Origin of the sequence: Pseudomonas sp. B35(2017) (assembly GCF_002113645.1) — a bacterium.
GTDB lineage: Bacteria > Pseudomonadota > Gammaproteobacteria > Pseudomonadales > Pseudomonadaceae > Aquipseudomonas > Aquipseudomonas ekonensis.
Window position 1 is genome coordinate 287,809 of the sequence record NZ_NEIZ01000002.1, and the last position, 57,027, is coordinate 344,835.

The 57,027-nt window shown below is 64.7% G+C and carries 50 protein-coding genes and 3 pseudogenes (1 of these 53 only partly in view); 29 read left to right on the forward strand and 24 right to left on the reverse strand.

Going from position 1 to position 57,027, the window contains the following annotated elements; translation table 11 throughout:
* From gcvH to arcD (CAG41_RS04870), 7 genes are all read right to left on the reverse strand, one after another.
* A protein-coding gene (gene gcvH, locus CAG41_RS04840; RefSeq protein WP_085580495.1) for a glycine cleavage system protein GcvH crosses the window boundary here: on the reverse strand, window positions 1-204 show its 5' portion. Its footprint begins 180 nt before the window's first position; the window shows 204 of its 384 coding nt (coding positions 1-204); the start codon lies at window positions 202-204; its stop codon lies beyond the left edge, outside the window.
* A gap of 437 nt (window positions 205-641) precedes the next feature.
* Complete coding sequence (locus CAG41_RS04845; protein WP_085580497.1) at window positions 642-2,150, reverse strand: sigma-54-dependent transcriptional regulator; 1,509 nt, start codon at window positions 2,148-2,150, stop codon at window positions 642-644.
* Between the two features lie 210 nt (window positions 2,151-2,360).
* Window positions 2,361-2,723, reverse strand: a complete 363-nt coding sequence (locus tag CAG41_RS04850; RefSeq protein WP_085693922.1) for a DUF5064 family protein — start codon at window positions 2,721-2,723, stop codon at window positions 2,361-2,363.
* 63 nt (window positions 2,724-2,786) lie between these two features.
* Entirely contained in the window at window positions 2,787-3,716 is a 930-nt protein-coding gene (gene arcC / locus CAG41_RS04855) for a carbamate kinase (RefSeq protein ID WP_085580501.1), read from the reverse strand.
* Window positions 3,717-3,893: 177 nt separating this feature from the next.
* On the reverse strand, window positions 3,894-4,904 hold the full coding sequence (locus tag CAG41_RS04860; RefSeq protein WP_085580503.1) for an ornithine carbamoyltransferase: 1,011 nt from the start codon (window positions 4,902-4,904) through the stop codon (window positions 3,894-3,896).
* A 68-nt stretch (window positions 4,905-4,972) separates the two neighbouring features.
* Complete coding sequence (arcA, locus tag CAG41_RS04865; protein ID WP_085580505.1) at window positions 4,973-6,229, reverse strand: arginine deiminase; 1,257 nt, start codon at window positions 6,227-6,229, stop codon at window positions 4,973-4,975.
* Between the two features lie 33 nt (window positions 6,230-6,262).
* A complete protein-coding gene (arcD, locus tag CAG41_RS04870) occupies window positions 6,263-7,690 on the reverse strand; it encodes an arginine-ornithine antiporter (RefSeq protein WP_085580507.1) in 1,428 nt (475 codons plus the stop codon).
* A 450-nt stretch (window positions 7,691-8,140) separates the two neighbouring features.
* Between arcD (CAG41_RS04870) and arcD (CAG41_RS04875) the strand changes: the two genes are divergently transcribed.
* Both arcD (CAG41_RS04875) and CAG41_RS04880 read left to right on the forward strand, forming a co-directional pair.
* Window positions 8,141-9,568 (forward strand): arginine-ornithine antiporter, encoded by a 1,428-nt coding sequence (arcD, locus tag CAG41_RS04875; protein ID WP_085580509.1) that lies wholly within the window; start codon window positions 8,141-8,143, stop codon window positions 9,566-9,568.
* Complete coding sequence (locus tag CAG41_RS04880; protein WP_085693923.1) at window positions 9,565-10,416, forward strand: DNA-3-methyladenine glycosylase; 852 nt, start codon at window positions 9,565-9,567, stop codon at window positions 10,414-10,416. The genes arcD (CAG41_RS04875) and CAG41_RS04880 overlap by 4 nt, the downstream gene beginning before the upstream one ends.
* 159 nt (window positions 10,417-10,575) lie before the next feature.
* Here CAG41_RS04880 and CAG41_RS04885 read toward each other — a convergent pair whose 3' ends face one another.
* The 9 genes and pseudogenes from CAG41_RS04885 to gap all read right to left on the reverse strand — a co-directional run bounded on the left by CAG41_RS04885 (window position 10,576) and on the right by gap (window position 21,154).
* Window positions 10,576-11,925, reverse strand: coding sequence for a CoA transferase (locus tag CAG41_RS04885; RefSeq protein ID WP_085629547.1), 1,350 nt, complete (start codon window positions 11,923-11,925; stop codon window positions 10,576-10,578).
* Window positions 11,926-12,035: 110 nt separating this feature from the next.
* Window positions 12,036-12,791: a methyl-accepting chemotaxis protein gene (locus tag CAG41_RS29095; protein ID WP_371856096.1), complete on the reverse strand. Its 756-nt coding sequence runs from the start codon at window positions 12,789-12,791 to the stop codon at window positions 12,036-12,038.
* Window positions 12,792-12,941: 150 nt separating this feature from the next.
* Window positions 12,942-14,240: pseudogene (locus CAG41_RS29100) on the reverse strand (chemotaxis protein); the annotation flags it as partial.
* A gap of 112 nt (window positions 14,241-14,352) precedes the next feature.
* Window positions 14,353-14,748, reverse strand: coding sequence for a YbaN family protein (locus tag CAG41_RS04895; RefSeq protein WP_085580517.1), 396 nt, complete (start codon window positions 14,746-14,748; stop codon window positions 14,353-14,355).
* A 210-nt stretch (window positions 14,749-14,958) separates the two neighbouring features.
* Window positions 14,959-15,555: a biliverdin-producing heme oxygenase gene (locus tag CAG41_RS04900; RefSeq protein WP_085580519.1), complete on the reverse strand. Its 597-nt coding sequence runs from the start codon at window positions 15,553-15,555 to the stop codon at window positions 14,959-14,961.
* A gap of 111 nt (window positions 15,556-15,666) precedes the next feature.
* On the reverse strand, window positions 15,667-18,252 hold the full coding sequence (locus CAG41_RS04905) for a TonB-dependent receptor (RefSeq protein WP_085636625.1): 2,586 nt from the start codon (window positions 18,250-18,252) through the stop codon (window positions 15,667-15,669).
* Between the two features lie 122 nt (window positions 18,253-18,374).
* Window positions 18,375-19,340, reverse strand: coding sequence for a FecR domain-containing protein (locus CAG41_RS04910; RefSeq protein WP_085706748.1), 966 nt, complete (start codon window positions 19,338-19,340; stop codon window positions 18,375-18,377).
* 124 nt (window positions 19,341-19,464) lie between these two features.
* Window positions 19,465-19,983 (reverse strand): RNA polymerase sigma factor, encoded by a 519-nt coding sequence (locus tag CAG41_RS04915; RefSeq protein ID WP_085580525.1) that lies wholly within the window; start codon window positions 19,981-19,983, stop codon window positions 19,465-19,467.
* 169 nt (window positions 19,984-20,152) lie between these two features.
* Window positions 20,153-21,154 carry a type I glyceraldehyde-3-phosphate dehydrogenase gene (gene gap, locus CAG41_RS04920; protein WP_085580527.1) on the reverse strand — a complete coding sequence of 334 codons (1,002 nt, stop codon included), beginning with the start codon at window positions 21,152-21,154 and terminating at the stop codon, window positions 20,153-20,155.
* A gap of 220 nt (window positions 21,155-21,374) precedes the next feature.
* Here gap and edd point away from each other — a divergent pair, with 220 nt between their 5' ends.
* The 11 genes from edd (at window position 21,375) to CAG41_RS04975 (ending at window position 34,857) form a co-directional block, all read left to right on the forward strand.
* Window positions 21,375-23,201 carry a phosphogluconate dehydratase gene (edd, locus tag CAG41_RS04925; RefSeq protein WP_085629553.1) on the forward strand — a complete coding sequence of 609 codons (1,827 nt, stop codon included), beginning with the start codon at window positions 21,375-21,377 and terminating at the stop codon, window positions 23,199-23,201.
* Window positions 23,198-24,148, forward strand: a complete 951-nt coding sequence (locus CAG41_RS04930; protein WP_085706749.1) for a glucokinase — start codon at window positions 23,198-23,200, stop codon at window positions 24,146-24,148. The genes edd and CAG41_RS04930 overlap by 4 nt, the downstream gene beginning before the upstream one ends.
* A 165-nt stretch (window positions 24,149-24,313) precedes the next feature.
* Entirely contained in the window at window positions 24,314-25,045 is a 732-nt protein-coding gene (locus tag CAG41_RS04935; protein WP_085580534.1) for a response regulator, read from the forward strand.
* The gene (locus tag CAG41_RS04940) at window positions 25,035-26,504 is read left to right on the forward strand and encodes an ATP-binding protein (protein WP_085656008.1); all 1,470 of its coding nucleotides are present in this window, start codon (window positions 25,035-25,037) and stop codon (window positions 26,502-26,504) included. Before CAG41_RS04935 ends, CAG41_RS04940 begins: the two co-directional genes overlap by 11 nt.
* Before the next feature lie 214 nt (window positions 26,505-26,718).
* Window positions 26,719-27,978, forward strand: coding sequence for an AGE family epimerase/isomerase (locus CAG41_RS04945; RefSeq protein ID WP_085629557.1), 1,260 nt, complete (start codon window positions 26,719-26,721; stop codon window positions 27,976-27,978).
* Window positions 27,979-28,096: 118 nt separating this feature from the next.
* Entirely contained in the window at window positions 28,097-29,398 is a 1,302-nt protein-coding gene (locus CAG41_RS04950) for an ABC transporter substrate-binding protein (protein WP_085580540.1), read from the forward strand.
* A gap of 136 nt (window positions 29,399-29,534) precedes the next feature.
* Window positions 29,535-30,443: a carbohydrate ABC transporter permease gene (locus CAG41_RS04955; RefSeq protein WP_085580542.1), complete on the forward strand. Its 909-nt coding sequence runs from the start codon at window positions 29,535-29,537 to the stop codon at window positions 30,441-30,443.
* Entirely contained in the window at window positions 30,436-31,281 is an 846-nt protein-coding gene (locus CAG41_RS04960) for a carbohydrate ABC transporter permease (protein WP_085580544.1), read from the forward strand. Before CAG41_RS04955 ends, CAG41_RS04960 begins: the two co-directional genes overlap by 8 nt.
* Window positions 31,282-31,283: 2 nt before the next feature.
* Window positions 31,284-32,444 (forward strand): ABC transporter ATP-binding protein, encoded by a 1,161-nt coding sequence (locus CAG41_RS04965; protein ID WP_085580546.1) that lies wholly within the window; start codon window positions 31,284-31,286, stop codon window positions 32,442-32,444.
* 94 nt (window positions 32,445-32,538) lie between these two features.
* Window positions 32,539-33,888, forward strand: a complete 1,350-nt coding sequence (locus CAG41_RS04970; RefSeq protein WP_085580548.1) for a carbohydrate porin — start codon at window positions 32,539-32,541, stop codon at window positions 33,886-33,888.
* Between the two features lie 114 nt (window positions 33,889-34,002).
* Window positions 34,003-34,857 (forward strand): D-hexose-6-phosphate mutarotase, encoded by an 855-nt coding sequence (locus tag CAG41_RS04975; RefSeq protein WP_085629563.1) that lies wholly within the window; start codon window positions 34,003-34,005, stop codon window positions 34,855-34,857.
* A 234-nt stretch (window positions 34,858-35,091) separates the two neighbouring features.
* Here CAG41_RS04975 and CAG41_RS04980 read toward each other — a convergent pair whose 3' ends face one another.
* Entirely contained in the window at window positions 35,092-35,952 is an 861-nt protein-coding gene (locus CAG41_RS04980; protein WP_170929938.1) for a MurR/RpiR family transcriptional regulator, read from the reverse strand.
* 226 nt (window positions 35,953-36,178) lie between these two features.
* Between CAG41_RS04980 and zwf the strand changes: the two genes are divergently transcribed.
* The 4 genes from zwf (at window position 36,179) to CAG41_RS05000 (ending at window position 40,001) form a co-directional block, all read left to right on the forward strand.
* Window positions 36,179-37,645: a glucose-6-phosphate dehydrogenase gene (gene zwf, locus CAG41_RS04985; protein ID WP_085580555.1), complete on the forward strand. Its 1,467-nt coding sequence runs from the start codon at window positions 36,179-36,181 to the stop codon at window positions 37,643-37,645.
* Entirely contained in the window at window positions 37,632-38,345 is a 714-nt protein-coding gene (pgl, locus tag CAG41_RS04990) for a 6-phosphogluconolactonase (protein WP_085580557.1), read from the forward strand. Before zwf ends, pgl begins: the two co-directional genes overlap by 14 nt.
* Window positions 38,346-38,362: 17 nt before the next feature.
* The gene (locus CAG41_RS04995; RefSeq protein ID WP_085580559.1) at window positions 38,363-39,028 is read left to right on the forward strand and encodes a bifunctional 4-hydroxy-2-oxoglutarate aldolase/2-dehydro-3-deoxy-phosphogluconate aldolase; all 666 of its coding nucleotides are present in this window, start codon (window positions 38,363-38,365) and stop codon (window positions 39,026-39,028) included.
* A gap of 226 nt (window positions 39,029-39,254) precedes the next feature.
* Window positions 39,255-40,001 (forward strand): intradiol ring-cleavage dioxygenase, encoded by a 747-nt coding sequence (locus CAG41_RS05000; RefSeq protein ID WP_085706750.1) that lies wholly within the window; start codon window positions 39,255-39,257, stop codon window positions 39,999-40,001.
* On the opposite strand, the gene CAG41_RS05005 is transcribed toward CAG41_RS05000, so the two are convergent.
* On the reverse strand, window positions 39,985-41,166 hold the full coding sequence (locus CAG41_RS05005) for an aminotransferase class V-fold PLP-dependent enzyme (protein WP_085580563.1): 1,182 nt from the start codon (window positions 41,164-41,166) through the stop codon (window positions 39,985-39,987). The two genes, CAG41_RS05000 and CAG41_RS05005, sit on opposite strands and share 17 nt — an antisense overlap.
* Before the next feature lie 26 nt (window positions 41,167-41,192).
* Window positions 41,193-41,429: a DUF3820 family protein gene (locus tag CAG41_RS05010; protein WP_085580565.1), complete on the reverse strand. Its 237-nt coding sequence runs from the start codon at window positions 41,427-41,429 to the stop codon at window positions 41,193-41,195.
* A 205-nt stretch (window positions 41,430-41,634) separates the two neighbouring features.
* Here CAG41_RS05010 and CAG41_RS05015 point away from each other — a divergent pair, with 205 nt between their 5' ends.
* Complete coding sequence (locus CAG41_RS05015) at window positions 41,635-42,102, forward strand: PA2169 family four-helix-bundle protein (protein WP_085580567.1); 468 nt, start codon at window positions 41,635-41,637, stop codon at window positions 42,100-42,102.
* A 138-nt stretch (window positions 42,103-42,240) separates the two neighbouring features.
* Here CAG41_RS05015 and CAG41_RS05020 read toward each other — a convergent pair whose 3' ends face one another.
* Window positions 42,241-42,711, reverse strand: coding sequence for a MaoC family dehydratase (locus CAG41_RS05020; protein ID WP_003227420.1), 471 nt, complete (start codon window positions 42,709-42,711; stop codon window positions 42,241-42,243).
* Window positions 42,712-42,752: 41 nt separating this feature from the next.
* Window positions 42,753-43,697 (reverse strand): alpha/beta hydrolase, encoded by a 945-nt coding sequence (locus CAG41_RS05025; protein ID WP_085629573.1) that lies wholly within the window; start codon window positions 43,695-43,697, stop codon window positions 42,753-42,755.
* Window positions 43,698-43,923: 226 nt separating this feature from the next.
* On the opposite strand from CAG41_RS05025, the gene fadD2 reads away from it, so the two are divergent.
* On the forward strand, window positions 43,924-45,612 hold the full coding sequence (gene fadD2 / locus CAG41_RS05030; protein WP_085636629.1) for a long-chain-fatty-acid--CoA ligase FadD2: 1,689 nt from the start codon (window positions 43,924-43,926) through the stop codon (window positions 45,610-45,612).
* Window positions 45,613-45,960: 348 nt separating this feature from the next.
* Entirely contained in the window at window positions 45,961-47,664 is a 1,704-nt protein-coding gene (gene fadD1 / locus CAG41_RS05035) for a long-chain-fatty-acid--CoA ligase FadD1 (protein WP_085580573.1), read from the forward strand.
* 63 nt (window positions 47,665-47,727) lie between these two features.
* On the opposite strand, the gene CAG41_RS05040 is transcribed toward fadD1, so the two are convergent.
* A complete protein-coding gene (locus CAG41_RS05040; protein ID WP_085580575.1) occupies window positions 47,728-48,105 on the reverse strand; it encodes a hypothetical protein in 378 nt (125 codons plus the stop codon).
* 197 nt (window positions 48,106-48,302) lie between these two features.
* Between CAG41_RS05040 and CAG41_RS05045 the strand changes: the two genes are divergently transcribed.
* The 3 genes from CAG41_RS05045 to def all read left to right on the forward strand — a co-directional run bounded on the left by CAG41_RS05045 (window position 48,303) and on the right by def (window position 50,161).
* Window positions 48,303-48,494: a CsbD family protein gene (locus CAG41_RS05045; RefSeq protein WP_085580577.1), complete on the forward strand. Its 192-nt coding sequence runs from the start codon at window positions 48,303-48,305 to the stop codon at window positions 48,492-48,494.
* Window positions 48,495-48,668: 174 nt separating this feature from the next.
* Window positions 48,669-49,619: a YihY/virulence factor BrkB family protein gene (locus CAG41_RS05050; protein ID WP_085580580.1), complete on the forward strand. Its 951-nt coding sequence runs from the start codon at window positions 48,669-48,671 to the stop codon at window positions 49,617-49,619.
* 2 nt (window positions 49,620-49,621) lie between these two features.
* Entirely contained in the window at window positions 49,622-50,161 is a 540-nt protein-coding gene (def, locus tag CAG41_RS05055) for a peptide deformylase (protein ID WP_085580581.1), read from the forward strand.
* Window positions 50,162-50,319: 158 nt separating this feature from the next.
* Here def and CAG41_RS05060 read toward each other — a convergent pair whose 3' ends face one another.
* Window positions 50,320-50,739, reverse strand: a complete 420-nt coding sequence (locus tag CAG41_RS05060) for a GNAT family N-acetyltransferase (RefSeq protein WP_085580582.1) — start codon at window positions 50,737-50,739, stop codon at window positions 50,320-50,322.
* 120 nt (window positions 50,740-50,859) lie between these two features.
* Here CAG41_RS05060 and CAG41_RS05065 point away from each other — a divergent pair, with 120 nt between their 5' ends.
* From CAG41_RS05065 to CAG41_RS29110, 6 genes and pseudogenes are all read left to right on the forward strand, one after another.
* Window positions 50,860-51,801: a fatty acid desaturase gene (locus tag CAG41_RS05065; protein WP_085580583.1), complete on the forward strand. Its 942-nt coding sequence runs from the start codon at window positions 50,860-50,862 to the stop codon at window positions 51,799-51,801.
* 62 nt (window positions 51,802-51,863) lie between these two features.
* Complete coding sequence (locus CAG41_RS05070; protein WP_085706751.1) at window positions 51,864-52,655, forward strand: phosphate/phosphite/phosphonate ABC transporter substrate-binding protein; 792 nt, start codon at window positions 51,864-51,866, stop codon at window positions 52,653-52,655.
* Window positions 52,656-52,781: 126 nt separating this feature from the next.
* Entirely contained in the window at window positions 52,782-53,330 is a 549-nt protein-coding gene (locus tag CAG41_RS05075; RefSeq protein ID WP_085629577.1) for a sigma-70 family RNA polymerase sigma factor, read from the forward strand.
* Entirely contained in the window at window positions 53,327-54,340 is a 1,014-nt protein-coding gene (locus CAG41_RS05080; RefSeq protein ID WP_085706752.1) for an ABC transporter substrate-binding protein, read from the forward strand. The genes CAG41_RS05075 and CAG41_RS05080 overlap by 4 nt, the downstream gene beginning before the upstream one ends.
* Window positions 54,341-55,026: 686 nt before the next feature.
* Window positions 55,027-55,692: pseudogene (locus CAG41_RS29105) on the forward strand (PAS domain-containing protein); the annotation flags it as partial.
* A gap of 117 nt (window positions 55,693-55,809) precedes the next feature.
* Window positions 55,810-56,241 (forward strand): annotated as a pseudogene (locus CAG41_RS29110) (methyl-accepting chemotaxis protein); the annotation flags it as partial.
* Between the two features lie 130 nt (window positions 56,242-56,371).
* On the opposite strand, the gene CAG41_RS05090 reads toward CAG41_RS29110, so the two are convergent.
* Entirely contained in the window at window positions 56,372-56,926 is a 555-nt protein-coding gene (locus CAG41_RS05090) for a hypothetical protein (RefSeq protein ID WP_085706753.1), read from the reverse strand.
* Window positions 56,927-57,027 lie beyond the last annotated feature (101 nt).

The window sequence follows — 57,027 nt, forward strand, 5'->3', positions numbered from 1 at the left end:
CGGCATGTACACGCCGCTGGCCGCCTTCACCGATTCCACCGTGGCGGCTTCGGCGCCCTTTTCGTAGGCCTGAAGCTCCGGCAACTGAACGTAGACCACGTCGCCCAGGGCGTTCTGCGCGAAAGCGGTGATGCCGACCGTGACGGTGCCGTCAGCTTCGGCGCGCAGCCATTCGTGATCTTCAGTGAAACGCAACTCGCTCATGGAAACTCCTAGGGGCCGGACTCGTCCGGTGGACGCGGTGGAAGGCTGGGGCAATAAAGCCCTTGTTTATGGATGGGTACTAAGCAAGAACGCGGCCAATGTTTATTTATCGTTTTAAATCAATGACTTAAGTAGTTTAGAGAGCGTCTGGGATCGACTCGCTGTAGCGAAATCGCTACAGATGGGGGCGGGGAGAAAAGCTGAACCGGATCAAAGCCTTGCGCGGCGGTGGCTGCAGGCGGGTGTATCGATATCGTTCCGCTGTAGCGCTTTCAGTACAGTTGGAGGTCGCTTTTGGGCTGCGGAGGCCTTTGGTGGCGCCATCGCCAGCAGGCTGGCTCCCAAAATGTTTGCTGTGTCCAGGCTGTTGCGCACAGCCTGGATTCCTGTGGGAGCCAGCCTGCTGGCGACGGCGTGCGCAAGAACGCGGCACCCGCTCAGGGCTTGTTGGGAATGCCGTACTTGCGCAGGCGATGGGCGATGGCCGTGTGGGAGGTCTGCAGGCGGCTGGCCAGTTGGCGGGTCGAGGGGTAGCTGACGTAGAGGGTTTCGAGCAGGGATTTCTCGAAGGCTTCGACGGCCTGTTCGAGGCTGTCGACGTCGGTGTCGGCCTGGCGCGCCACCGAGGTGCCGGCGATGTCGAGGTCGCCGATGTCCACCAGGCTGCTTTCGCAGATCGCGGCGGCGCGGAAGATCACGTTCTGCAGTTGCCGCACGTTGCCCGGCCAGCGGTTGCCGAGCAGGGCCGGATAGGTGCCGGGCGCCAGGCGGCAGACCGGGCGCTGGATCTGCGCGCAGGCCTGCTGCATGAAGTGGCGGGCCAGCAGCAGGATGTCCTGGCCGCGCTCGCGCAGCGGCGGCACTTCGACGTTGAGCACGTTGAGGCGGTAGAACAGGTCTTCGCGGAACAGGCCTTCGCTGACCATTTTCTCCAGGTCGCGGTGGGTGGCGCTGAGGATCCGCACATCGACCTTCACCTCGCGGTCGCCGCCGACCCGGCGGAAACTGCCGTCGTTGAGAAAGCGCAGCAGCTTGGCCTGCAGGTACGGCGACATCTCGCCGATCTCGTCGAGGAACACCGTGCCCTGGTTGGCCAGTTCCATCAGCCCCGGCTTGCCGCCGCGCTGGGCACCGGTGAAGGCGCCGGGGGCGTAGCCGAACAGTTCGCTCTCGGCGAGGTTCTCCGGCAGCGCCGCGCAGTTGAGGGCCAGGAACGGCGCGCTGTGCCGGGCGCTGATGGCGTGGCAGGCGCGGGCCACCAGTTCCTTGCCGGTGCCGGTCTCGCCCTGGATCAGCAGCGGCGCATCGAGGGCCGCCACCCGCTGCGCCCGGGCCTTGAGGGTGCGGATGGCGGGGGAATCGCCCAGCAGCGCGTCGAAGCCTTCGGCGTGGTCGTGGTGCAGGGCCGAGAGCTGTTCGCCGATGCGGTTGGGTTGGTACAGGGTCAGCAGGGCGCCGGCGTCGGTGATCGGCGTGGCGTCCAGCAGCAGGGTCTGGCCGTTGACGGTGATTTCCCGCAGCGGCAGGCGGAAACCGTGTTCGAGCAGGGCGTCCAGCAGGCCCGGGTCGTTGAACAGTTCGGCGACGCTCTCGCCCGCCGGCTCCCGGCCGTACAGCGCGATCAGCGCCGGGTTGGCCAGCAGCACCTTGCCGGCGCTGTCCAGGGCCAGCACCGGGTCGGTCATCGCGGCGAGCAAGGCGTCGAGCTGCAGGTGCCGGCGCTGGCCGGGCAGGATGTCGACCACCGTCACCGCCTCCACGCCGCGCACGCGGAACAGCGCGTCCTTGAGCTCTTCGAGCACTTGCGGGCTGAGGGTCGGCGCGTCGATGTAGACGTTGGGCGGCACCATCTCCACCGCATCCAGGTTGAGGTTGCGCCCGCCGAGCAGGGCCAGGACTTCCTGGGTGATGCCGACGCGGTCGATGAAGCTGACGTGGATACGCATGGGGCGGTTCAGTGTTCTGCGGTGCGGAGGGTGGCAAGTATGCCTTGGGGCGGGGAAATGGTGAAACCGGACGCGTTCTTCCGCTGGATACATGCCCTTGTGGGAGCGAGCTTGCTCGCGAATGCGGTGTATCAGCAATGAAGATCTGTACTGACAGAGCGCTTTCGCGAGCAAGCTCGCTCCCGGAGGGGGAATGGGGGTGAGTTCGGGTTACTCGAAATGCTCGGGATTGACCGGATCCCCGGATTTCATATTCAGCTGCGTACGAATGTCTTCAAACATCAAGTCGTAATGCTTGTGCACCGAGCCGATCTGGCTGTGACTTTTGGGGATGCCATACTTTTCGGCAATCTGCGTCACGTTGCGAGCGAAGTTGTAGGCCTCTTCCTTGGGCAGAAAGAACGGTTCGTTGACGTCTTTGCCCTGGATGCTTCCAAGCAGCCGGAATTGTATCCCTTTTCCTTTTTGTGGATCCTGCGACACCTCGTATTCGAGGCGGATGTTGTAGTCGACGTCATCTTTGGTCAACGCGTGCCGCTCGATGTGCAAATGACCAGGTTCGAACTGGGCCATGGTGTTCTCTCCTTTCAAGGCATTGGAGAAGGGCAGACCTTCGATCTGCCCCGCCGTTTCTTTTTATCGGTAGGTGATGCCCGGCGCTGCCGTGCTGACCCGCGTACCGGCGGTGCCCTGGACGATGGCTTCGATGTCCGCGAGCGAACCGATCACCGCGACCTTGCCAGTATGGCGCGCGAATTCGCAGGCTGCCTGCACCTTCGGCCCCATGGAGCCTGCGGCGAAGCCCAGGCGTTCCAGTTCGTCCGGGTGGGCCTGGGCGATGGCCTTCTGGGTCGGCTTGTTGAAGTCGATGTAGGCCGCGTTGACGTCGGTGGCGATCACCAACAGGTCGGCGTCCAGCTGTTCGGCCAGCAGCGACGAGCACAGATCCTTGTCGATCACCGCCTCGATGCCCTTGAGGTTGCGGTTTTCGTCGTACATGGTCGGGATGCCGCCGCCGCCGGCGCAGATCACGATGCTGCCCTTGTCCAGCAGCCACTTGATCGGGCGGATCTCGAAGATGCGCTTGGGCCGCGGGCTGGCCACCACGCGGCGGAACTTGTCGCCGTCCGGGGCGATCGCCCAGCCTTTTTCGGCGGCCAGCTTCTCGGCCTCCGCCTTGCCGTAGACCGGGCCGATGGGTTTGGTGGGATTCTGGAAGGCCGGATCCTTGGCGTCCACCTCGACCTGGGTGAGCAGGGTGGCGAACGGCACTTCGAAGTCCAGCAGGTTGCCCAGTTCCTGTTCGATGATGTAGCCGATCATGCCTTCGGTCTCGGCGCCGAGCACGTCCAGCGGGTAAGGGGTGACCGAGGTGTAGGCCGCCGCCTGCAGCGACAGCAGGCCCACTTGCGGGCCATTGCCGTGGGCGATGACCAGTTGGTTGCCGGGATGGATCTTGGCGATCTGCTCGGTGGCGATCCGGATGTTGGCGCGCTGGTTGTCCGCGGTCATGGGTTCACCCCGGCGGAGCAGGGCGTTACCGCCCAGAGCAACGACGATACGCATGGTGCGAGTCCTTCTGAATAGCAATAAGGTCAGACGGAACAAGTGCGGTCACTGTAGGAGCCGGGCTTGCCCGCGATGGCGACGGGGCAATCAGCATTGTCTTTGGCTGACACACCGCTATCGCTGGCAAGCCAGCTCCCACAGTGACCGTGTCGCGTCAGTGGGAGCTTCGCCGGTTTACAGGTCGGCCAGGGTCGAGACCAGGATCGCCTTGATGGTGTGCATGCGGTTTTCCGCTTGCTCGAAGGCGATGCAGGCCGGCGATTCGAACACGTCGTCGGTCACCTCGATGCCGTTGGCCAGGTGCGGGTACTGCTCGGCGATCTGTTTGCCGACCTTGGTGTCGCTGTTGTGGAACGCCGGCAGGCAGTGCATGAACTTGGTGCGCGGGTTGCCCGAGGCCTTCATCAGTTCGGCGTTGACCTGGTACGGCAGCAGTTGCTGGATGCGTTCGCCCCAGGCTTCGACCGGCTCGCCCATCGACACCCAGACGTCGGTGTGGATGAAGTCCACGCCCTTGACCGCCGCTTTCGGGTCTTCGGTCAGGGTGATGCGCGCACCGCTTTCTTCCGCGTATTTCTTGCAGCGGGCCACGAGGTCGTCATGGGGCCACAGGGCTTTGGGCGCGCTGATTCGCACGTCCATGCCCAGCTTGGCGCCGATCAGCAGCAGCGAGTTGCCCATGTTGTTGCGGGCGTCGCCCAGGTAGGCGTAGCTGATTTCGTGGATCGGCTTGTCGGCGTGCTCACGCATGGTCAGCACGTCGGCGATCATCTGGGTCGGGTGGTATTCGTCGGTCAGGCCGTTGAACACCGGCACCCCGGCGAACTTGGCCAGTTCTTCGACGATCTCCTGCTTGAAGCCGCGGTACTCGATGGCGTCGTACATGCGGCCCAGCACGCGGGCCGTGTCCTTCATGCTTTCCTTGTGGCCGATCTGCGAGGAGTTGGGGTCGATGTAGGTGACGTTGGCGCCTTGGTCATAGGCGGCGACTTCGAAGGCGCAGCGGGTGCGGGTCGAGGTCTTTTCGAAGATCAGGGCGATGTTGTTGCCCTTGAGGTGCTGCTGTTCGGTGCCGGTGTACTTGGCGCGCTTGAGGTCGCGGGAGAGGTCGAGCAGGTAGCGCAGCTCGCGGGCGGTGTGGTGTTCCAGGCTGAGCAGGTTACGGTTGTGGATGTTGAACGCCATGATGATTCTCCTTGGATTCGGTGATCGGCCCGGCCGCGCCGGGTGGGGGCGGCCGGGAAAATGGTCGTTTAGTAGTCGATGGGGTCGCGCACGATCGGGCAGGTCATGCAGTGGCCGCCGCCGCGTCCGCGGCCCAGTTCGCCGGCGCTGATGGTGATGACCTCGATGCCGGCCTTGCGCAGCAGGGTGTTGGTGTAGGTATTGCGGTCGTAGCCGATGACCACGCCCGGTTCCAGCGCCACCACGTTGTTGCCGTCGTCCCACTGTTCGCGCTCGGCGGCGAAGCTGTTGCCGCCGGTCTCGACCACGCGCAGCTGCTTGAGGTTGAGGGCGTCGGCCACCACTTCGATGAACGATTTGTTCTCGCGGCGCACGTCCATGCCGTAAGGCTTGCTGCTGTCGGGGCGGATGATGAACGGCACGATTTCCTTGACCACTTCCGGGAAGACCGTCACCAGGTCGCGGTCGCAGAAGCTGAACACGGTGTCCAGGTGCATCGCCGCGCGGGATTTGGGCAGGCCGGCCACCACGACCTTCTCCACCGCGCCCTTGGCGAACAGCGACTGCGCCAGTTGGCCGATGGCCTGGCGCGAGGTGCGCTCGCCCATGCCGATCAGCACCACGCCGTTGCCGATCGGCATCACGTCGCCGCCCTCAAGGGTGGCCTGGCCGTGGTCTTTGTCCGGGTCGCCGTACCAGACTTCGAAGTCGGCGTTGGCGAACTCGGGGTGGAACTTGTAGATGGCGGTGGCCAGCAGGGTTTCCTGGCGGCGGGCCGGCCAGTACATCGGGTTGAGGGTCACGCCGCCGTAGATCCAGCAGGTGGTGTCGCGGGTGAACTGGGTGTTGGGCAGCGGCGGCAGCAGGAAGCTGGAGTGGCCCAGGTAGTCGCGGTACATCTTGATCACGCTGGCGCCTTCGCTGTCCGGCAGGTCCTCGCCGGCCACGCCGCCGATCAGGAACTCGGCCAGCTTGCGCGGCTCCAGGCCTTCGAGCCAGCTGCGCACTTCGTTGGTCAGGCCGACGCCGACGGTGTCAGGGGTGATCTTGCGGTCCAGGATCCATTTCAGCGCTTCGGGGTTCTGGACGGTCTCGGTCAGCAGGTTGTGCATTTCCAGGACTTCGATGCCGCGCTCGCGCATCTTGGTGACGAAGTCGAAGTGGTCGCGCTTGGCCTGGTTGACCCAGATCACATCGTCGAACAGCAGTTCGTCGCAGTTGTTCGGGGTCAGCCGCTGGTGGGCCAGGCCGGGGGAGCAAACCATGACTTTGCGCAGTTTGCCGGCTTCGGAATGGACGCCGTACTTAACTTTTTCCGTGGTCATTACTGTGATCCTCCAGAGATGGTTATCTCGCGGTTACAGGGTCAGGAAGCCGTCGTAGAGACCGTAGGCAGCCACCAGGGCGCCCGCGACCACTGCGGCGAAAATCAGCTTCTCGACAGGGGTGAAAACCGGTTTCTTGACTTCAAGCTTGGCCTTGGCGAACAGGATCGCGCCGGGGGCGTAGAGCAGGGCCGACAGCAGCAGGTACTTCACGCCGCCGGCATAGAGCAGCCACACCGCGTAGAGCAGGGCGATGGCGCCGATGATCAGGTCTTTCTGCCGCTCGCCCGCCGCGCCCTCGTAGCTTTCGCCGCGCACCGCCAGCAGCACGGCGTAGGCCGCCGACCACAGGTAGGGCACCAGGATCATCGAGGTGGCGAGGTAGATCAGCGACAGGTAGGTGCTGGCCGAGAACAGGGTGATCACCAGGAACAGCTGCACCATGGCGTTGGTCAGCCACAGGGCGTTGGCCGGCACATGGTTGGCGTTCTCGCGGCGCAGGAACTCCGGCATGGTGTGGTCCTTGGCGGCGGCGAACATGATCTCCGCGCACAGCAGCACCCACGACAGCAGCGCCCCCAGCAGCGAGATGATCAGGCCGACGCTGATCAGCACCGCGCCCCAGTGGCCGACCACGTGCTCGAGCACGGCGGCCATCGACGGGTTCTGCAGCTTGGCCAGTTCCGGCTGGGTCATGATCCCCAGCGACAGTACGTTCACCAGCACCAGGAACAGCAGCACGGTGATGAAGCCGATCACGGTGGCCTTACCGACGTCGGTGCGCTTTTCCGCCCGGGCCGAGAAGATGCTCGCGCCCTCGATGCCGATGAACACCCACACGGTGACCAGCATCATGTTGCGCACCTGGTTCATCACGTTGCCGAGGCTCGGGTTCTTCGCGCCCCAGATGTCGGCGGTGAAGATGTCCAGCTTGAAGGCGAACAGCGCGATCAGCACGAACAGCAGCAGCGGCACGACCTTGGCGACGGTGGTCACCAGGTTGATGAACGCCGCTTCCTTGATGCCGCGCAGCACCAGAAAGTGCACCGCCCACAGCAGCACGGAGGCGCCGATGATCGCGGCGACTGTGTTGCCTTCGCCGAAGATCGGGAAGAAGTAGCCCAGGGTGCTGAACAGCAGCACGAAGTAACCGACGTTGCCCAACCAGGCACTGATCCAGTAGCCCCAGGCCGAGGAGAAGCCCATGTAGTCGCCGAAGCCGGCCTTGGCGTAGGCGTACACCCCGCCGTCCAGGTCGGGTTTGCGGTTGGCCAGGGTCTGAAACACGAACGCGAGGGTCAGCATGCCGACGGCGGTGATGGCCCAACCGATCAGCACGGCGCCGACATCGGCGCTGACGGCCATGTTCTGCGGCAATGAAAAGATCCCGCCACCGATCATGGAACCGACGACCAGTGCAGTCAGCGCACCGAGTTTAAGTTTTGCGGAGGACTCAGACATTGCATGACTCCATTGCAGGAGAAGAGAGACGTCAGGTTAAGTCTGTTGGTCGGTCAAACAGCTGACTTAGATCAGTTCATGGGCACATTCCATTGCTAAATGAATGACTTATGAATTCGCCTAGGGCATAAGGTCGCTCGCCTGGAAGGCCCGTGGCAGAAGGGTCTGCAAGAGAAAACGGGAATAACTCGTATTCCCTTGGGATGTTGAAGCTAGTCCGTTTTGCCGGTTTGGCAAATTTTCCGCATCTGTTTTCAGTACAGAAATGATTTATTACGAATGGCGCACAAAATTGATTTTCGGCACTCGCCGTTAGAGTCAATGGCTATATATAAAAGGGGTTTATTGGCGATATCCAATAAACGTTATTACGCTTGAATCCGTTTGATTAACGACGGTTACATGACGCTGTTTACGGCCTTCGACCCACGGGAACCTGGAGACGCTGGAATGTCGCAACCGACGCAAAAACTGCGCCTTGGCGCACTGATCGCCCTGGTGGTGGGCTCGATGATCGGCGGGGGCATCTTCTCCCTGCCGCAGAACATGGCGGCCCGGGCCGACGCCGGCGCGATCCTGATCGGCTGGGCGATCACGGCGGTCGGCATGCTGACCCTGGCGTTCGTGTTCCAGACCCTGGCCAACCGCAAGCCGGAACTCGATTCCGGGGTGTACGCCTACGCCAAGGCCGGCTTCGGCGACTACATGGGGTTCTCGTCGGCCTGGGGCTACTGGATCAGCGCGTGGCTGGGCAACGTCGGTTACTTCGTGCTGCTGTTCAGCACCCTGGGCTATTTCTTTCCGGTGTTCGGCCAGGGCAACACGCCGGTGGCCATCGGCTGCGCGTCGCTGCTGCTGTGGGCGGTGCACTTTCTGGTGATGCGCGGGATCAAGGAGGCGGCGTTCATCAACCAACTGACCACCGTGGCCAAGATCGTCCCGCTGGTGATGTTCATCGTCATCGCGGCGGTGGCGTTCAAGGCCGACGTCTTCACCCGCGACATCTGGGGCCGCAGCAACCCCAGCTTCGGCGGGGTGATGGACCAGGTGCGCAACATGATGCTGGTGACGGTGTTCGTGTTCATCGGCATCGAAGGGGCCAGCGTGTATTCGGCCCGGGCGGAGAAACGCAGCGACGTCGGCCGGGCCACGGTGATCGGCTTCATCGGGGTGCTGGCGCTGCTGGTGCTGGTGAACGTGCTGTCGCTGGGGATCATGAGCCAGCCGGAACTGGCGACCCTGCAGAACCCGTCGCTGGCGGCGGTGCTGGAGCACATCGTCGGGCCGTGGGGCGCGCTGCTGATCAGCATCGGCCTGGCGGTGTCGCTGCTCGGCGCGTTGCTCTCGTGGGCGCTGCTGTGCGCCGAGATCCTCTTCGCCACGGCCCGGGACAAGACCATGCCGGCGTTCCTCAAGAAGGAGAACGCCAACCACGTGCCGGTCAACGCGCTGTGGCTGACCAACGTGATGATCCAGATCTTCCTGCTGATCACCTTGTTTTCCGCCGGCACCTACACCAGCCTGATCTATCTCGCCTCGTCGATGATTCTGGTGCCGTACCTGTGGTCGGCGGCCTATGCGGTGCTGCTCAGCGGCCGGGGCGAAACCTACGAGCACGCCTCGGCCGAGCGCACCAAGGACCTGCTCATCGGCGGCATCGCCCTGTGTTACGCGGTGTGGCTGCTGTATGCCGGCGGGGTGAAGTACCTGCTGCTGTCGGCGCTGCTGTACGCGCCCGGCGTCATCCTGTTCGCCAAGGCCAAGCATGAGCAGGGTGAGCCGCTGTTCACCACGCTGGAGAAGGGGATTTTCACCTGCGTGATCGGCGGGGCCGGGCTGGCGGCGTATGGGTTGTACAGCGGCCTGCTGTCGCTGTGAGGCTGCGGCTGGACGTTCAGGCGCCCTACGACTGGCCGGCGATGCTCGGATTCCTTGGGGCACGGGCGGTGGCCGGCATGGAGACGGTCGAGGCCGGCGTGTATTCGCGGATCATCGGTTTGAACAGGGTCAGCGGCAGCGTGTCGGTCCGGCCCGGTGACGGGGATGGCCTGGACGTGGAACTGGATTTTCCCGAGCCGGCGGCGGTGCCGGAGATCGTCGCGCGTTTGCGTCGATTGTTCGGCCTGGATGCGGATGTGGTGCGGATGCAGCGGCACCTGGCGGCGGACCCGCTGTTGGCGCGGTTGATCGCCGAACGGCCGGGACTGCGGGTGCCGGGGGCGTGGGACGGGCTGGAGCTGGCGTTCCGTGCGGTGCTGGGGCAGCAGATCACGGTGACGGCGGCGATCCGTCTGGCGGGGAAACTGGTGGCGCGTTACGGCGAACCGATCCATTCGCCGGTGCCGGGGTTGACCCATGCCTTTCCCGAGGCTGACGTGTTGGCGGTCGCCGATCTGGCGGCGTTGGGCATGCCCAAAAGCCGGGGGCGGACGTTGTCCGGCGTGGCGCAGGCGCTGCTGGACGATCCGTCGCTCTTCGAATCCGGGGTGACGCGGCTGCTGGCCTTGCACGGCATCGGCGACTGGACGGCGCAGTACATCGCCTTGCGCCAATTGCGGGACATGGACGGGTTTCCGACCGGGGATGTGGGGTTGCTGCGGGCGCTGGAGGTGCTGGAGGGCCGGCGGCCGACGGCGCGGGAACTGACGGCGCGGGCCGAGGCCTGGCGACCGTACCGGGGGTATGCGGCGCAGGTGCTGTGGACGTCGTTGGGGCGGGGGGATTGATCGCGGGTTTTGTGTCGGCTGCACCGGCCTCATCGCCAGCAGGCAGGCTCCCACAGTTTTTGCGGTGAGCACAAAATCTGTAGGCACCGTCAGTCCCTGTGGGAGCCAGCCTGCTGGCGATGGCGCCGGTGAAGGCCCTCGGGCAGCGAGCCGGCGAGGTCACAGCCAATGCGGGGAATGCGAACCTAGTTCGGTGGCCGGCAACGCCCAGCGCAACGGCGTCCCGCTGATGTTCAGCGACGCCTTCAGCCGATGGGCCGGCCCCCACGGCGTCTGCTCCACCCGCGCGTCCTGATCCTGGCCGTCCTCGGCCCGCAACGGTTCATCCGTCCCCGGCCCCTGCTCGATCAACAGCTTCGCCGTGCGCGCCAAAGACAACCGTGCCGAGCCGGCCTTGCCGCTGTGCAGGCGCTCGGTCAGCAGGCGGATCACGCTGGCCGCCATCAGATACCCGGTGGCGTGATCCAGCGCCTGCACCGGCAGCGGCGTCGGCGTGTCGCTGCGCCGCCAGCGCTGCCCGGCCTCGGCGATGCCGCTGCTCATCTGCACCAGGCTGTCGAAGCCCCGACGGTTGCGCCACGGGCCGCTCCAGCCGTAGGCGTTGAGGCTGACGTCGATCAGCCCCGGCGCCCACTTGCGCCGGGATTCGGCGCCGAAACCGAGGTTTTCCAGGGCATCGGCCCGGTAGCCGTGCACCAGGATGTCGGCGCCCTTGAGCAGCGTCTCAAACACCGCGCGATCCGCCGGAGCGTGAAGATCCAGTCGCGCGCAGCGTTTGCCGAGGGTGAGTTCCGGCACCACACCGGGCTCGTTCCAGGTCGGCGGATCGATGCGCAGCACCTGGGCGCCCAGGCCGGCGAGAAAACGGGTGGCGGTCGGCCCCGCCAGCACCCGGGTCAGATCCAGCACCTTGAGCCCGGCCAGCGGTTGCGCCGCCGAGCCTGTCCAGGCGCAGGGGCTTTGCGTTTGACCGTCGAAGACATGCACCAGCGGCTCGGCATTCACCGCCAGGCCCTGCGGGTGCTGCTGCCACTGGGCCCAACTGCGCATCTGCGCCGCGCAGCCGTTGGCCTCGACCACCGCGTGCTCCAGCTCCGCGGCGGTCCACTGCGCGACCTTCGCAGTCATGGCGGCGCGGTCGGCGCAGGCTCCGAGCACGCGTTCGGCGGCGGCGCGGTGGTGCGGGGCGTTGGTGTGCAGGCGGATCCAGCCGTCCTGCGTCGCGTAGTCGCCGGCCACCGGATCCCACAACGGCGGCACGTTCCAGCCGTCCGGGCGCAGCGAGGCGGCGAACCAGAACGAGGCGAGGCGGCGGTCGACTTCGACGGCGGGCCGGTGGCCGGTCTGCCGGAGCAACAGTTCGCTGACCGCTTGGCCTGCGGCGGCGATGCTGGCGCAGGCCAGGTCGGTGACGGCGAAGGCCGAGGGCAGGGCGCCGACGGCGGTGAAGGGGATCGGCGTGCGGGGCAGGCCGAGCGCGGCTTGGATGGATGCGAGCAGATCGGTCATCGAAGGCCCTCCGGAAGGAGAGCGCAGCATAGTGCAAAAGGCGCACCCGGGAACCCTGTGGGAGCCAGCCTGCTGGCGATGACGCCAGCAGGGGCACCGCATGGCAGGGGTCAGACGCGGAACTGATCCATCAGCTTCATCTGCTGGCTGGCCAGGGCGTTGAGCTGGCTGCTGATGGCCGCCGATTCGCTGGCCTGTTCGGTCAGGGTTTCGGTGACGGTGCGGATCGCCGAGACGTTGCGGTTGACCTCTTCGGCCACGGCGCTCTGCTGTTCGGCGGCGCTGGCGATCTGCAGGTTCATGTCGCTGATCACGGTGACCGCTTCGCTGATCTTGCCCAGCGCGTCCACGGCCTGGCGGATCTGCCCGGCGTTGCTCTGGGCCTGGCTCTGGCTGGAGTGCATGGTCGCGACCACGCCGCGGGTGCCGGACTGGATGCGTTCGATGACCACGCGGATCTCCTCCACCGAGTCCTGGGTGCGCTTGGCCAGGTTGCGCACTTCGTCGGCCACCACCGCGAAGCCGCGGCCGCTCTCGCCGGCGCGGGCGGCCTCGATGGCGGCGTTGAGCGCCAGCAGGTTGGTCTGTTCGGCGATGCTGCGGATCACTTCCAGCACCGAGCCGATCTGTTCGCTGTTGAGCGCCAGTTCCTCGACTTCGGCCACCGCCTTGCTGACTTCATCGGCCAGTTGGCTGATGTCGCGGGTGCTGCGCTCGATGATCGACATGCCGTCCCGGGCCGACTGGTCCGCGCCCTTGGCGGCGTTGGCCGCGTTCGAGGCGCTGTTGGCGACGTCGTGGGCGGTGGCGCTCATTTCGTTGGAGGCGGTCGCCACCTGGTCGATCTCGCGGAACTGCACCTGCATGCCTTCGCTGGTCTGGCGGGCGATGGCCGACGACTGGTCGGCGGTGCCGCGGGCGTCGGTGATGCTCTGCTTGATCTGGGCGATGGTCGGCTGCAGCTTGTCGAGGAAGCGGTTGAACCAGTTCACCAGTTCGCCCAGTTCGTCTTTTTTCCCGTAGTTCAGGCGTTGGGTCAGGTCGCCTTCACCGCTGGCGATGTTCTTGAGCATGTCGGCGACGCTGTTGATCGGCCGGGTCACGCCCGAGGCGGTGAGCCAGATCAGCAGCAGCCCGAGCAGGCCGGCCACCACGGCGACCGACAAGGCGGTGATCGTGCCGGCCTCCTGGGCGTCGTCGAGCACCGCCTGCAATTTGACCGAGTCGGCCAGCAGCACTTGCTTGGGCAGGTCGATGACCACGCCCCAGGCGCGGGCGTCGCCGATCGGGTTGACCGGGTACACGGCGCGGATCAGGTCGCCCTGTTCGAGGATCTTCGGGCTGCCGCCGCCGAGCAGTTGCAGGATGTCCTTGCCTTCGGCGCCCAGGGTGTCGGCGATGCCTTTGCCGACTTTGCTGGCGTCGGCGCTGTAGGCGGCCAGCACGCCGCTGCCGGAGACGATCAGCATGTGCCCGGCGCTGTTGAACAGTTCGCGCTGGGAATCCACCGCCGCCGCTTGCAGGGCGTCGAGGGCGATGTCGACGCCGACCACGCCGATGGCCTTGCCGTCCACCAGCAGCGGCACGGAGATGGTGGTCATGAGCATTTCCTTGCCGCCCACGGTGTCGGCGTACGGGTCGAGCAGGCAGGTGCGCTTGTTGTCGCGGGGGCAGGTGTACCAGCTGTTGTACGGCGTGCCGCTGAGGCTGAGGGTGGTCTTGGTCATGTCCTCTTCGACCATGATCGTGTTCAGCGCGGTGCCGGCGGCGCGGCTCCAGTAGCTGGCGAAGCGGCCGGCCTCGTTGGATTGGCGGGCGGCGTCGTTCTTGAATTCGCTGTCCTTGCCGTCCAGGCCGTCGGGTTCGAACGCCAGCCAGATGCCGAGCACCTTGGCGTTGCGCTCGAAGGCGGTCTTGAGGCTCTGGTTCAACTCTTCGCGCAGGGCGCCGGCATCCATCGAGCGTTTGGCGGCCATCACCCGCATGTCCTTGATCTGGTCGGCCAGGGCGGTGACCGCCAGCAGGCTTTCGCCGAAGGTCTTCTGCACCCGCACCGCCTGTTCGGCGGCCTTGGCCTGCAGCAGGTCCTGCACGCTGGCGATGAGCATCTTGCTGCTGGAGTCGCTGACCAGTTCGTCGTTGCGGTTGGTCTGGTGGATGTTGATGCCGACGATCAGCGCCACCACGCCGAGCAGGCACAGGCCGGAGAGCAGGACGATTTTCAGGCGAATGGAAAGAGAGTCGAACATGGGGCGATCTCGCGAATGAATGAAAGGTTGGCCACGGGGCGGACTCACCCGTTTCGCCAAATCCATTCAGCGCCATGCCTTGCTCATCGGCTTGGGGCACAGCCGCATGAGGCGCCGACCGACGAACGGTCATGGCTAAACGTTTGCGCAGGAAAATGCCCTGAAAAGGGCAGAAAATTCAGGAGATCTTCGGCAACGGTTCCGGCCGCGACCAGATCCACAGGTTGCCCAGGGTCATGCCAGCGATGGCGAGGTAGACCGGCCAGCCGTGATCGAGCATCACCAGCATCAGCGTGGCGCACAGCAGCATGCTGGCCGTGGCGCTGAGCTTGGCCCGGCGGGCGATGAGCTTGCCGTTGCGCCAGTTGCGCAGGATCGGGCCGAACAGCCGATGGTTCTCCAGCCAGGCGCTCAGGCGCGGGGAACTGCGGGTGGCGGCCCAGGCCGCGAGCAGGATGAACTCGGTGGTCGGCAGGCCGGGCACCACGATGGCGATCAGGCCGATGCCGAGGCTGACGTAGGCCAGCAGGCCGAACAGCAGGCGGGCGAGTTTCGAGGAGGCGGGTCGGGGCATGGAGTCGGTGGGGCACGTGAGGCGGAAGGGGATCTTACAGGCTTGTGCGGTCTGGGGTTGAGGCAACTGCCTTGCGGCGCCTGCACGGACGCCATCGCCAGCAGGCTGGCTCCCACCGTTTTGTGTGCTGCACATCACTTGTGGGAGCCAGCCTGCTGGCGATAACGCCCTTGAAGGCACAGTTGCCGTTCACAGGGAGACGGCGGCCGGTCAGGCCGGTTCGGCTTCGGTCGAGTAGGCCTGTTCCAGCAGCACGGTGAAGCGGTTGAAGGCGTCGAGGGCGCCTTGCTCGGCTTCGGCTTCCTCTTCGGCAGTGAACGGCAGCGAATCGAGGGTCTTGACGAAGCGCTTCCAGCCTTCGGCGCGGCCGCCTTCCGGTTCGCCCAGGTGACGGGCACCGAAGGTTTCGCTCAGGTCCAGCGCGACGGCGCGCTTGATCAGGAAGGCCGCACCGAGCTTCGAACCTTCGGAGACGAAGATCCAGCCCAGGGCACGGGCCTTGCTCGGGTTGTGCACCGCACCGGCCACCGGGGCCGGGACGTCGGTGCCGAGGTCGGCCAGGTCGGCCTTGGCCGCTTCGGCGCGGCAACGGGCCGGCAGGTCAGGGACGATGGCGGTCAGTTCGGCATCGTTGTACAGCGCCACCAGTTCCGACTGGAACAGGTATTGGGCGACCACGAAGCGGGCGAAGCTTTCGCGGGTCTCGAAGGGCGCGTGAGCCTTGACCAGCGCATCGAGCTTGCTGTGCGGCTCGTGGGTGATCTGGTTCAGGCGTTGCGAACGCAGGGATTTTTCCGGGGCGATCATGGGATGTCCTTGAAAAGCAGTGGCACTTGATAACGAGACGTACAAGAAGACGCATGAGCGTAAAAAAACCTCACTGCGCGGCGATGCACGCGCGCAGTGAGGCGGGCCGGGTCAGATGTCCCAGACCAGGTTGACCGCGAAGTTGCGGCCCGGCTGGGTCAGGCGGTCGAGGTTGGCCGGGCTCAGCACCGCGGCTTCGCCGACGCTGTCATAGCCGCGCACGTCGTCCCACAGCCAGTACTTTTTGTCGGTCAGGTTGTAGATGCCGCCGCTGACGGTGACGTCGTCGGTGACCTTGTAGAACCCGGTCAGGTCGAGAATGCCGAAGCCCGGCGACTTGAACTGGCTGCTGACGCCGTCCGGCGACTTGAACTGGCTGTCGTCGACGCGGTCCTTTTTCTTCACCACGGTCCAGCTCAGCAGGCCGCCGTAGTTGTCCTGGTCGTAGCCCAGGCCGAACACGCCGGTCAGCGGGTTGACGCTGTTGAGCGGCTCGCCGGTGTCGTTGTTGCGACCGTAGGCGTAGGCGACCGAACCCTGGGTGTACAGACCCTGCGGCGCGCCGAACGCGTCCAGGTTCAGGCGGCCCTTGACCTCGGCGCCCTTGATGGTGGCGTGCTTGATGTTGTTGGTCTGGAAGGTCAGCTCGCTGTAGCCGGGCGTGACTGCGTCTTCGTTGATGAAGTCGCGGTACTTGTTGTAGAAGACCGCCACATCGAACGAGCCGGATTCGAAGTTGCCGCGCAGGCCGGTCTCGTAGCTCTTGCTTTTCTCCGGCTCCAGATCCGGGTTCGGCGCCACGTTGTAGCCGGTGGTGCTGTTCTCGAAGCGGCCGTACAGCGCCTTGGCGGTCGGGGTGCGGAAGCCTTCGGCGTACTGGCCGTACCAGGTGTAGTTCTCGGTCAGGGCGTAGGTCAGGCCGAACTTGGGCGAGACTTTGTGCCAGGTCTTGTTCGAATCGCTGACCGTGCCTTTGCCGTCGGCGGCCACGGTGTTGAGGAACTCCTGGGTGATGTGCGGCTTGAGCTGGGTGTAGTCGTAGCGCAGGCCCGGCAGGAAGGTCCAGTCGTTCCAGCTGATCTGGTCCTGGGCGAACAGGCTGTAGGTATTGATGGTCGGGTCCGGGAAGTCGCTGGACTTCTTCAGCACGTCGGCCGCGCTGGTGGCGCCGATGGCGGTGCAGCCGCGGCCGACCGCCAGGCACTTGCCGTCGCCGCTGCGCGAGCCGGTGACTTCCTGCCGCTTGATCGTGGTGCCGTAGGTCAGGACATGGTCGGTGGCGCCGAGGCTGAAAGCCTTGTCCAACTGCGCGTCGAACACCCACTGCTTTTCTTCGTAGACCGTGTCGCGGGTGCGCAGCACCTTGCGGGTCATCGGGTAGTAGAACTCCTCGGTGCTCTGGTCGGTCTTGGCGGTCTGGTGGTTGAGGCTCCACTTCACGTTGTCCGCCAGCAGGCTGTTGAGCTCGAAGCTGTGCTCCAGGCCGAAGCGCTCGCGGGTGATGGTGTCGTTGCCGGTGCGCCACTGGTACATGCCGCCGGGCAGCACGCTGTTGGGGAGGGTCGGCGCGCCGTTGAAGTAGGGGCCGCCGTAGGCGCTTTTCTGGTCGGTGTCGCGGTCGTCCTTGTATTTCTCGTAGGTCAGGCCCAGGCGCGAGCCCTCGGCGTAGTTCCAGCCGAGCTTGGCCAGCACGTTGCTCGCCTTGACGTCTTCCGGGTTGGCGGCGGTGCGGTCGAGGCCGGTGCCGTTGTTGCTGCCGTAGGAGTCGGTTTCGTGGCCGTCGCGCTGGCTGTAGTGCAGCAGGCCGTCGAACCGGTCGGCGCGGCCGGCGACGGTGGCGGACTTCAGCCAGCTTTCGTCGGCGGAGCTGTAGCCGGTCTTGAGGCGGGCGCCGACGTCCTTGCCGGGCTTGATGATGTCGTCCGCGTCGAGGGTGTAGTAGCTCACGGCGCCGCCGATGGCATTGCTGCCGTACAGCACCGAGGCCGGGCCGCGGAGGATCTCCACGCGCTTGACGATTTCCGGGTCGACGTAGTTGCGTTGGGTCTTGGCGTAGGGGCCGTTGAAGAAGCCGTCCGGCACTTCGACGCCGTCGACCTGGGTCAGGATGCGGTCGCCGTCGATGCCGCGGATGTTGTAGCCGCTGATCCCGCCGCGCTGGCCGGCGCCGCCCACGGAGACGCCGGGCTCGTAGCGCACCAGGTCCTTGATGGTGTTGACGTTGCTGCGGTCGAGCTCTTCACGGGTGTGCACGGTGACGGTGGCGGGCACGCTGTTCACCGACTGTTCCTGGCGGGTGGCGCTGATGGTCACCTGATCCAGGTTGAGCGCGCCGGCGGTGCTGCGTTTCTCCAGCACGACGTTGTTGTTGCCGATCTTGCGAAAGCTCAGGCCGGTCCCCGCCAACAGGCGCTCCAGGGCTTTTTCCGGCGGCAGCGAACCGCGCACGCCCGGCGACGACACGCCTTCCCCCAGTTGCGCCGGCAGGCCCACCTGCCAACCGGTGACGGCGGTGAACGCATTGAGCGCCGACACCAGCGGCTGCTGGGCGATGGCGAACGAGTAGTCGCCCATGTTGCGCGCTGGCTGTTCGGTGGCCGCCATCAGCGGTGCGGTGCCGGCCATCAGGATGGCGGCCGTCAGCAGCGACAGTACGCGGGAAGGGGAAGCGGTCTGGCGGGTAAGGCGTGATGACATCGATAGCGCTCCGTGTCGCACGAATCTTTATAGGTGCTGATCCGCGTCCGGAGATGCGAATCAATTGCATTGGCTATAACGAGACGTACGAGCTTCGGCTATCGAGTAAAAATAATTCTCATTTAGTTCAGGATCACCAGCGCCGGGAATTCCTTCAGGCGCGCGGAGGTGATGTGGGCCAGGGAACGCACCACGTCCAGCGGCTGGTCGAGGCGGTAGTTGCCGGTGACGGCGACGTCGGCCAACTGCTCGTTGGTGTTGATGATCCAGCCTGGATAGTAGCGGCGCAGCTCCGCCAGGACCTGGCTGAGCGGGCAGTTCTCGAAGATCAGCCGGCCCTGCACCCACGCAAGGTCGGTGGCGGCGTCCTGTTTGGCCGGGCGGTCGAAGCCGTTGGGGCCGATGCGGATGCTTTCCCCGGCCGACAGGCGCACCCGGGCGTCGTCCCCGGTGGCGCGCAGGTCGACGTCGCCGCGCTGCACGCGCACCTGGGCCACGCCGTCCAGGTAGCGCACGGCGAACGCGGTGTCGTGCACGCTGGCCTTCACGGGGCCGGCGTCGATCTCCAGCGGCTGGCTGCGGTTGGCGGCGATCTCGAAGAACGCTTCGCCCTGGTACAGCCGCGCCACCCGCTGGCGGTCGTTGATGGTGCTGGAAAATGCCGAGTTGGTGTTGAGCAGGACTTTGGAACCGTCCTCCAGTTGCAGGCGCTGGCGCTCGCCGACCACGGTCAGGTGGTCGGCCTGCAGGCGCATCGGCAGGTTGCTGAAGCTGAACAGGCCCAGCACCAGCACGGCGGCGGTGGCCAGCGGTTTCCAGTGCGGGCGCAGGCGGGTGAGGACGGTGACTTTCTGCGGTTTGGCGGCCAGCGCCTGGGCGCACTGCGCCACTTGCGGGCCGTCCCAGATGGCCTGGGCCTTTGCGAAGGCTTCGGCGTTGCGCGGATCGGCCGCCAGCCAGGCGTGGAACTGCCGGGTCTGCTCTTCGTCCGGACTGCCGAGCGCGATGATCCAGTCCAGGGCCTGGTCCATTGCGTTGGCGGCGTCCTGCGCCGTATCGGGCGAAGGCGGGCGGTGGGTGTCCGTCACGGTGTTTCCTCGGCAGTGTCGTTGCACGGCTGTTTTTTTAGTGAAGCGTAAAAGTCGGGCAAGGGTAACAAAGCCCGATGATCCGTGCAGTCGCTGCTCGGACTTACAGACCTTTCCTACGGCTTCAGTCGCCGTTCAAGCGTTCGGCGACGCCGATGCAGATGGTCATGATCAGCTTGAGTTCTTTCTGCACGGTGCTGAGGGACACGTCCAGCTCGTCGGCGATCTGCTGGTAGCTGTGGCCGTGCAGGCGGCTGAGGATGAAGATCTGCTGCTGGCGGGGGCTGAGTTCACTGAGGCTCACGTTCAGGCGCTCCAGCAGTTGTTCGGCATGGGCGGCGTCTTCGGCGCTGCTGGCGGGGGCGGCGACGCTGTGCACCACCTCCTGCGGGACGTCGTCGACCATGGTGCGAGCGTGGATCTTGCGGGCGCGCAGATGATCCAGCGCCAGGTTGCGGGCGGTCTGGAAGACGAAGGGTTCGAGGTGATCGATGGCCCGCTCGCCCAAGGCCCGGGTCACGCGCAGGTAGGTCTCCTGCAGCAGGTCTTCGGCGGTGCTGGGGTTGTTGACCATCCGTTGCAGCGTGCGCAGCAGCGAACTGCGCTGGGCAAGGAAGACGTGGTTGAACTGTGCCTGACTCACGGGAGGACCTGATCCGTTTCGATCAAATGATAATGCTTATCATCCAGTCGAATGGTCAAGCTCTGATTTCAGATTGAAATCAGGCACTTCATGCGGGAGCGGTGGCATGCCCCTGTCCCTGTGGGAGCCAGCCTGCCGAAAGCAGTCGCTCCCACAGAACGATCCGGGGTCACTCGGCGTTGCACAGCGCCAGGCAGTTGTCCAGCATGCGGTTGGAGAAGCCCCACTCGTTGTCGTACCAGGCCAGCACCTTGAGCAGCTTGCCGCTGACCTTGGTGTGGTTGGCGTCGAAGATCGACGACAGCGGATTGTGGTTGAAGTCGCTGGAAACCAGCGGCAGGGCGTTGTAGCCGAGGATCTTCGAGTGCTGGCTGGCGGCCTTGAGCAGCGCGTTGACCTCGTCGGCGGACGCCTCGCGCTTGAGCTGCACCGTCAGGTCCACCAGCGACACGTTGATCACCGGCACGCGCACGGCCATGCCGGTCAGCTTGCCGGCCAGTTCCGGCAGCACCAGGCCCACCGCTTCGGCGGCGCCGGTCTTGCTCGGGATCATGTTCTGGGTGGCCGAACGGGCGCGGTACGGGTCGCTGTGATAGACGTCGGTCAGGTTCTGGTCGTTGGTGTAGGCATGGATGGTGGTCATCAGGCCGCTTTCGATCCCCAGTTCGCGGTGCAGCACCTGGGCCACCGGGGCCAGGCAGTTGGTGGTGCACGAGGCGTTGGAGATGATCTGGTGCGAGGCGCGCAGGATGTCGTGGTTCACGCCGTAGACGACGGTGGCGTCGGCGCCTTTGGCCGGCGCCGAGATGATCACCTTGCGGGCGCCGGCGCTGATGTGCGCGGCGGCCTTGGCGCGGTCGGTGAACAGGCCGGTGCATTCGAACACCACGTCGATCTTTTCCGCGGCCCAGGGCAGGTCGGCCGGATTGCGGATGGCGCTGACGGAAATGCGGTCGCCGTTGACGGTCAGGCTCTCGTTGTCATGGGCGACTTCGGCATCGAACGTGCCGTGAACGGTGTCGTACTTGAGCAGATGGGCGTTGATCGCGCTGTCACCCAGGTCGTTGATGGCGACGATCTGCAAGTCCTGCCGATAGCCTTGGGTATACAGTGCGCGCAGGACGTTACGGCCGATGCGGCCAAAACCATTGATTGCGATTCGAAGAGTCATTGAACAGCGCCGCCGTCGTTTTGTTGTTGGAATTACAAGATTATTCGCAAAAAAATAGAAAACAAGCCTTTTTGGTGGCAGTATTTTGTTTTATCTACAACGAGTGACCTGAATCAACTGGTCCGAATGATCAAGAAAACCGTCCGTCATCCCGAGCGCGCGGGCCTTTGATCAGCATAGACAATCAGGTCGCCACATCCGTTAGCCTGGAGTTCTACACATGCATCCCCGCGTTCTTGAGGTCACCGAACGGCTTATCGCCCGCAGCCGCGCCACGCGCCAGGCTTACCTTGCATTGATTCGCGGCGCAGCCTCCGACGGGCCGATGCGCGGCAAGCTGCAATGCGCCAACTTCGCCCACGGCGTGGCCGGCTGCGGCAGCCAGGACAAGCACAGCCTGCGGATGATGAACTCGGCGAACATCGCCATTGTTTCGTCTTACAACGACATGCTCTCGGCGCACCAGCCGTACGAGGTCTACCCGGAACTGATCAAGAACGCCCTGCGCGAGATCGGCTCGGTGGGCCAGTTCGCCGGCGGAACCCCGGCCATGTGCGACGGCGTCACCCAGGGCGAGCCGGGCATGGAGCTGAGCCTGCCGAGCCGCGAAGTGATCGCGATGTCCACGGCGGTGGCGCTGTCGCACAACATGTTCGACGGCGCGCTGATGCTCGGCATCTGCGACAAGATCGTGCCGGGCCTGATGATGGGCTCCCTGCGCTTCGGCCATCTGCCGACGATCTTCGTGCCGGGCGGGCCGATGGTCTCGGGCATCTCCAACAAGGAGAAAGCCGACGTGCGGCAGAAGTACGCCGAAGGCAAGGCCACCCGCGAAGAGCTGCTGGAATCGGAGATGAAGTCCTACCACAGCCCCGGCACCTGCACCTTCTACGGCACCGCCAACACCAACCAGTTGCTGATGGAAGTCATGGGCCTGCACCTGCCGGGGGCGTCGTTCGTCAACCCGAACACGCCGCTGCGCGACGCGCTGACCCGCGAAGCCGCGCACCAGGTCACCCGCCTGACCAAGCAGAACGGCCACTTCCTGCCGATCGGCGAGATCGTCGACGAGAAGGCGCTGGTCAACTCCATCGTCGCGTTGCACGCCACCGGCGGCTCCACCAACCACACCCTGCACATGCCGGCCATTGCCATGGCGGCGGGCATCCAGCTGACCTGGCAGGACATGGCCGATCTCTCCGAAGTCGTGCCGACCCTGAGCCACGTCTATCCGAACGGCAAGGCCGACATCAACCACTTCCAGGCCGCCGGCGGCATGGCGTTCCTGATCCGTGAACTGCTCGACGCCGGCCTGCTGCACGAAGACGTCAACACCGTGCTCGGCCACGGCCTGCGCCGCTACACCCAGGAGCCGTTCCTCGACAACGGCGAGCTGGTGTGGCGCGACGGGCCGACCGAGAGCCTCGACGAAAACATCCTGCGCCCGGTGGCCCGCGCGTTCTCGCCGGAGGGCGGTCTGCGGGTGATGGAAGGCAACCTCGGTCGCGGCGTGATGAAGGTCTCCGCCGTGGCGCTGGAGAATCAGATCGTCGAAGCGCCGGCCATGGTGTTCCAGGATCAGCAGGACCTGGCCGACGCATTCAAGGCCGGCCTGCTGGAAAAGGATTTCGTCGCCGTGATGCGCTTCCAGGGCCCGCGCTCCAACGGCATGCCGGAGCTGCACAAGATGACGCCGTTCCTCGGCGTGCTGCAGGACCGCGGCTTCAAGGTGGCGCTGGTGACCGACGGGCGCATGTCCGGCGCCTCGGGGAAAATCCCGGCGGCGATCCACGTCAGCCCCGAAGCTTATGTGGGCGGCGCTTTGGCGCGGGTGCAAGAGGGCGATATCATCCGCGTCGACGGCGTCAAAGGCACCCTGGAACTCAAGGTGGACGCCGCCGAATTCGCAGCGCGCGAACCCGCCAAAGGCCTGTTGGGCAACAACATCGGCAGCGGCCGCGAGCTGTTCGGCTTCATGCGCATGGCCTTCAGCTCGGCGGAGCAGGGCGCCAGCGCCTTCACTTCTGCCCTGGAGACGCTTAATTGAAACTGGCTTTGGTCGGTGACATCGGAGGCACCAACGCACGGTTTGCGTTGTGGAAAGATCAGCAGCTCGAATCGGTGCAGGTGCTGGCCACGGCCGACCATGCCAGCCCGGAAGAGGCCATCGGCCTCTACCTGAGCCGGCTGGGCCTGGCGCCGGGCGCCATCGGGTCGGTGTGCCTGTCGGTGGCCGGTCCGGTCAGCGGCGACGAATTCAAGTTCACCAACAACCACTGGCGCCTGAGCCGCCAGGCGTTCTGCCAGGCCTTGCAGGTCGAGCGGCTGTTGCTGGTCAACGACTTCTCGGCCATGGCCCTGGGCATGACCCGCCTGCAGCCCGGCGAATTCCGCGTGGTCTGCGAAGGCACGCCGGAGCCGCTGCGCCCGGCGGTGGTGATCGGCCCGGGCACGGGGCTTGGGGTCGGCACGTTGCTGGACCTGGGCGAGGGCCGGTTCGCCGCGTTGCCGGGGGAGGGCGGGCACGTCGACTTGCCGCTGAGCAGCCCGCGCGAGACCCAACTGTGGCAGCACATCCACAGCGAGATCGGCCATGTCAGCGCCGAGACCGCCCTGAGCGGCGGCGGTCTGCCGCGGGTCTACCGGGCGATCTGCGCGGTGGACGGGCATGAGCCCACGCTCGACACGCCGGAGGCAATCACCGCAGCCGGCCTGGCGGGGGATCCGGTGGCGCTGGAGGTGCTGGAGCAGTTCTGCCGCTGGCTCGGCCGCGTGGCCGGCAACAACGTGCTCACCACCGGCGCCCGGGGCGGGGTCTTCATCGTCGGCGGCGTGGTGCCGCGCTTCGCCGATTTCTTCCTGGCCAGCGGTTTCGCCAAGAGCTTCGCCGACAAGGGCTGCATGAGCGACTACTTCAAGGGCATCCCGGTGTGGCTGGTGACGGCGCCGTATTCGGGCCTGATGGGCGCCGGTGTGGCGCTCGAACAGGCTTAGGGCCGAGTCGGCTTCATCGCTGGCAAGCCAGCTTCCACGGTGTTGTGATCAACGCAGACCCCTGTGGGCGCTGGCTGGACAGCGATGGGATCAGAGTCGGTGACAAATTTCCAAGGTTCATCAGGCATAATCCGTCCCAATTCCAATAATCAGGATGCCTTCGAAGTGAGCTCAGTCAACAAGTCGATTTTGTTGGTCGATGACGACCAGGAGATACGCGAGTTGCTGCAGACCTACCTGACCCGCGCAGGGTTTCAGGTACGGGCCACGGCTGACGGCGCCGGTTTCCGCCAGGCGCTCAACGAGGCGCCGAGCGATCTGGTGATCCTGGATGTGATGCTGCCCGACGAGGACGGCTTCAGCCTGTGCCGCTGGGTGCGCCAGCATCCGCGCCAGGCCCAGGTGCCGATCATCATGCTCACCGCCAGTTCCGACGAGGCCGACCGGGTGATCGGCCTGGAGCTGGGCGCCGACGACTACCTCGGCAAACCGTTCAGCCCCCGTGAGCTGCAGGCGCGGATCAAGGCGTTGCTGCGTCGGGCCCAGTTCGCCCAGGAGCGCAGCGCCAGCGAGGTGCTGAGCTTCGACGAGTGGCGGCTGGACATGGTCAGCCACCGGCTGTTCCACACCGACGGCGAAGAAGTGATCCTGTCCGGCGCCGACTTCGCGCTGCTCAAGCTGTTCCTCGACCACCCCCAGGAAATCCTCGACCGCGACACCATCGGCAACGCCACCCGCGGCCGCGAGCTGATGCCCCTCGACCGCATCGTCGACATGGCCGTCAGCCGTCTGCGCCAGCGCCTGCGCGACACGGAAAAGCCGCCGAGGCTGATCCGCACCGTGCGCGGCAGCGGTTATCAACTGGCGGCCAATGTGGTTGCCGGCAATGGCCACTGAGTTTTTGCGCAACCTGGCCGGCAAGGTGCCGATGCCGCGTTCGTTGCTCGGGCGGATGCTGCTGCTGACGCTGTTGGCGGTGCTGTTCGCCCAGACCCTGTCCAGCGTGATCTGGGTCTCGCAGCTGCGGGCGACCCAGCTCGAAGGCCTGGTCACCAGCGCCCGCAGCCTCGCCCATTCGATGACCGCCAGCGTCAGTTACTTCCGCTCGTTGCCGGTGGCGTACCGGCCGCTGGTGCTCGATCAGTTGCGCAGCATGGGCGGCACCCGCTTCGTGGTGACCCTCAACGACAAGCCGCTGGACATGGACGTGCTGCCGGTCACGCCGCGCAAGGCTGCCGTGATCACGGCGGTGGACGAAGTGCTGCACCAATCGTTGGGGCACGACACCGACATCCTCGTGACCTTCGTCAGCCCCGAGGATCTGCGGATCTTCAACGCCGGACTCAAGCTCGATGAACTGCCGCGGTCCTGGGCCCACTACGCGCTGACCCTGGAGCCGGTGAACCCGCCGGTGCTGGTCACCCAGATCCAATTGGCGCCGGGCGAATGGCTGTACATCGCCTCGCTGTTGCCCGAGCCGTACACCAGCCTCGAAGAGCAGGGCCTGCCGACGCAGCAGGTGTGGTTCATCGTCTTCACCAGCGGCTTTTTGCTGCTGTTCATCGGCTTGCTGGTGCATTGGCAGAGCCGCCCGCTCAAGCGCCTGGCGCGGGCGGCGCGGGAACTGTCGCTGGGGGCCGACGTGGAACCGGTGGCTGAAGGCGGCGGCAGCGAAGTGGTCGAGGTGGGCCGGGCGTTCAACACCATGCGCGAGCGCATCAGCCGTTACCTGACCGAGCGCAGCCAGTTGTTCAGCGCGATCTCCCATGACCTGCGCACGCCCATCACCCGACTGCGCCTGCGGGTCGAACTGCTGGAGGATGAAGCGCTGCAGGCCAAGTTCGGCCGCGACCTGGATGAGCTGGAGATGCTGGTCAAGGGCGCGCTGCAATGCGTCAAGGACACCGACATCCACGAAAACATCGAGCCGGTGGATCTCAACCATGTGCTGGAATGCCTGGTGGAGCCGTACCTGGCGCCCAACGGCAATGGCCGCGTGACCCAGCACGGGCGGGCGCTGGCGACATACCCGGGCAAGCCGCTGGCGCTCAAGCGCTGCATCGGCAACCTGATCGACAACGCCCTCAAGTACGGGCAGAACGCGCACCTGCACATCGACGACGATGAGAGCGCCTTCGTGCTGCACGTCGACGACGAAGGGCCGGGGGTGCCTCAGCAGCGGCTGGAGCAGGTGTTCGAGCCGCATTTCCGCCTGGCCGGGCAGCAGCAAGGTTATGGGCTCGGGTTGGGCATTGCGCGCAACATCGCCCACAGCCACGGCGGCGAGGTCACGCTGCAGAACCTGCGCGAGGGCGGCCTGCGGGTGACGTTGCAGCTGCCGCGCAGCACCGATTAGCCGGGCCGCGTCAGCTTTTTTCGCGGGCTGGCCCGCTCCCATACTGGGCCTGTGATCGACGCAGCCCCCTGTGGGAGCGGGCTTGCCCGCGAAGGCGTCCTGCGAAACGACACAAATGTCACCGGTCGGTGACAAACCCCGTCCCCTTCGTTACAAGCCCGCCCCGGCCCGTTGTTTAGACTCCCCGCAGTCATAACAACAAAAAAGGCCACCCATGGATCACTTCAATCCAGGCTTCAGCAGTTGGCTGAACGCCCCTGCCCACCAGCGCTGGCTCGCCGACGAAGGCTTGCGCCTGCTGGACTTCGCCAAGGCCTCGTGGCTGCCGGAGGGCTTCGGCAACCTCGACGGGCGCGGTCGCCTGCCGGCCGGTGCGCACGCCGAAACCATGAACACCGCCCGGATGACCCATAGTTTCGCCATGGCCCACATCCAGGGCCTGCCAGGCTTCGCCGAGCTGGTCGATCACGGTGTCCGCTCGCTGCGCGGCCCGCTGCGCGACGCCGTGCACGGCGGCTGGTTCGCCACCGCCGAGCACCGCGACGGCAACACCGGCAAGAACGCCTACCTGCACGCGTTCGTCGCCCTGGCCGCCAGTTCGGCGGTGGTCGCCCGACGCCCCGGCGCCGAAGCGCTGCTCGACGACGCCATCGACATCATCGACACCTGCTTCTGGAGCGACGAAGAGGGCGCGATGCGCGAATCCTTCAGCCGCGACTGGCGCGAAGAGGAAGCCTACCGCGGCGCCAACAGCAACATGCACGCCACCGAGGCCTTTCTCGCCCTGGCCGACGTCACCGAAGACCCGCGCTGGCTGGTGCGCGCCCAGCGCATCGTCGAACGGGTGATCCACGGCCACGCCGCCGCCAACGGCTACCTGGTGATCGAGCACTTCGACCGCAACTGGCAGCCGCTGCGCGAATACAACCGCGACAATCCCGCCGACGGTTTCCGCCCCTACGGCACCACGCCGGGCCACGGCTTCGAATGGGCACGGCTGATGCTGCACCTGGAGGCGGCGCGGGTACGGGCCGGCATGCTCACCCCCGGCTGGCTGGCCACCGATGCGCAGCGACTGTTCGAGGAAAACTGTCGTCACGGTTGGGCGGCGGACGGTGCGCCAGGCATCGTCTATACCCTCGATTGGGACAACAAGGCCGTCGTGCGCCATCGCCTGCACTGGACGCACGCCGAAGCCAGCGCCGCCGCCAGCGCCTTGCTCAAACGCACCGGCGAAGAGCGCTACGAAGCCTGGTACCGGCTGTTCTGGGAATTCTGTGAATCGAAGTTCATCGACCGCTGCGACGGCAGCTGGCACCACGAACTCGATCCGCTGAACCGCCCCAGCGCCGACATCTGGCCGGGCAAGCCGGATCTCTACCATGCCTGGCAGGCCGTGCTGATTCCCCGCCTGCCCCTAGCGCCGAGCATGGCCACGGCCCTGGCGCAGTGGTCCCAGAGCGTTCCTGTGTAACCATGTCGTGACATTCGCGCGTCCCTTCGTTACCTGCGCAGGGATGCGCGCTGTTTAAACTCGTGTGCAGCGCAAGCTCCAGACTTGCATGCATAACAACAAGAAAGGTACCTCTCAGATGAATGCGATTTCTCGCCTCGCCACTGTCATTTCTGTTGCCTCCCTGTTCCCGCTCGCTGCGCTCCCTCTGAGTGTTTCCGCCGCCGAATCCAAAGGATCGGTGGAAGTCGTGCATTGGTGGACGTCCGGCGGCGAGAAGGCAGCGGTCGATGTGCTCAAGGCCCAGGTCGAAAAAGACGGCTTTACCTGGAAGGACGGCGCCGTGGCCGGCGGTGGCGGCGCGACCGCCATGACCGTGCTGAAAAGCCGCGCAGTGGCCGGCAACCCGCCGGGCGTGGCCCAGATCAAGGGCCCGGACATCCAGGACTGGGCCTCCACCGGCCTGCTCGACACCGACGTGCTCAAGGACGTCGCCAAGGCCGAGAAGTGGGACAGCCTGCTCGACAAGAAAGTCTCCGACACCGTGAAGTTCGAAGGCGACTACGTGGCCGTGCCGGTGAACATCCACCGCGTCAACTGGCTGTGGATCAACCCGGAAGTCTTCAAGAAGGCCGGCATCGAAAAGGCCCCGACCACCCTCGAAGAATTCTACGCCGCCGGCGACAAGCTCAAGGCCGCCGGCTTCATCCCGCTGGCCCACGGCGGCCAGCCATGGCAGGACAGCACCGTGTTCGAAGCGGTGGTGCTCTCGGTCATGGGCGTGGACGGCTACAAGAAAGCCCTGGTGGACCTCGACGACGCGGCCCTGACCGGCCCGCAGATGGTCAAGGCCCTGACCGAGCTGAAGAAAGTCGCGACCTACATGGACGCCGACGGCAAAGGCCAGGACTGGAACCTGGAAGCCGCCAAGGTCATCAACGGCAAGGCCGGCATGCAGATCATGGGCGACTGGGCCAAGTCCGAATGGACCGCGGCCAAGAAAGTCGCCGGCAAGGACTACGAGTGCGTGGCCTTCCCGGGCACCGACAAGGCCTTCACCTACAACATCGACTCCCTGGCCGTGTTCAAGCAGAAGGACGCGGGCACCGCGGCCGGTCAGCAGGACATCGCCAAGGTCGTGCTGGGCGAGAACTTCCAGAAGGTCTTCAGCATCAACAAGGGCTCGATCCCGGTGCGCAACGACATGCTGGCCGACATGGGCAAGTTCGGTTTCGACTCCTGCGCCCAGACCGCCGCCAAGGACTTCCTGGCGGACGCCAAGACCGGCGGCCTGCAGCCGAGCATGGCGCACAACATGGCCACCACGCTGGCGGTGCAGGGCGCGTTCTTCGATGTGGTGACCAACTACATCAACGACCCGAAAGCCGACCCGGCCGACGCGGCCAAGAAGCTGGGCACCGCCGTCAAGTCGGCCAAGTAACGCTCGCCCCTGCAGGGGCGAGCCCTGCTCGCGAAAGCGGTGGAGCAGCCGGCCGATGTGTCGGCTGACGAACCGCGACCGCCGGCAGGCTGGCTCCCGCAGCTTGCGATCCTCAATCCCTGTACTGGATTTCCCCATGAGTTCTGTCGCTGTGTTCAGCAAGGCCTCGCCGTTCGATGCGTTGCAGCGCTGGCTCCCCAAGCTGGTGCTGGCGCCGAGCATGTTCATCGTGCTGGTGGGCTTCTATGGCTACATCCTGTGGACGTTCGTCCTGTCGTTCACCACCTCGACGTTCCTGCCGACCTACAAGTGGGCGGGGCTGGCGCAGTACGCGCGCCTGTTCGACAACGACCGCTGGTGGGTGGCGAGCAAGAACCTTGCGGTGTTCGGCGGCCTGTTCATCGGCATCACCCTGGTGATCGGCGTGCTGCTGGCGGTGTTCCTGGATCAGCGCATCCGCCGCGAAGGGTTCATCCGCACCATTTATCTGTACCCGATGGCGCTCTCGATGATCGTCACCGGCACGGCGTGGAAATGGCTGCTCAACCCCGGCATGGGCCTGGACAAGCTGCTGCGCGACTGGGGCTGGGAAGGCTTCCGTCTGGACTGGCTGATCGACCCTGACCGGGTGGTGTATTGCCTGGTGATCGCGGCGGTGTGGCAAGCCTCGGGCTTTATCATGGCGATGTTCCTGGCGGGCCTGCGCGGCGTCGACCAGTCGATCATCCGCGCCGCCCAGATCGACGGCGCGAGCATGCCGACCATCTATTGGAAAGTTGTGCTGCCGAGCCTGCGTCCGGTGTTCTTCAGCGCGGTGATGATCCTGGCCCACATCGCGATCAAGAGTTTCGACCTGGTGGCGGCGATGACCGCCGGCGGCCCGGGCTACTCCTCGGACCTTCCGGCGATGTTCATGTATTCGTTCACCTTCAGCCGCGGCCAGATGGGCATGGGCTCGGCCAGCGCCATCCTGATGCTCGGCGCGATCCTCGCGATCATCGTGCCGTACCTGTATTCCGAGCTGAGGACCAAGCGCCATGACTAACCTCGCCGACAAACCTTCCGTCAGCCTGAGCCGCATCGCCATCCACGCCGTGCTTCTGCTCGCCGTGGTGCTGTACCTGGTGCCGCTGGTGGTCATGCTGCTGACCAGCTTCAAGACCCCGGAAGACATCAGCACCGGCAACCTCCTGAGCTGGCCGGCCGTGGTCAGCGGCATCGGCTGGGTCAAGGCCTGGGGCACGGTGGACGGCTACTTCTGGAACTCGATCAAGATCACCGTTCCGGCGGTGCTGATCTCCACCGCCATCGGTGCGCTCAACGGCTATGTGCTGTCGATGTGGCGCTTCCGCGGCTCGCAACTGTTCTTCGGCCTGCTGCTGTTCGGCTGCTTCCTGCCGTTCCAGACCGTCCTGCTGCCGGCCTCGTTCACCCTCGGCAAGATGGGCCTGGCCAGCACCACCACGGGCCTGGTGTTCATCCACGTGGTCTACGGCCTGGCGTTCACCACGCTGTTCTTCCGCAACTACTACGTGACCATCCCCGATGCGCTGGTGAAGGCGGCGCGGCTGGATGGCGCCGGGTTCTTCACGATCTTCCGGCGGATCATCCTGCCGATGTCCACCCCGATCATCATGGTCTGCCTGATCTGGCAGTTCACCCAGATCTGGAACGACTTCCTGTTCGGTGTGGTGTTCTCCAGCGGCGACTCGCAGCCCATCACGGTGGCGCTGAACAACCTGGTCAACACCAGCACCGGGGTCAAGGAATACAACGTTGACATGGCAGCGGCGATGATCGCCGGGCTGCCGACCCTGCTGGTCTATGTGGTGGCAGGCAAGTATTTCGTGCGCGGGCTGACGGCCGGCGCGGTCAAGGGGTAATCATGGCTACGCTCGAACTTCGCAATGTAAACAAGACCTATGGCGCCGGCCTGCCGGACACCCTGAAGAACATCGAACTGTCGATCAAGGACGGCGAGTTCCTGATCCTCGTCGGGCCTTCGGGCTGCGGCAAGTCGACTTTGATGAACTGCATCGCCGGCCTTGAGACCATCACCGGCGGCGCGATCATGATCGGCGACCAGGACGTCAGCGGCATGAGCCCCAAGGACCGCGACATCGCCATGGTGTTCCAGTCCTATGCGCTGTACCCGACCATGAACGTGCGCGAGAACATCGAGTTCGGCCTGAAGATCCGCAAGATGAGCCAGCCGGCCATCGACGAGGAAGTCGCCCGGGTCGCCAAGCTGCTGCAGATCGAGCACCTGCTCAACCGCAAGCCGGGCCAGCTCTCCGGCGGCCAGCAGCAGCGCGTGGCGATGGGCCGGGCGCTGGCGCGGCGGCCGAAGATCTACCTGTTCGACGAGCCGCTGTCCAACCTCGACGCCAAGCTGCGGGTCGAGATGCGCACCGAAATGAAACTGATGCACCAGCGCCTCAAGACCACCACGGTCTACGTGACCCACGACCAGATCGAGGCCATGACCCTGGGCGACAAGGTGGCGGTGATGAAGGACGGGATCATCCAGCAGTTCGGTACGCCGAAGGAAATCTACAACGACCCGGCCAACCAGTTCGTGGCCAGCTTCATCGGTTCGCCGCCGATGAACTTCATCCCCCTGCGCCTGCAACGCAAGGACGGCCGGCTGGTGGCGCTGCTCGACAGCGGCCAGGCCCGCTGCGAACTGCCGCTGGGCGTGCAGGACGCGGGGCTTGAGGATCGCGAAGTGATCCTCGGCCTGCGCCCGGAGCAGATCGCCCTGGCCAACGGCGACGCCAACGGTGCGCCGACCATCCGTGCCGAAGTGCAGGTCACCGAGCCCACCGGTCCGGACACCCTGGTGTTCGTCAACCTCAACGACACCAAGGTCTGCTGCCGCCTGGCGCCGGACGTGGCGCCGCAGGTGGGCGAGACCCTGACCCTGCAGTTCGATCCGGCCAAGGTGCTGCTGTTCGATGCCCAGACCGGGGAGCGCTTGGGCACTGCGGGTGTTGCGAAGGCCGAAGCGCATTCGGCCAATGTCGCCCAGTTCAAGGGGCGCTGAAGAACAAATGTGGGCGCGGGCAAGCCCGCTCCCACAGGGGTGTAAACCGCGTTGGAAAAAAACAGTTAATAACAATAAAGACGAGGATGTAGGGATGAAAATGAAACACGTCAATGCCCGTTTGATCTGCCGGATGTCGGCCGCCGCCGCACTGGTGCTGGCCGGCAACGCGATGGCCGCCGATGCGTTCAGCTCCGATTCCAAGTGGATGACCGGCGACTGGGGCGGCGAGCGCACCAAGCTCATCGAGCAAGGCATCGACATCAAGATGGACTACGTCGGCGAGATGGGCGCCAACCTGCACGGCGGCTACAACGACGACAAGACCGGCCGCTACAGCGACCAGTTCGGTCTGGGCGTGGCCCTGGACCTGCAGAAACTGTGGGGCTGGGACAACACCCAGGCCAAGATCCAGCTGACCAACCGCAACGGCGAAAACATCTCCAACGACCGCATCGGCGACCCGCGCGCCGGCACCCTGAGCTCCTCGCAGGAAGTCTACGGCCGCGGCCACATGGTGCGTCTGACCCAACTGTGGATCCAGCACCAGTTCTTCGACAACAAGCTCGACGTCAAGGCCGGTTACTTCGGCGAAGGCGAAGACTTCAACACCTTCCCGTGCGACTTCCAGAACCTGGCGTTCTGCGGCTCCCAGGTGGGCAACTGGGCGACCAACATCTGGTACAACTGGCCGGTCAGCCAGGCGGCGATCCGCGTGAAGTACAACATCAACGACGAGCTGTATGCGCAGATCGGCGCGTACAACCAGAACCCGTCGCAGCTGGAGCACGGCAACGGCTTCAAGCTCAGCGGCAGCGGCACCGCCGGCACCGTGCTGCCGGTCGAGCTGGTCTGGTCGCCGAAGGTCAACGGCCTGCCGGGCGAATACCGCGTGGGTTACTACAAGAGCACCGCCGACGCCAACGACGTGCGTGAGGACGGCAACGGCCTGGACGCCGCGACCACCGGCGACGCCTACCGCGTGCACAGCAGCAAGCACGGCTACTGGTTCGTGGCCCAGCAGCAGCTCACCAGCCACAACGGCGACGCGTCCCGTGGCCTGAACATCGCGGCCAACGCCACCTTCCACGACAAGGACACCAACTTCATCGACAACTACCAGTCGCTGATGTTTGTCTACAAGGGCCCGTTCGACGCGCGTCCCAAGGATGACGTGGGCATCGGCTTCGCGCGCATCCACGTCAACGACGACGTGAAGAAGAACGCCGAGCTGCTCAACGTCGCCAACGGCGTTTCGGACTACGACAACCCAGTGTTCTCGCCGCTGCGCGAAACCGAATACAACTACGAGATCAACTACGGCTTCCATGTCACCAACTGGCTGACCGTGCGCCCTAACCTGCAATACATCACCCATCCGGGCGGTGTGGATGAAGTCGACAACGCTTTGGTCGCCGGCCTGAAAATTCAGTCGGTGTTCTGACGCGTCTGCGATAAGCTCCTCTCCATGTGCGCATATTTGCGGACGGCCCTGGCTGTCCGCTTTTTTTTGGGGCCGGCGCCGCCCTGTGACACGTGATTTTCAGGACCGTGGCCCATGCATGAGCATCCGCTGCAACGCTTCTTCAGATCCCTGCGCGAACGGCCGGTGTTCGCCTGGGAGCGCTATCAGATGCGCGACGTGCTGGTGATCGACCATCCGCTGTGCCAGGCGGTGTTCAGTCGTCAGGGCGCGCAGTTGCTGCACTTTCAGCCGCGCGGGCAGAAACCGTGGCTGTGGTGCGCGGCGAAGTGGCCGCACGTCGGTGCGATCCGCGGCGGGGTGCCGGTGTGCTGGCCGTGGTACGGTCGCCATCCGAGCGAGAACGCCTGGCCGTCCCACGGTTGGGCGCGGCTGCTGGACTGGAAGCTGCTCGACAGCGCCAGCGCCGAGGACGGCGTGCGCCTGCATTGGCGACTGCAGCTGTGCGACTGGCAGGTGGACCTGCATGCGCACCTGGGCGAGCGCATGGACCTGCGCCTGAGCACCGAGCATCAGGACGACATGCCGTGCCAGTTGAGCCAGGCGTTGCACGCTTACTGGCGCATTGGCGACGTCAGTGAGATAGCGCTGTCTGGGCTGGAAGGGGCGCAGGGCTACGACCAGTTGAGCCGTGAGGCTTGCCAGCAGGAAGGCGAGCTGCGGGTCGATGGTGGCTGCCAGCGGGTGTTCCAGCACGACGGCGAACTGCAGCTCAAGGATCGCGCCTGGCAGCGCGAGCTGTGCATCGACACCGGCGAGAGCGCCGACACCGTGGTGTGGCACCCCGGTTCACGGCCGTTGCTGGGGGTGAGCTGGGACGAGGTGACGGAATTCGTCTGCGTGGAAGCGGCGGCGGGGGGCACCGACAGCCTGCACCTGGCGCCGGGGGAGAAGGCGCACCTGAGCCTGCAGGCCTGGGCGGCGGCCTGAGCCGGGTTTTGCGCTGCCTTTGCTGGCGCCATCGCCAGCAGGCTGGCTCCCACAGGGGATCGTGGGTGCCTGCGGTATCTCACCGAATCCTGTAGGAGCTTGCCTGCAAGCGATGACGCCGCAGCTGCCGACATCTAGGGTGCTGACACTCCGCCATCGCCAGCAGGCTGGTTCCCACAGTTTGATTGGCGACACGGCTCCCTGTGGGAGCGGGACGGTCACGGAAGTTGCGGATCAGTCGAACTCGTCGCCCACCGGATAGCGGCTCGCGTTCAGGCTCTCCTTGATCTTGCGCAGGTGCGGCTGGAAATCCACCCCGCGGCGCAGCGTCATGCCGGTCGCCAGCACATCCAGCACGGTGAGCTGAATGATCCGCGAGGTCATCGGCATGTAGATGTCGGTGTCTTCCGGCAGCGGAATGTTCAGGCTCAGGGTGCTGGCCTTGGCCAGCGGCGAGTTCTCGGCGGTCAGGCCGAGCACCGAGGCGCCGTTCTCCCGGGCGATGCGCGCCACTTCCACCAGTTCGCGGGTGCGTCCGGTGTAGGAAATGATCACGAACAGCTCGCCGGTGTGCGCCACCGACGCGATCATGCGCTGCATCAGCACGTCGGCATGGGCGGAGACCGCAAGGTTGAAGCGGAAGAACTTGTGCTGCGCATCCAGGGCCACGGGGGCCGAGGCGCCGAGGCCGAAGAAGTGGATCTGCCGGGCCTGGATCAGCATGTCGACGGCGCGGCTGATGAGGTTCGGGTCCAGGGCCTGGCAGGCGCTGTCCAGCGAGGCGATGGCGCTGCCGAAAATCTTTTGCGTGTAGGCCTCGGGGTTGTCGTCGGCCTCCACTGCACGGCTGACGTAAGCGGCGCCGCTGGCCAGGCTCTGGGCCAGTTGCAGCTTGAGTTCGGGGTAGCCGCTGACGCCGAACGAACGGCAGAAGCGGTTGACGGTCGGCTCACTGACCGAGGCCGCCTGGGCGAGGGCGGCGATGCTGAAGCGGGTGGCCTGCTGTGGGTTGAGCAGGATCACTTCGGCGACTTTGCGTTCGGCCTTGTTCAGCTCTTCAAGGCGACTCTGGATCTGTTCCAGTAAATTTCGCACGCGGTCCATATGGGGTTCCTAATTCACCGGCGCGGGTAGGCGCGCGGCTATGCAAATTGGGCCTTTGATGCGGCCCGTGACGGTGGCCTATCCTACTGTCGGCTCCGATCGACCACCACTCGGAATCTGCATTTTGCGAAAATGTTGTGGTTATTACTACATTTTCCCTTGAGTGATGCCTTGAAAAAAGGTATTTGTAGCTTAACTTGATAAAAGAACAAACATCATGCCTTCGATTACGGTAGAACCGTGCACCTTTGCCTTGTTCGGCGCCCTCGGCGACCTGGCCCTGCGCAAGCTGTTTCCTGCCCTTTATCACCTGGACGGCGCCGGCCTGCTGCACGAGGACACGCGCATCATCGCGCTGGCCCGTGAAGCCGGCGCCGTGGAGCAGCACTTGGCGTTCATCGCCGCCGAGCTGCGCCGCTACGTGGGCAAGGAGCTGGACGAGGCGGTGGCCGAGCGCTTCCTGGCGCGCCTGAGCTACCTGCACGTCGACTTCCTCAAGGCCGAAGACTATGAGGCGCTGGCCGAGGCGGCCGGCACCGCCCAGCGCATGATCGCCTACTTCGCCACCCCGGCGGCGGTGTACGGCGCGATCTGCGAGAACCTGGCCAAGGTCGGCCTGGCCCAGAACACCCGCGTGGTGCTGGAGAAGCCGATCGGCTCGGACCTGGAATCCTCGCGCAAGGTCAACGACGCCGTGGCCCAGTTCTTCCCGGAGAACCGCACCTACCGAATCGACCACTACCTGGGCAAAGAGACCGTCCAGAACCTGATCGCCCTGCGTTTCGCCAACAGCCTGTTCGAGACCCAGTGGAACCAGAACTACATCTCCCACGTGGAAATCACCGTGGCCGAGAAGGTCGGCATCGAGGGCCGCTGGGGCTACTTCGACAAGGCCGGCCAACTGCGGGACATGATCCAGAACCACCTGCTGCAGCTGCTCTGCCTGATCGCCATGGACCCGCCGGCCGACCTGTCCGCCGACAGCATCCGCGACGAGAAGGTCAAGGTGCTCAAGGCCCTGGCGCCGATCAGTCCGGAAGGCCTGACCACCCAGGTGGTGCGCGGCCAGTACATCGCCGGCCACAGCGAAGGCAAGTCCGTGCCGGGCTACCTCGAAGAACCCAATTCCAACACCCAGAGCGACACCGAAACCTTCGTCGCCCTGCGTGCCGACATCCGCAACTGGCGCTGGGCCGGCGTGCCGTTCTACCTGCGCACCGGCAAGCGCATGCCGCAGAAGCTGTCGCAGATCGTCATCCACTTCAAGGAACCGTCGCACTACATCTTCGCGCCGGAGCAGCGCCTGCAGATCAGCAACAAACTGATCATCCGCCTGCAGCCGGACGAAGGCATTTCCCTGCGTGTGATGACCAAGGACCAAGGCCTGGACAAAGGCATGCAACTGCGCAGCGGGCCGCTGCAGCTGAATTTCTCCGACACCTGGCGCAGCGCGCGGATCCCCGACGCCTACGAGCGGTTGTTGCTGGAAGTGATGAACGGCAACCAGAACCTGTTTGTCCGTAAAGATGAAATCGAAGCCGCGTGGAAGTGGTGCGACCAACTGATCGCCGGGTGGAAGAAGTCCGGCGATGCGCCCAAGCCGTATGCGGCCGGGTCGTGGGGGCCGATGAGCTCCATCGCACTGATCACGCGGGACGGGAGGTCGTGGTATGGCGATATCTGATGTGAAACTGCCGGCGGGCGTCAGCGCCCATGCCTTCAAGAGCCCGGTGCTGCTGGCCGAAGGCCTGGCGCTGAGCGTGGCCAAGCAACTGGGCGATGCCATCGCCGCCCGTGGCCACGCGGTGCTGGTGGTGTCCGGCGGGCGCAGCCCGGTGGCGTTTTTCCAGCACCTGGCCAAGCAGGACCTGGACTGGGCGAACGTCACCGTGACCCTGGCCGACGAGCGCTGGGTGCCGGTGGAACACGCCGACAGCAACGCCGGCCTGCTCAAGCAGTACCTGCTCAAGGGCCCGGCGGCCAAGGCGCAGTTCCTGAGCCTGTACAGCGCTGCCGCCAGCGTCGAGCAGGCCGCCGAACAGGCCGACCGCCTGCTCGGCGAGCTGCCGGCCATCGATGTGCTGGTGCTGGGCATGGGCGACGACGGGCACACCGCCTCGCTGTTCCCGGACAGCCCGAACCTCGCCCAAGCCTTGCAGGCCGACGGCGCGCGCCGATGCTGGCCGATGCTGGCGCCGAGCGTGCCGCGTCAGCGCCTGACCATGAGCCGTGCGCTGCTGGCCTCGGCCCGGCACAAGATTCTGTCGATTTCCGGCCAGTCCAAACTGGCCACCCTGAACGCCGCAGTGGCCGGCGACGATGTCGCCGCCATGCCGGTCCGCGCGTTTCTGCAACCCACGTTAGAGATCTACTGGTGCCCATGAGCCAAGGAACAGCCGCTATGACAAACCCATCCCCGACCGTTTCCATGGCGGACAAAGTTGCCCTGATCGACAGCCTCTGCGCCAAGGCGCGGATCCTGCCGGTGATCACCATCGCCCGCGAACAGGACGTGCTGCCGCTGGCCGACGCCCTGGCCGCCGGTGGCCTGACGGCGCTGGAAGTGACCCTGCGTTCGCAGTTCGGCCTCAAGGCGATCCAGATCCTGCGCGAACAGCGTCCGGAACTGGTGACCGGCGCCGGCACCGTGCTCGACCGGCACATGCTGGCCGCCGCCGAAGCCGCCGGCTCGCAGTTCATCGTCACGCCGGGCATCACCCGCGACCTGCTCGAAGCCAGCGTCGCCAGCCCGGTGCCGCTGCTGCCGGGCATCAGCAACGCCTCCGGCATCATGGAAGGCTATGGCCTGGGCTACCGCCGCTTCAAGCTGTTCCCGGCCGAAGTCAGCGGCGGCGTGGCAGCGATCAAGGCCCTCGGCGGCCCGTTCGGCGAAGTGAAATTCTGCCCGACCGGCGGCGTGGGCCCGGCCAACATCAAGAGCTACATGGCGCTGAAGAACGTCATGTGCGTGGGCGGCAGCTGGATGCTTGATCCGGAGTGGGTCAAGAACGGCGACTGGGCCCGCATTCAGGAATGCACCGCCGAGGCCCTGGCGCTGCTGGACTGATTCCGCTTCACCCGACACTTCGTTGTGTGTTCTACGGCTTTACGGTGCGCTTGGTCGGTGCACCGTTTTTTTTTGCCCGGCGAAAAGCGGCGGGGGACATCCCGCAGCACATCCCGCGATACATGCCGCGATACATGCCGCGATACATGCCGCGATACATAGTTACCGCACGACCGATCACCAGCGGCGCTAACCTGCGTGCTTCTTACGCAAAGGAGAACGCGTCATGGATGATCAGTCTTCAGCGCCGTCGTCTTGCACGGTTTACCAGTTGGCCCCCGAGCAAGTCGCCGGGCCGTACTTCCGCAATCCGAAACTGCTGCGGCGCAACATCAGCGAAGGCGCCGAGGGCCTGCCGTTGCTGCTGCGCCTGACCATCGTGGACGCCATGACCGGCGAGCCGGTCAACGGTGCGCTGGTGGACATCTGGCACTGCAATGCCCGCGGTGCCTATTCCGGCTGGAGCCGGGTCGATCCGGATGTGGAGGTCGACGCGGAGGCCGTCGGTTCGGTGCCGCGCACCGACGACGACACTTACTTGCGTGGCAGCCAGTTCAGCGACCCCAAGGGGCGGGTACGCTTCACCACCATCTATCCCGGCTACTACGCCGGGCGCACGCTGTACATCCATGTGGCGGTGCGCATCCCCAGCGGCCACGCGTACCTGGAGGAACGTCATGTCGCCTGGGTCGGCCAGCTGTACTTTCCCGAGGTCGTCTCCCGGGCGGTGCTCAACGCCAAGGCCTATCGCGGACGCGCCTCGTCACCCCTGGGCAACGATCAGGACGCCTACTTCAGCGGCATGGGCGGCGAGGCCTCGACGCTGACCGTCTGGCCGGTGGGGCGCGACAGCCACGAAGACGGGTTCTTCGGCCATTTGACGATCGGCATCGACACCTTTGCGGTGTCGACGCAGATCAAGCCCGAGGACTTCGACAAGTACACGGTGCAGGAGGTCAGCGCAGTTCGTTGAGGGCGACGACCAAGCGCTGCATGTCGGCTGCGGTGGTGGTCAGCCCCGGCGTGATGCGGATGCAGGGGCCGCACGCCGAGCCGTTGCGCGCCACGGTGAACAGGTTGAACTCGTTGAGCAAGCGATCAACCAGCACCTGCTGGTCGGGGTGACGGGTGAAGCGCATCGAGGTGATGCCGCAGTACAGGCGCGGGTCGTCCGGGGTCATCACTTCGATGCCCGGCAGGTTGCGCACGGCCTTCACCCACAGGTCGCGCAGGTGGTTGAGCCGCGCGCCCTTGGCGGGTGCGCCGCCCAGTGCCCGGTGTTCCTCGAACACCAGGGGCAGGGTCATCAGCGCCGGAAAGTTCGGGGTGCTGTAGGGGGTGCGCGAGCGGATGTCGGTGACCGGGAAGTGCGCTTCCGCCATGTCCGGATCGATGTCGGCCAGACGCTGCGGCGCGATGTAGAGGAACCCGAGGGTCAGCGGCGAACCGATCCATTTGTGCAGGTTGAAGCCGGCGAAGGCGATGCCCAGCGCCTCAAGGTCGAAATCGATCTGGCCGAGGGCATGGGCGCCGTCGAGGATGATGTCCACCCCGTGCTCCTTCGCCTGCGCGGCGATGGCCTGCACCGGCATCACCAGGCCGGTGCGGTGGGTGACGTGGGTCAGCGCCATCAGCTTGAGGTTCGGGTAGCGGACGAACGCTTCGCGGTACGTCGCCAGCAAGCCGTCGAAGCTGGCCGGGTGCGCATGCTCGATCTCGATCACCTCGACCCCGCGGCTGCCGGCGAGCCAGCGCATGGCGCTCTTGACCGTGTCGTACTCCAGGTCGCTGATCAGCACCTGGTCGCCCGGCCGCAGCCGGTTGTAGTTGCGGATCAGCGACTGCAGGGCGGCGGTGGCGTTGCAGGTGAAGGCGACGCTCTGTGCCCGCACGCCGATCAGCTCGGCCAGATGCGCGCGGATCTCAAGGCTGTCGTGCTGCTCGAAACGCTGGCGCACGTAGACCGAGTTGCTGTTGTTGATCAGCTCGATGTTGCGCTGGTATTCCTCGACCACGGTGCGCGACATGCGTCCGAAGTAGCCGTTTTCCAGGTTGATCGGGCCGGGCTGGACATCGTAGCGGTCGGCGAAGGTTTGCCAGAAGGCTTCGTCTCGGGCGCGGCGGGTGTTATCGGGCATGGTCGGCTCGCAACAGGGGGGGCGCCTCAGTGGCGCGGGGCGGGTTTGCCGTGTTTGGCGCGCAGCGGTTCAAGCAGGTCCGACAGACCGTTGTGATCGATTTCGTGCATCAGCGCCAGCAGGCCGCCGAGCTCGCCGTTCGGGAAGCCCTCACGGGCGAACCAGTTCAGGTACGGGCCGGGCAGGTCGGCGATGATGCGTCCCTTGTACTTGCCGAAAGGCATTTCGCGGGTGATCAGCAGTTCGAGTTTCTCAGGGTTCATCGGGGGTAGATCCGGATTCGTTACGCTTCGGAAAATACAGGCATTCTGCATGCAGGCCAAATGACAGATCATGCAAATAAAGGGGATACAGATTTTGCCTTTCTTTATAACTCATTGATTTTTAATGGATTAATTCAGAGTCTGGCGCTGGCACGGCCGCTGCAACACCTCCTTGCATCTTCCATCGAATGTGAGGAATCGAAAAATGACCGACATGAACAAAGAGGCCATCTCCGTACTCAACGACCTGATCGAAACCAGCAAGGACGGTCAGGAAGGGTTCAAGACCTGTGCCGAAGACATCAAGCATCCGGAACTCAAGGCGCTGTTCGTCAAACGCTCCGGCGACTGCGCCGCGGCGGCCGCCGAACTGCAGGCGACCGTGCGTTCGATGGGCGGTGATCCGGAAACCTCCACCAGCGTCAGCGGCGATCTGCACCGCCGCTGGGTCGACGTCAAGGCGATGTTCACCGGCAAGGATGAAGAAGCGGTGCTCAATGAGGCCGAGCGCGGCGAGGACCACGCCCTGAAGGCGTACCGCGACGCCATCGACAAGATCAACAAGCACAATCTGGTGGGCATCCGTGACCTGGTCGAACGCCAGTACCACGGTGTGCAGCGCAATCACGATCAGGTGAAGGCCCTGCGCAATCAGGCCCGCGCGCGCTCATGATCCAACACCGCTAAAGCCGGAACTGTGGGAGCGAGCCTGCCCGCGATGGCGTCAGAACAGTCAGCATCGGTATCGACTGTCAGACGGCTTTCGCGGGCAGGCTCGCTCCCGCATTGTTTTGGGCCATGCCGGTTCGCGTCAGCCGATGCTGATCGCCGGCAAGGTCGGCAGCGTCACGGTCTGCTGCTTGCGCGGCGCCAGGATCTCGGCTTCGCCGTCCACCACCAGCTCGTCGCGCTGGTTGAAGACGCGGGTGGCGATGCGCACGCGGAATTTCGGCAGTTTCTCAAGGATCTCCAGGCGTACGGTCAGGGTGTCGCCGATCTTCACCGGCTTCTGGAAGCTCATCTGCTGGCCGATGTAGATGGTGCCGGGCCCAGGCAGCTCGCAGGCGACGGCGGCGCTGATCAGCGCACCGCTGAACATGCCGTGGGCGATGCGCTCCTTGAACATGCTGGCGGCGGCGAACTCGGCGTCCAGGTGCACCGGGTTGTGGTCGCCGGACATCGCGGCGAACAGCTGGATGTCGCGCTCTTCGACGGTCTTGCTGTAGCTGGCGGTCTGGCCGACTTCAAGGGCTTCGTAAGGGATGTTGGTAACCTGGGTCATCGGTTTCGGTTCCTGTGACGGATGGGGTGAATCCAGAAAGATTACTCGGACCGGTGCGGCCGGCGGTGGCTCAGGGCCTGGTCGATCCAGGCCAGCACATCGGCGGTCACTTCGTCGCGGTTGGTCTCGTTGAACAATTCGTGCCGCGCCTGCGGATAGATCTTCAGTTGCAGGTTCTGGCTGCCGGCCGCGCGCAAGGCATCGGCCAGATCAGTCAGACGCTTGCCTTCGCTCACCGGATCACATTCGCCGCCGATCACCAGCAGCGGCAGGCCCGGATCGATCTGGGCGAGATTGGACGCTTTGCTGATCTGCTGCAACCCGCCGAGCAGGTCGATCCACAACTGGTTGGTGCAGCGGAAACCGCACAGCGGATCGGTGGCGTACTTGTCGACTTCGGCCGGATCGCGGCTCAACCAGTCGAAAGCGGTGCGCGCCGGCTTGAAGCGCTTGTTGAACGAGCCGAACGACAGCCATTCGATCAGCGCGCTGCGGCCCTTGGCGCCCTGGCGCAGTTTCTCGAAGCGGGCGATCTGCCGTGCCGCGCGGTACAGCGCCACGGGCTGGAAATTCGAGCCGCTGAGGATCGCCCCGTGCAGGCTGGCGCTGTGGTGCAGCAGATAGGCCTGGGCCAGGTAGCTGCCCATGCTGTGGCCGAGCAGCACGATCGGCACGTCGGGGTGGGCCTGGCCGATGTGCTGGTTGAGGCTGGCCAGGTCGCCGACGACCTTGCACCAGCCGTCGTCGTCGGCGAAATGCCCGAGGGTGCCGGAATCGGCGGTTTTGCCATGTCCGCGCAGATCCGGCGCGTACACGCCGTAGCCTTCGGCGCACAACCGATCCGCCAGCCGGGCGTAGCGGGCACTGTGTTCGGCCATGCCGTGGGCCAGCAGGATCACCGCCTTCAGCGGCGCGGCGGGCAGCCACTGGTTGACGAAGAGGCGGGTGCGGTCATTCGCGTCCAGCCAGAAGGTGTCGTGGATCATGGCGATTCCTTTGCAGAGCTGCCCGGTTCGAGGTCGTTGCATTGTATAGCGCGTCCGATCCGCCCGCGCCACGGCCGCAAGATTCACGGGATCAATGGGGACGCTGCCCATATTTGCCTGATTGACCATAGCTGCTAGTGTCCGGGGAGCCCCGCTTTTCGCGCTGCGCATTCAAAAGTGACAGAGAGGCGGCCCCGGAACGGCTCAGGTAAAGAGGACAAGAACAATGCAACCTGATTTCTGGAATGACAAACGCCCGGCGGGCGTGCCCCTGGACATCGACGCGGGTGAGTTCAAGTCGGTGATCGAGGTGTTCGAGCGTTCCTGCAAGAAATTCGCGGACCGCCCGGCGTTCAGCAACATGGGCGTGACCCTGACCTACGCCGAGCTCGAACGTCACAGCGCGGCGTTCGCCGGCTACCTGCAGGCGCACACCGATCTGGTGCCGGGGGACCGCATCGCGGTGCAGATGCCCAATGTCCTGCATTATCCGATCGCCGTGTTCGGCGCGTTGCGGGCCGGGCTGATCGTGGTCAACACCAACCCGCTGTACACCGCGCGGGAGATGCGTCACCAGTTCAAGGACTCCGGCGCCCGGGCGCTGGTGTACCTGAACATGTTCGGCCAGAAGGTGCAGCAAGTGCTGGCGGACACCGACATCCAGTACCTGATCGAAGCGAAGATGGGCGACCTGATGCCTACCGCCAAGGGCTGGCTGGTCAACACGGTGGTCAGCAAGGTGAAGAAGATGGTGCCGGCCTATTCGCTGCCCCAGGCGCTGTCGTTCAAGAGCGCGCTGCGCCTGGGCCGGGGCCTGGGCATCAAGCCGCTGAAGGTCGGCCTGGACGACATCGCCGTGCTCCAGTACACCGGCGGCACCACCGGCCTGGCCAAGGGCGCGATGCTCACCCACGGCAACCTGGTGGCCAACATGCAGCAGGTGCGCGCCTGCCTCGCCCAGCTGGGCAGCGACGGCCAGCCGCTGCTGCGCGAAGGGCAGGAGGTGATGATCGCGCCGCTGCCGCTGTACCACATCTATGCGTTCACGGCGAACTGCATGTGCATGATGGTCTCCGGAAACCACAACGTGCTGATCACCAATCCGCGGGACATAGGCGGCTTCATCAAGGAGCTGAAGAACTGGCGCTTCTCGGCGCTGCTGGGGCTCAACACCCTGTTCGTCGCGCTGATGGATCATCCGGACTTCAAGTCCCTGGACTTCTCCAGCCTCAAGCTCACCAACTCCGGCGGCACCGCGCTGGTCAAGGCCACCGCCGAGCGCTGGGAACAGCTCACCGGCTGCCGCATCACCGAGGGCTACGGCCTGACCGAAACCTCGCCGGTGGCCTGCACCAACCCCTATGGCGACCAGTCGCGGCTGGGCACGGTGGGCCTGCCGGTGCCGGGCACCACCTTGAAGGTCATCGACGACGCAGGGGTCGAGCAGGCGACAGGGGAGCGCGGCGAGCTGTGCATCAAGGGGCCGCAGATCATGAAGGGCTACTGGCAGAAGCCCGAAGCCACCGCCGAGGTGCTCGACGCCGACGGTTGGTTCAAGTCCGGCGACATCGCCGTGATCGATCCCGACGGCTTCGTGCGCATCGTCGACCGCAAGAAGGACATGATCATCGTCTCGGGCTTCAACGTGTACCCCAACGAAATCGAAGACGTGGTGATGGCCCACCCGAAGGTGGCCAACTGCGCGGTGATCGGCGTGCCGGACGAGCGCTCCGGCGAGGCGGTGAAGCTGTTTGTGGTGGCCCGGGAAACCGGCGTGAGCCTGGAAGAGCTCAAGGCCTACTGCAAAGAGAATTTCACCGCCTACAAGGTGCCCAAGCACATCGTGCTGCGCGAGTCGTTGCCGATGACGCCGGTCGGCAAGATCCTGCGGCGGGAGCTGCGGGACATCGCCTGACGAACTGCGTCTGACGCCATCGCGAGCAGGCTCGCGCCTACAGAGGCATGGACACTTCTGTAGGCGCGGGCCTGCTCGCGATTTTTTAGGGGGATGTCCCCGAAAACCGGGGCTTTCAAGGGTGTATAGGTTTTTTGCTCTAAAATGACTTTTAAAAGGTCTTGAGTCATTTAAATGACTGTGGCGACCACTTTTGGCTCTAGTCGCCCCTTGGCAAAGCTGCTACTCTCGGCGCGCTTTGTGACTTCTCGGCCTTGAAGAAAAGCCAGACTCACCACAATAAACACACACCAATAACAATCGCATCGAATGCGGTGTTGAATTCGCGTTGCTGAGGAGTGGGCTTCCATGATCGAAGACTTTTGGAAGGATAAGTACCCCGCTGGAATTGCTGCCGACATCAATCCAGACGAGTACCCGAATATTCAAGCAGTGCTGAAGCAGTCCTGCCAGCGCTTTGCCGACAAACCGGCTTTCAGCAACCTGGGCAAGACGATCACCTACGGTGAACTGTACGAATTGTCCGGTGCCTTTGCCGCGTACCTGCAACAGCATACCGATTTGCAGCCCGGTGATCGAATCGCCGTGCAGCTGCCCAACGTCCTGCAGTACCCGGTGGCCGTCTTCGGTGCCATCCGCGCCGGGCTGATCGTGGTCAACACCAACCCGCTGTACACCGCGCGGGAGATGGAACACCAGTTCAACGACTCCGGCGCGAAGGCCTTGGTGTGCCTGGCGAACATGGCCCACCTGGCCGAGGCCGTGGTGCCCAAGACCGGCGTCAAGCACGTCATCGTCACCGAGGTCGCCGACCTGCTGTCGCCGTTCAAGCGCCTGCTGATCAACAGCGTCATCAAGTACGTGAAGAAGATGGTGCCGGCCTATCACCTGCCCAAGGCCGTCAAGTTCAACGACGTGCTGAGCAAGGGCCAGGGCCAGCCGGTGGCCGAGGCCAGCCCGGCCAGCGGCGACGTGGCCGTGCTGCAGTACACCGGCGGCACCACCGGCGTGGCCAAGGGCGCGATGCTGACCCACCGCAACCTGGTGGCGAACATGCTGCAGTGCAAGGCGCTGATGGGCTCCAACCTCAACGAGGGCTGCGAGATCCTGATCACGCCGCTGCCGCTGTACCACATCTACGCGTTCACCTTCCATTGCATGGCGATGATGCTGATCGGCAACCACAACATCCTGATCAGCAACCCGCGCGACCTGCCGGCGATGGTCAAGGAACTGTCGAAGTGGAAGTTCAGCGGCTTCGTCGGCCTCAACACCCTGTTCGTGGCGCTGTGCAACAACGAAGGCTTCCGCAAGCTGGACTTCTCGGCGCTGAAGGTCACCCTGTCCGGCGGCATGGCCCTGCAACTGGCGGCGGCCGAGCGCTGGAAAGCGGTCACCGGCTGCCCGATCTGCGAAGGCTACGGCATGACCGAAACCAGCCCGGTGGCCACGGTCAACCCGATCCAGAACATCCAGATCGGCACCATCGGCATTCCGGTGCCGTCGACCCTGTGCAAGGTCGTCGACGATGCCGGCGTCGAGCAGCCGATGGGCGAGATCGGCGAGCTGTGCGTCAAGGGCCCGCAAGTGATGAAGGGCTACTGGCAGCGCCAGGAGGCCACCGACGAGATCCTCGACAGCGAAGGCTGGCTCAAGACCGGCGACATCGCGCTGATCCAGCCGGACGGCTACATGCGCATCGTCGACCGCAAGAAAGACATGATCCTGGTCTCGGGCTTCAACGTGTACCCGAACGAGCTGGAAGACGTGCTGGTGACCCTGCCGGGCGTGCTGCAGTGCGCGGCCATCGGCATCCCTGACGAGAAGTCGGGCGAGGCGATCAAGATCTTCATCGTCGCGCGGCCGGGCGTCACCCTGACCAAGGAACAGGTGATGGAGCACATGCGCGCCAACGTCACCGGCTACAAGGTGCCGCGTTCGGTGGAGTTTCGCGATTCGCTGCCGACCACCAACGTCGGCAAGATCCTGCGCCGCGAACTGCGCGACGAAGAGCTCAAGAAGATCAAGGCCAAGAACGCCAGCGCCGCGTAAACAAGAAGCCCCGCAGATGCGGGGCTTTTTTTGCCGGTGGCCGTGGCGAGGGCGGGTTCTGCCTTACTGGCGGAACCTGGCGAAGTTCACGTTCGTGCCCGCCGGGCGCATGTCCTGCAGGAACGAATCCTTGTCGGCGCTCAGTTCCAGGCTCAGGGCGGCCTTGCGCTTGCCCTGGTTGCGCACCACCAGGCCGTCGAGCTGTTCGCGCAGGAACGCGGTCGGCACCTTAACGTGCAGCAACTCGTCGGTGGCCGGGGTGTGCATCAGCAGGTGGATCCACGGGTATTGGCCGATCGCCAGGCGCGACATCGGGATGTCGAACCACCAGATGTTGCGGTTGCGATTCAGTTCGGTGAAGTGGCAGTTGTTGACGCCGAGCACGGCTCCGCCCAGTTGCTGGTTGATTCGGGCGATGGCCTGCGGTTTGTCGAGTTTCATGGGAATCCTGCGGGTCGGTCTTGGGCGCGTGGCGCCCGTCAGGTGGCCATTCTCGGGGCAAACCCGGCAAACATAAAGCCCGGCATGCCCGGCGCGACGAATGAAGGCCGCCGAAAATAAATGAAACCTTGGGCGAACGCGGTCAGTCCACCGTTGCGTAATGACATTTCCCCGTCAATGTTCCAAGGAGAATCACCATGGGCAGCACGAGCGATAAAGTGAAAGGCATGGCCAACGAAGCGGTCGGCAACGTCAAGCAAGGCGTCGGCAAGGCCACCGACAACCAGCGTCTGCAGGCTGAAGGCAAGCTGCAGGAAAAGAAAGGCGAAGCCCAGCAAGCGGTCGGCAAAGCCAAGGACGCGATCAAGAAAGGTGTCGACAAGGCGTGACCCGGCCTTGAACGATTCACCCCGGCGGCCATCCAAGGATGGCCGTTTTTTGTGCCGTTCACCTGCGGTCACGGAACACGGTGTTTCAACGGCGCCAAGTAAGCTACCTTGATGAAAGAGCACGGCCCCTGAGTCGCCACGACTTGAACCTGTTTGCGGCGAAAGGAGACGCGAATGATTTTTCCGGACATGAAAGGTCTGCCCCTGCACCGGGTGATGGTGCGCACGGTCACTGAATTCATCGCCGACGAGATGTCGACCTATGCCTCGGCGCTGGCCTACCAGATGCTGTTCTCGCTGTTCCCGTTCATCCTGTTCCTGATCGCCCTGATCGGTTTCCTGCACCTGCCGGACTTCTTTTCCTGGCTGCGCCTGCAATCGGAGCTGGTGCTGCCGCCCCAGGCGTTGGAGCAGGTCAACCCGGTGATCGACCAGTTGCAGCAGTCCAAGGGCGGCTTGCTCTCGGTGGGTATCGTGGTCGCCCTGTACACCGCGTCCGCCGGCGTGCGGCTGATGATGAGCGCGATGAACGCCGCTTACGACGTCGTCGAGGGCCGGCCGATCTGGAAGCGCTTTCCGCTGTCGGTCATCTACACCGTCGGCATCGCCGGGATGCTGCTGGTGGCCGCCGCGCTGATGGTGCTCGGGCCCCAGGTGATGGGCTGGATCGCGTCGCAGGTGGGGCTGGAGGAAGCGGTCGTCACGGTGTGGACGATCGCCCGCTGGCCGGTGATCGTGATCCTGATGATGGTCGCGGTGGCGGTGATCTACTACGTGATGCCCGACGTCAAGCAGGAGTTCCGCTTCATCACCCCCGGTTCGGTGCTGGCGGTGGTGGTCTGGATCGTCGCCTCCCTGGGCTTCGCGTTCTACGTCAAGACGTTCGCCAACTACAACGCGATGTATGGCAGCATCGGCGCGATCATCGTGCTGTTGCTGTACTTCTACATTTCCGCGGCGGTGCTGCTGCTCGGCGCGGAGATGAACGCGGTGATCGAACACATGTCCAGCGAGGGCAAGGATCCGGGCGAGAAAGTCCCCGGCGAGCTCGCCGAACATCCCAAACAACACGTTTCCGGCCTGGGGCGCGACCATTCGCTCAAGCCGAACGCAGACGAAGCCTGACCATGATCCGTGAAATCCTGAAGATGGGCGACGAGCGCCTGCTGCGCATCGCGCCGCCGGTGCCGGCCGAGATGTTCGACACCCCTGAACTGTGGCAATTGATCGACGACATGTTCCAGACCATGGAAAGCGTCGGCGGCGTCGGGCTGGCGGCGCCGCAGATCGGCGTCGACCTGCAGCTGGTGATCTTCGGCTTCGAGCGCAGCGAGCGTTATCCGGACGCCGAAGCGGTGCCGCAGACGATCCTGATCAACCCGCTGATCACGCCGTTGAGCCCGCTGACGGAAGAGGGCTTCGAGGGCTGCCTGTCGGTGCCCGGCCTGCGTGGCGCGGTGGATCGCTATCAACAGATCCGCTACGAAGGCGTCGACCCCAAGGGCCAGCCGATCGTGCGCACGGCGTCGGGCTTCCATGCACGGGTGGTGCAGCATGAGTGCGACCACCTGATCGGCCGGCTGTACCCGTCGCGCATCACCGATTTCAGCAAGTTCGGTTTCACCGAGGTGATGTTCCCCGACCTCGATCCCAACGCCGACGACTGATTCTGGACCTGCAGGCGCCCGCCTGCCGGCGATGGCGGCGCGTCCGTCGAGGAAGAGGTGGCTGACATTGCGCTATCGCCAGCAGGCTGGCTCCCACAGGAGAATCCTGGCCAATCAGCCAATCAGCCAATCAGCCAATCAGCCAATCAGCCCGCCGGTCAGCTCCGACGCGGCTCAAGCCCCATCGCAATCATCGGCTTGCTTCGCGCATAGCGGCTCAGGCGTTCGGCCAGGGCGTAGGGCAGGGCGGTGTCGACGCTGAACCCGTGCCGCTCGTAGAAACCCCGCAAGTCCGGATGGCAGAACAGCCACACCGGTTCATCCACACCGCTCACCGCTTGGGCCATCAGCCGGGCCGCCAGGCCCTGTGCGCGGCAGTCGGGAGCGACGAACAAGCCGGTCAGCCAGTGCCCGCCGGCCACCGGCCGCAGGCACAGCGCGGCGACGATCTCTTCGCGCCGGGCCACCCACAGCTGCGCTTCGCGCACGGCTTTCATCGACGAGCCGTGGGTACGGTAGAACTTGTTCATCAGCGGCCAGGACAGGGCGTCGAGCCGGGCGTACAGGGTGTCGGGCATGGCGGGGCACCGGGCTGGCGAAAGGGGCGGATTATACGGCGCGCATCCCTGAAAAAATAATCTGCAAGATTGGCGAGGGCCGTTGCACAGAAGGAGGTGAATCCTGTGCCGAGCCTTGCCATGACCCACTATTTCGACGATGACCATCGCCAGCAGATCGAAGCCCTGCGCCGACGCTTCACCGCCCGCACCGAATGGCCGACCTGGCTGCTGCTGATCGGCGTTTACGGTGCCTGGTTCGCGGTGGTGCTGGGCAGCGGTCGGCTCGGTCTGTGGTGGAGCACCGCGCTGCTGATCCCGTTGCTGGTGCTGTGGCTGTCGGTGCAGCACGAACTGCTTCACGGCCACCCGACCCGTTGGGTGGCGCTGAACAAGCTGCTGGGCTATGCGCCGTTCGCGGTCTGGTATCCGTACACCCTCTACCGCGACAGTCACCTGCAGCACCATCGCGACGAACACCTGACGACCCCCGGCATCGACCCCGAGAGCCGCTACCTGAGCGCCGAACATTGGCGCGGCAGTTCGCTGCTCGGGCGCAGCCTGCACTGGCTGAACAAGACCGTGCTCGGCCGCTTCATCCTCGGCGCGCCGCTGGCGTTGCTGGCGCTGGCCGGTGAAGAGCTGCAACGCCTCAAGCGCGGCGAGCGGCAGGCCTGGCGCATGTGGCTGACCCACGGCGCCCTGACCGTGCTGATGCTGGTGTTCATCGCCCGTTGCAGCGTGCTGCCGGTGTGGCATTACCTCTTGCTGATCAGCGTGCCGGCGCTGTCGGTGGCGATGATCCGCTCCTACTACGAACACCGCCCGCACGTGCGACCGGAGCAGCGCACCGTGCTCAACGAGGCGGGATGGCCATGGCGCTGGCTGTTCCTGAACCTCAACTTTCACTTGGTGCACCATGACCTGCCGAAACTGGCGTGGTACGACCTGCCCCAGGCTTACCGGATGCGCCGGGCGCAGTGGGTGGCGCGCAGCGGCGGGTTCGTGGTGCAGGGGTACGGGCAGTTGTGGCGCAGGCATGGGCTCAAGCCGATCGACAGCCCTGAGCATCCCTTTCACTGATCCACCGCCATCGCGAGCCGGCTCGCGCCTACACAGGAAACTCGCTGAATGGATGACCGTTCATGACCCGACGCCACGCCGAACTCTTGATGTACACGGCCCCGGAACCGATCCGCGCCGCCAACGAACGCTGGTTGGCGCAGATCCTCGACCACCTGGGCCATAGCCGGCTCAGCGCCGAAGGCCTGTCGCTGCCTGAGCTCTGGCTGTCCCCCGATTTGCTGTTGGCCCAGACCTGCGGCTATCCGTTGATGACGGCGTTGAACGGCCGGGTGCGCCTCGTCGGACGGCCCCGCTACGAACTGCCCGACAGCGGCGCCGGCCACCATTGCAGCCTGATCCTCGCCCGGGCCGCCGATCCGCGCAGCACACTGGCGGACTTTCGCGGCAGTCGCGGGGTGATCAACAGCGACGATTCCAACAGCGGCATGAACCTGCTGCGCCAGCGCCTGGCGCCGCTGCAACGTGAGGGAAGGTTCTTCGGATCGGTGGGGCACAGCGGCGGCCACCGCGAGAGCCTGCGCTGGCTGCGCGAGGAGCGCGCGGATCTGGCGGCCATCGACAGCGTGACCTACGCCTACCTGGCGCGACATGCCGCCGTCGAGGTCGAGGGGCTGCGGGTGGTGGAGCTCAGCGAACCGAGCCCCACCTTGCCTTTCATCACCCGGATCGGCGCCACGGACGAACAGGCCGAGAACCTGCGTCAGGCAATGAACCGGGCGCTGAGGGCGTTGCCGGACGTGGCGCAGACCCTCGGCCTGCCGGAAGTGCTGCCGGCCAACGAAAGCGATTACCGGATCCTGCTCGGCTATCGGGACGAGGCGCAGGCGTTGGGTTATGGCCATGTGCAGTAGCGGGTTCATCAATTCAAATCTGGAATATAAAAATTCTTTTTGAGTATTTTTAACGCATAAGGCGGCTTGCTAGGATCGCGCCACCGGACAACCGGACATACCGCGACCCTAACCCAAGGAGCCCACATGTCCGGCGCCGTCCTGTCCCGTCGTCACCCCGTCGAAGGCCTGTTCCGGGCCCATTACCGCTGGCTGTGCGCTCGCCTGCGGCAGCACCTGAGCGACGATGCCGGCGTCGAGGACATCGCTGCCGAAACCTTCGCCCAATTGCTCGAGTCCTCCGGCCCCGACGCGATCCGCGAACCCCGCGCCATGCTCACCACCATCGCCCGGCGCCTGCTGTACCAGCGTTGGCGGCGGGCCGACCTAGAGCGGCGTCACCTCAATGCCCTGCACCTGTGCGAGCCGCAGGCCTGCGCGTCTCCCGAAGAGCTGGCGCAACTGTCGCAGGCTCTCGGCTGTCTGGACCGCAGCCTCAAGCGCTTGCCGGGCAAGGTGCGCTCGGCGTTCCTGCTGGCCCGCGTCGATGGCCTCACCTACCCGCAGATCGCCGCCGAACTGGGCATTTCCCAGCGCTCGGTCAGCGACTACATGACCCGTTCCCAAGCCCTGTGCGACCGCCACAGCGCCAACCAACCCCTGATCCGCCCCCTACAGAACAAGAGGTCCGCATGAGATCGATCAAAACACTGCTCGGTGGTTCGCTGCTCGCCCTGAGCCTGACCGTCGGCCACGCCGTGGCCACCGAGAGAACCGCGCCGATCCATTTCGGCGACATCACCTGGGAAAGCGGCAGCTTCATCACCGAAGTGCTGCGTCTGATCGTCGAGAAGGGCTACGGCTACCCGACCGACACGTTGCCGGGCAGCACCGTCAGCCTGGAAGCGGCGCTGGCGAAGAACGATATCCAGGTGATCGGCGAAGAGTGGGCCGGGCGCAGTCCGGCGTGGGTCAAGGCGGCCGCCGAAGGCAAGGTGTTCGGCCTGGGCGACACGGTCAAGGGCGCCACCGAAGGTTGGTGGGTGCCGGAATACGTGATCAAGGGCGACCCGGAGCGCGGCATCAAGCCATTGGCGCCGGAGCTGAAGTCGGTGGCGGACCTGCCGCTCTACAAGGACGTGTTCCGCGATCCAGAGGATCCGAACCGCGGGCGTTTCCTCAACAGCCCGACCGGTTGGACGTCGGAGATCGTCAACAGCCAGAAGCTCAAGGCGTACGCGCTGACCGACAGTTTCGTCAACTTCCGCACCGGTTCCGGCGCGGCGCTGGATGCGGAAGTGGCGTCGTCGATCAAGCGCGGCAAGCCGGTGCTGTTCTACTACTGGTCGCCCACGCCTTTGCTGGGCCGCTACAAACTGGTCAAGCTCGACGAGCCGCCGTTCGACGCCGAAGCCTGGAAGACCCTGGCCGACGCGAGCAACCCCAACCCCAAGGGCACCCGTTCGATGCCGGCCAGCCTGGCCATCGGCGTGTCGGCGCCGTTCAAGGCGCAGTACCCGGACCTGGTGGCGTTTTTCGAGAAGGTCGATTTTCCCATCGATCAGTTGAACCGCACCTTGGCGGGCATGAGCGAGAAACGCCAGCCGCCGCGCCAGGTCGCCGAAACGTTCCTGCGCGATCAGCCGCAGGTATGGACACCGTGGGTGCCGGCGCAGGTGGCCAGCAACGTGACGGCGGGCCTTTGAAGTTCACTGACGGGCAAATAGGGTGGGCGCCGGCCTGCTGGCGATGGCTTCCGTCAAAACGCCCCTTGGCCTGATCCATGTTGTCGCTCCGGCAGGTCTGGAGCAGGGGCGACACACTTCACCCGGTTTCCTTCTCCGCGTCCCTTGCGCTGAACCGTTTCTTGTTCATTTCGCCCTCGGTACTGGCCGACTAATGGCCTTGCGCCGGGTATTGCCCTGTCTATGCTCACGTGTAACTAACTATGTCGATCGCAACTCAATGCGATTCGACCGCAAACAGTTAGTGGCTGAACAATAGCTGCCAGAGTGCGCAATTAAAGGCACCGACACTGTACCGACAAGGAGCATCTGTTAAATGGAAGTTCTCGTGCATGTTAGGGTTGGCCCGCGTGCGGGCTATCAAGAGAAGGATGTCTTGATAAGAACGTCGCCACAGGGACGCTCGGATTAAACATCATTTATCACCTGACAACTTCCTCCCGTGGAGGAAGGCGTGTGCCTGTTCTGTGGAACGTAGTGGTGGATCTTGAAAGACCTGAACTTTCATCAAATCAAAAGACCGCGCGGAAGGTGACAGAAACATGTTCAACCTACATCACAAGGCTGACCTGCAGGAAATCGAACGTTTCAGTTGTGCCCTGACCGAAGCCAACGCCAAGTTGGCGGCCATCAGTGGGTCGATGGCCATGATCGAATTCACCCCCGAAGGCATCGTGCTGGATGCCAACGAAAACTTCTGCCGGACCATGGGCTACGGTGCCGACGAGGTGCGCGGCAAGCATCACCGGATCTTTTGCGAGGAAGCGTTCTACCGCAGCGAAGAGTACGCGAAGCTGTGGCGCGACCTGGCCCGTGGGGAGCCGATCAGCGGTACGTTCCTGCGCTTGCACAAGAGCGGTCGGGAAATCTGGCTCGAAGCCAGTTACATGCCGGTGTACGGCCCGGACAAACAAGTGCGCAGCGTGATCAAAGTGGCGTCGGACATTACCGACCGCGTCAACAAGGAGCACGAAGAGGAAAACATGCTCGCGGCGATCGGCCGATCCATGGCGGTGATCGAGTTCACGCCCGAAGGCAATGTCATCACCGCCAACGAGAACTTCCTCAAGACCATGCAGTATTCGCTCAATGAGATCATCGGCCACCACCACAGCCTGTTCTGTCACCGGGCCGAGGCCGAGTCGGCGCAGTACAAGGCGTTCTGGGCGTCGCTCAACCGCGGCGAATATCACTCGCACCGTTTCGAGCGCAAGAACAAGTCCGGGCAGACGGTGTACCTCGAAGCCTCCTACAACCCGCTGTTCGACGCCAAGGGACGGTTGTACAAAGTGGTGAAGTTCGCCAGCGACATCACCCACCAGATGAACACGTTGCAGACCGCTGCGGAGTCGGCCCACAGCACTTCGGTGCAAAACGACGCCTGCGCGCAAAAGGGTTCGCAGGTCGTGCAGCAGACCGTGCAGATCATTCAGGACATTTCCCGCGACCTCAACGAGGCGGCGCTGAGCATCGATGCGGTGAGCAAGCAGTCGGACATCATCGGCACCATCGTCCAGACCATCCGCGGCATCGCCGACCAGACCAACCTCTTGGCGCTCAACGCGGCCATCGAGGCGGCGCGGGCGGGGGAGCACGGGCGCGGGTTCGCGGTGGTGGCGGACGAGGTGCGCAGCCTGGCGGCGCGGACCAGTCAGGCGACCCTGGAAATCGTCGAAGTGGTGCGCAAGAACCATGACCTGTCGTTGAGCGCGGTGTCGAGCATGCAGTCGAGCCTGAGCCGCACCGGGCTGGGGGTGGAGCTGGCGAACGAGGCGGGGGATGCGATCCGCGAGATCCAGCAGGGGTCGCGGCATGTGGTGGATGCGATCAGCCAGTTCAACGAGACGTTGCAGTTGAACTGACGCCATCGCCGGCCGGCTCGCGCATTGTCTTGCGGCGGCCGCGAATTCGGCGTTCACCTACGATCCCTGTGGGAGCCGGCCTGCTGGCTTTGGCTCCCACGGGGTTTCCTTTACGACCGATTCAAGGGGCTCAGAGCGAGGCGAGGAACTTGTCCGCCATCTTGTCGCTGTCCTTGATGTCGTTGACGTTCTCTTTGTCCGATTGCGCCAGTTTCATCTTGTCCTGCAGGCGCTGGGCGATTTCCTTGGCCACGGCCAGTTGCTTCTCCGGCGGCATGTTTTTGATGTCGTCCTCGGTCAGGCCCATTTCCTGCAGGATGCTGTCGCGCAGGCGCTGCTCCGGCGACTTGCTCATGTAGTCCTTGAACTCTTCGGTGGCGGTCTTGGCGCCGACCTTGGTGTTGGAGGCGTCGGTGGTCTGCAGGCCGACGCGGGTCTTGGCGAAGGCTTCGTCGACGTTGTCGCTGATGCGCGCGGCCTCGCTGACTTGCTGGGTGACGACCTGGGTCGCCGAGTCCTGCACCTTGGCGGTGGTTTCGGCATTCTGCGCCTGAGCCTGGGCTTGCAGGGTCTGCAGCATCGGGGCGAGGCCGCCTTGCAGACCGGCGGCCGCAGTGGTGGTGGCATCGTCATTCAAATGCTTGGGCAGATGGATGATTTGCTGTTGTTTGGCACTGACCAACATGATGGATTGACCTGTAGGTAATGACTGTCGGGTTAACTTCAGCAATTACCGTGCCTTCTTTTAAATTCAATATTTTCAATGGGTTGAGTGCGGCTGCAGCT

Coding starts and splice junctions, on each gene's coding strand:
- CAG41_RS04845 (WP_085580497.1), bottom strand. CDS start 2,150: ATGCGTATCCACGTCAGCTTCATCGACCGCGTCGGCATCACCCAGGAA.
- CAG41_RS04850 (WP_085693922.1), bottom strand. CDS start 2,723: ATGGCCCAGTTCGAACCTGGTCATTTGCACATCGAGCGGCACGCGTTG.
- arcC (WP_085580501.1), bottom strand. CDS start 3,716: ATGCGTATCGTCGTTGCTCTGGGCGGTAACGCCCTGCTCCGCCGGGGT.
- CAG41_RS04860 (WP_085580503.1), bottom strand. CDS start 4,904: ATGGCGTTCAACATCCACAACCGTAACCTGCTCAGCCTGGAACACCAC.
- arcA (WP_085580505.1), bottom strand. CDS start 6,229: ATGACCACGGAAAAAGTTAAGTACGGCGTCCATTCCGAAGCCGGCAAA.
- arcD (WP_085580507.1), bottom strand. CDS start 7,690: ATGTCTGAGTCCTCCGCAAAACTTAAACTCGGTGCGCTGACTGCACTG.
- arcD (WP_085580509.1), top strand. CDS start 8,141: ATGTCGCAACCGACGCAAAAACTGCGCCTTGGCGCACTGATCGCCCTG.
- CAG41_RS04885 (WP_085629547.1), bottom strand. CDS start 11,925: ATGACCGATCTGCTCGCATCCATCCAAGCCGCGCTCGGCCTGCCCCGC.
- CAG41_RS29095 (WP_371856096.1), bottom strand. CDS start 12,791: ATGCAGGTGCAGTTCCGCGAGATCGACCAGGTGGCGACCGCCTCCAAC.
- CAG41_RS04895 (WP_085580517.1), bottom strand. CDS start 14,748: ATGCCCCGACCCGCCTCCTCGAAACTCGCCCGCCTGCTGTTCGGCCTG.
- CAG41_RS04900 (WP_085580519.1), bottom strand. CDS start 15,555: ATGATCGCCCCGGAAAAATCCCTGCGTTCGCAACGCCTGAACCAGATC.
- CAG41_RS04905 (WP_085636625.1), bottom strand. CDS start 18,252: ATGTCATCACGCCTTACCCGCCAGACCGCTTCCCCTTCCCGCGTACTG.
- gap (WP_085580527.1), bottom strand. CDS start 21,154: ATGACTCTTCGAATCGCAATCAATGGTTTTGGCCGCATCGGCCGTAAC.
- edd (WP_085629553.1), top strand. CDS start 21,375: ATGCATCCCCGCGTTCTTGAGGTCACCGAACGGCTTATCGCCCGCAGC.
- CAG41_RS04940 (WP_085656008.1), top strand. CDS start 25,035: ATGGCCACTGAGTTTTTGCGCAACCTGGCCGGCAAGGTGCCGATGCCG.
- CAG41_RS04945 (WP_085629557.1), top strand. CDS start 26,719: ATGGATCACTTCAATCCAGGCTTCAGCAGTTGGCTGAACGCCCCTGCC.
- CAG41_RS04950 (WP_085580540.1), top strand. CDS start 28,097: ATGAATGCGATTTCTCGCCTCGCCACTGTCATTTCTGTTGCCTCCCTG.
- CAG41_RS04955 (WP_085580542.1), top strand. CDS start 29,535: ATGAGTTCTGTCGCTGTGTTCAGCAAGGCCTCGCCGTTCGATGCGTTG.
- CAG41_RS04960 (WP_085580544.1), top strand. CDS start 30,436: ATGACTAACCTCGCCGACAAACCTTCCGTCAGCCTGAGCCGCATCGCC.
- CAG41_RS04965 (WP_085580546.1), top strand. CDS start 31,284: ATGGCTACGCTCGAACTTCGCAATGTAAACAAGACCTATGGCGCCGGC.
- CAG41_RS04970 (WP_085580548.1), top strand. CDS start 32,539: ATGAAAATGAAACACGTCAATGCCCGTTTGATCTGCCGGATGTCGGCC.
- CAG41_RS04975 (WP_085629563.1), top strand. CDS start 34,003: ATGCATGAGCATCCGCTGCAACGCTTCTTCAGATCCCTGCGCGAACGG.
- zwf (WP_085580555.1), top strand. CDS start 36,179: ATGCCTTCGATTACGGTAGAACCGTGCACCTTTGCCTTGTTCGGCGCC.
- pgl (WP_085580557.1), top strand. CDS start 37,632: ATGGCGATATCTGATGTGAAACTGCCGGCGGGCGTCAGCGCCCATGCC.
- CAG41_RS04995 (WP_085580559.1), top strand. CDS start 38,363: ATGACAAACCCATCCCCGACCGTTTCCATGGCGGACAAAGTTGCCCTG.
- CAG41_RS05000 (WP_085706750.1), top strand. CDS start 39,255: ATGGATGATCAGTCTTCAGCGCCGTCGTCTTGCACGGTTTACCAGTTG.
- CAG41_RS05005 (WP_085580563.1), bottom strand. CDS start 41,166: ATGCCCGATAACACCCGCCGCGCCCGAGACGAAGCCTTCTGGCAAACC.
- CAG41_RS05010 (WP_085580565.1), bottom strand. CDS start 41,429: ATGAACCCTGAGAAACTCGAACTGCTGATCACCCGCGAAATGCCTTTC.
- CAG41_RS05015 (WP_085580567.1), top strand. CDS start 41,635: ATGACCGACATGAACAAAGAGGCCATCTCCGTACTCAACGACCTGATC.
- CAG41_RS05020 (WP_003227420.1), bottom strand. CDS start 42,711: ATGACCCAGGTTACCAACATCCCTTACGAAGCCCTTGAAGTCGGCCAG.
- CAG41_RS05025 (WP_085629573.1), bottom strand. CDS start 43,697: ATGATCCACGACACCTTCTGGCTGGACGCGAATGACCGCACCCGCCTC.
- fadD2 (WP_085636629.1), top strand. CDS start 43,924: ATGCAACCTGATTTCTGGAATGACAAACGCCCGGCGGGCGTGCCCCTG.
- fadD1 (WP_085580573.1), top strand. CDS start 45,961: ATGATCGAAGACTTTTGGAAGGATAAGTACCCCGCTGGAATTGCTGCC.
- CAG41_RS05040 (WP_085580575.1), bottom strand. CDS start 48,105: ATGAAACTCGACAAACCGCAGGCCATCGCCCGAATCAACCAGCAACTG.
- CAG41_RS05045 (WP_085580577.1), top strand. CDS start 48,303: ATGGGCAGCACGAGCGATAAAGTGAAAGGCATGGCCAACGAAGCGGTC.
- CAG41_RS05050 (WP_085580580.1), top strand. CDS start 48,669: ATGATTTTTCCGGACATGAAAGGTCTGCCCCTGCACCGGGTGATGGTG.
- def (WP_085580581.1), top strand. CDS start 49,622: ATGATCCGTGAAATCCTGAAGATGGGCGACGAGCGCCTGCTGCGCATC.
- CAG41_RS05060 (WP_085580582.1), bottom strand. CDS start 50,739: ATGCCCGACACCCTGTACGCCCGGCTCGACGCCCTGTCCTGGCCGCTG.
- CAG41_RS05065 (WP_085580583.1), top strand. CDS start 50,860: ATGACCCACTATTTCGACGATGACCATCGCCAGCAGATCGAAGCCCTG.
- CAG41_RS05070 (WP_085706751.1), top strand. CDS start 51,864: ATGACCCGACGCCACGCCGAACTCTTGATGTACACGGCCCCGGAACCG.
- CAG41_RS05075 (WP_085629577.1), top strand. CDS start 52,782: ATGTCCGGCGCCGTCCTGTCCCGTCGTCACCCCGTCGAAGGCCTGTTC.
- CAG41_RS05080 (WP_085706752.1), top strand. CDS start 53,327: ATGAGATCGATCAAAACACTGCTCGGTGGTTCGCTGCTCGCCCTGAGC.
- CAG41_RS05090 (WP_085706753.1), bottom strand. CDS start 56,926: ATGTTGGTCAGTGCCAAACAACAGCAAATCATCCATCTGCCCAAGCAT.